This is a genomic window from Paracoccus sp. KR1-242 (assembly GCF_049446195.1).
Lineage (GTDB): Bacteria > Pseudomonadota > Alphaproteobacteria > Rhodobacterales > Rhodobacteraceae > Paracoccus > Paracoccus broussonetiae.
In genome coordinates, this window is the sequence record NZ_JBMSED010000001.1 from 388,082 (window position 1) to 444,211 (window position 56,130).

At 65.3% G+C, this 56,130-nt stretch carries 50 protein-coding genes, 2 tRNA genes and 1 riboswitch (1 of these 53 running past the window's edge); of the genes, 26 read left to right on the forward strand and 26 right to left on the reverse strand.

The window, feature by feature from the left end; all coding sequences use genetic code 11:
• From leuB to ACO2Q4_RS01925, 5 genes are all read left to right on the forward strand, one after another.
• Positions 1–1,073: the 3' portion of a 3-isopropylmalate dehydrogenase gene (gene leuB / locus ACO2Q4_RS01905; protein ID WP_395134977.1), read on the forward strand. 49 nt of this gene lie to the left of the window's left edge; 1,073 of the gene's 1,122 nt are visible here — the last part of the coding sequence; the start codon falls outside the window, past its left edge; it ends in the stop codon at positions 1,071–1,073.
• Between the two features lie 60 nt (positions 1,074–1,133).
• Entirely contained in the window at positions 1,134–2,081 is a 948-nt protein-coding gene (locus ACO2Q4_RS01910) for a DMT family transporter (protein WP_311760676.1), read from the forward strand.
• 70 nt (positions 2,082–2,151) lie between these two features.
• Positions 2,152–2,228 (forward strand) — tRNA-Pro (locus tag ACO2Q4_RS01915).
• A 159-nt stretch (positions 2,229–2,387) separates the two neighbouring features.
• Positions 2,388–2,750 carry a hypothetical protein gene (locus ACO2Q4_RS01920; protein WP_423316958.1) on the forward strand — a complete coding sequence of 121 codons (363 nt, stop codon included), beginning with the start codon at positions 2,388–2,390 and terminating at the stop codon, positions 2,748–2,750.
• A 24-nt stretch (positions 2,751–2,774) separates the two neighbouring features.
• Positions 2,775–4,718, forward strand: a complete 1,944-nt coding sequence (locus tag ACO2Q4_RS01925) for a M10 family metallopeptidase (protein ID WP_423316959.1) — start codon at positions 2,775–2,777, stop codon at positions 4,716–4,718.
• 21 nt (positions 4,719–4,739) lie between these two features.
• On the opposite strand, the gene ACO2Q4_RS01930 is transcribed toward ACO2Q4_RS01925, so the two are convergent.
• From ACO2Q4_RS01930 to ACO2Q4_RS01980, 11 genes are all read right to left on the reverse strand, one after another.
• Positions 4,740–5,498 (reverse strand): ABC transporter ATP-binding protein, encoded by a 759-nt coding sequence (locus ACO2Q4_RS01930; protein ID WP_423316961.1) that lies wholly within the window; start codon positions 5,496–5,498, stop codon positions 4,740–4,742.
• A complete protein-coding gene (locus ACO2Q4_RS01935) occupies positions 5,495–6,493 on the reverse strand; it encodes a FecCD family ABC transporter permease (RefSeq protein ID WP_423316963.1) in 999 nt (332 codons plus the stop codon). The genes ACO2Q4_RS01930 and ACO2Q4_RS01935 overlap by 4 nt, the downstream gene beginning before the upstream one ends.
• Positions 6,490–7,326 carry an ABC transporter substrate-binding protein gene (locus ACO2Q4_RS01940; protein WP_423316965.1) on the reverse strand — a complete coding sequence of 279 codons (837 nt, stop codon included), beginning with the start codon at positions 7,324–7,326 and terminating at the stop codon, positions 6,490–6,492. The genes ACO2Q4_RS01935 and ACO2Q4_RS01940 overlap by 4 nt, the downstream gene beginning before the upstream one ends.
• Positions 7,320–9,191 (reverse strand): TonB-dependent receptor plug domain-containing protein, encoded by a 1,872-nt coding sequence (locus tag ACO2Q4_RS01945; protein WP_423316967.1) that lies wholly within the window; start codon positions 9,189–9,191, stop codon positions 7,320–7,322. Before ACO2Q4_RS01945 ends, ACO2Q4_RS01940 begins: the two co-directional genes overlap by 7 nt.
• Before the next feature lie 131 nt (positions 9,192–9,322).
• Positions 9,323–9,523, reverse strand: a riboswitch (cobalamin riboswitch).
• Between the two features lie 128 nt (positions 9,524–9,651).
• Positions 9,652–10,614 (reverse strand): Bug family tripartite tricarboxylate transporter substrate binding protein, encoded by a 963-nt coding sequence (locus tag ACO2Q4_RS01950; protein ID WP_423316969.1) that lies wholly within the window; start codon positions 10,612–10,614, stop codon positions 9,652–9,654.
• 29 nt (positions 10,615–10,643) lie between these two features.
• Positions 10,644–12,152 carry a tripartite tricarboxylate transporter permease gene (locus tag ACO2Q4_RS01955; RefSeq protein WP_423316971.1) on the reverse strand — a complete coding sequence of 503 codons (1,509 nt, stop codon included), beginning with the start codon at positions 12,150–12,152 and terminating at the stop codon, positions 10,644–10,646.
• Positions 12,153–12,162: 10 nt separating this feature from the next.
• Positions 12,163–12,624 carry a tripartite tricarboxylate transporter TctB family protein gene (locus ACO2Q4_RS01960; protein ID WP_423316973.1) on the reverse strand — a complete coding sequence of 154 codons (462 nt, stop codon included), beginning with the start codon at positions 12,622–12,624 and terminating at the stop codon, positions 12,163–12,165.
• 58 nt (positions 12,625–12,682) lie between these two features.
• On the reverse strand, positions 12,683–13,657 hold the full coding sequence (locus tag ACO2Q4_RS01965; RefSeq protein WP_311760666.1) for a tripartite tricarboxylate transporter substrate-binding protein: 975 nt from the start codon (positions 13,655–13,657) through the stop codon (positions 12,683–12,685).
• A gap of 194 nt (positions 13,658–13,851) precedes the next feature.
• On the reverse strand, positions 13,852–15,204 hold the full coding sequence (locus ACO2Q4_RS01970; protein ID WP_423316975.1) for a sigma-54-dependent transcriptional regulator: 1,353 nt from the start codon (positions 15,202–15,204) through the stop codon (positions 13,852–13,854).
• Positions 15,201–17,051, reverse strand: coding sequence for a sensor histidine kinase (locus tag ACO2Q4_RS01975; protein ID WP_423316977.1), 1,851 nt, complete (start codon positions 17,049–17,051; stop codon positions 15,201–15,203). The genes ACO2Q4_RS01970 and ACO2Q4_RS01975 overlap by 4 nt, the downstream gene beginning before the upstream one ends.
• Positions 17,052–17,158: 107 nt before the next feature.
• Positions 17,159–18,046 carry a cation diffusion facilitator family transporter gene (locus ACO2Q4_RS01980; RefSeq protein WP_311760663.1) on the reverse strand — a complete coding sequence of 296 codons (888 nt, stop codon included), beginning with the start codon at positions 18,044–18,046 and terminating at the stop codon, positions 17,159–17,161.
• 271 nt (positions 18,047–18,317) lie between these two features.
• On the opposite strand from ACO2Q4_RS01980, the gene ACO2Q4_RS01985 reads away from it, so the two are divergent.
• The gene (locus ACO2Q4_RS01985; RefSeq protein WP_311760662.1) at positions 18,318–18,530 is read left to right on the forward strand and encodes a hypothetical protein; all 213 of its coding nucleotides are present in this window, start codon (positions 18,318–18,320) and stop codon (positions 18,528–18,530) included.
• Between the two features lie 157 nt (positions 18,531–18,687).
• On the forward strand, positions 18,688–19,143 hold the full coding sequence (locus ACO2Q4_RS01990; protein ID WP_395134966.1) for a GNAT family N-acetyltransferase: 456 nt from the start codon (positions 18,688–18,690) through the stop codon (positions 19,141–19,143).
• Positions 19,144–19,285: 142 nt separating this feature from the next.
• Here the strand turns inward: ACO2Q4_RS01990 and gltB are convergent, their stop codons facing one another.
• The 5 genes from gltB to ACO2Q4_RS02015 all read right to left on the reverse strand — a co-directional run bounded on the left by gltB (position 19,286) and on the right by ACO2Q4_RS02015 (position 28,074).
• Positions 19,286–23,818, reverse strand: a complete 4,533-nt coding sequence (gene gltB, locus ACO2Q4_RS01995; RefSeq protein ID WP_311760660.1) for a glutamate synthase large subunit — start codon at positions 23,816–23,818, stop codon at positions 19,286–19,288.
• Positions 23,818–24,531 carry a hypothetical protein gene (locus tag ACO2Q4_RS02000; protein WP_423316981.1) on the reverse strand — a complete coding sequence of 238 codons (714 nt, stop codon included), beginning with the start codon at positions 24,529–24,531 and terminating at the stop codon, positions 23,818–23,820. The genes gltB and ACO2Q4_RS02000 overlap by 1 nt, the downstream gene beginning before the upstream one ends.
• 102 nt (positions 24,532–24,633) lie before the next feature.
• Entirely contained in the window at positions 24,634–26,127 is a 1,494-nt protein-coding gene (locus ACO2Q4_RS02005) for an NAD(P)-dependent oxidoreductase (RefSeq protein ID WP_423316983.1), read from the reverse strand.
• A 151-nt stretch (positions 26,128–26,278) separates the two neighbouring features.
• The gene (locus ACO2Q4_RS02010; protein ID WP_395134963.1) at positions 26,279–27,082 is read right to left on the reverse strand and encodes an undecaprenyl-diphosphate phosphatase; all 804 of its coding nucleotides are present in this window, start codon (positions 27,080–27,082) and stop codon (positions 26,279–26,281) included.
• Positions 27,082–28,074: a complex I NDUFA9 subunit family protein gene (locus tag ACO2Q4_RS02015; RefSeq protein WP_395134962.1), complete on the reverse strand. Its 993-nt coding sequence runs from the start codon at positions 28,072–28,074 to the stop codon at positions 27,082–27,084. Before ACO2Q4_RS02015 ends, ACO2Q4_RS02010 begins: the two co-directional genes overlap by 1 nt.
• A gap of 220 nt (positions 28,075–28,294) precedes the next feature.
• Here ACO2Q4_RS02015 and ACO2Q4_RS02020 point away from each other — a divergent pair.
• Positions 28,295–28,379, forward strand: a tRNA-Leu gene (locus ACO2Q4_RS02020).
• 122 nt (positions 28,380–28,501) lie between these two features.
• Positions 28,502–28,951: an NUDIX domain-containing protein gene (locus tag ACO2Q4_RS02025; RefSeq protein ID WP_423316986.1), complete on the forward strand. Its 450-nt coding sequence runs from the start codon at positions 28,502–28,504 to the stop codon at positions 28,949–28,951.
• Here the strand turns inward: ACO2Q4_RS02025 and ACO2Q4_RS02030 are convergent.
• The 3 genes from ACO2Q4_RS02030 to ACO2Q4_RS02040 form a co-directional block, all read right to left on the reverse strand.
• Positions 28,925–30,208 (reverse strand): PP2C family protein-serine/threonine phosphatase, encoded by a 1,284-nt coding sequence (locus tag ACO2Q4_RS02030; RefSeq protein ID WP_395134960.1) that lies wholly within the window; start codon positions 30,206–30,208, stop codon positions 28,925–28,927. The genes ACO2Q4_RS02025 and ACO2Q4_RS02030 overlap by 27 nt on opposite strands.
• 98 nt (positions 30,209–30,306) lie before the next feature.
• Positions 30,307–31,545, reverse strand: a complete 1,239-nt coding sequence (gene ilvA / locus ACO2Q4_RS02035; RefSeq protein WP_311760654.1) for a threonine ammonia-lyase IlvA — start codon at positions 31,543–31,545, stop codon at positions 30,307–30,309.
• A gap of 46 nt (positions 31,546–31,591) precedes the next feature.
• Positions 31,592–32,374, reverse strand: coding sequence for a hypothetical protein (locus tag ACO2Q4_RS02040; protein ID WP_423316989.1), 783 nt, complete (start codon positions 32,372–32,374; stop codon positions 31,592–31,594).
• A gap of 78 nt (positions 32,375–32,452) precedes the next feature.
• Here ACO2Q4_RS02040 and ACO2Q4_RS02045 point away from each other — a divergent pair, with 78 nt between their 5' ends.
• Positions 32,453–33,685: an argininosuccinate synthase gene (locus ACO2Q4_RS02045; RefSeq protein WP_311760652.1), complete on the forward strand. Its 1,233-nt coding sequence runs from the start codon at positions 32,453–32,455 to the stop codon at positions 33,683–33,685.
• 54 nt (positions 33,686–33,739) lie between these two features.
• Here the strand turns inward: ACO2Q4_RS02045 and ACO2Q4_RS02050 are convergent, their stop codons facing one another.
• Complete coding sequence (locus ACO2Q4_RS02050; RefSeq protein ID WP_423316991.1) at positions 33,740–34,198, reverse strand: GNAT family N-acetyltransferase; 459 nt, start codon at positions 34,196–34,198, stop codon at positions 33,740–33,742.
• Between the two features lie 101 nt (positions 34,199–34,299).
• On the opposite strand from ACO2Q4_RS02050, the gene mog reads away from it, so the two are divergent.
• The 4 genes from mog to ACO2Q4_RS02070 all read left to right on the forward strand — a co-directional run bounded on the left by mog (position 34,300) and on the right by ACO2Q4_RS02070 (position 38,432).
• Complete coding sequence (gene mog / locus ACO2Q4_RS02055; RefSeq protein ID WP_423316993.1) at positions 34,300–34,833, forward strand: molybdopterin adenylyltransferase; 534 nt, start codon at positions 34,300–34,302, stop codon at positions 34,831–34,833.
• A gap of 99 nt (positions 34,834–34,932) precedes the next feature.
• Positions 34,933–35,841, forward strand: coding sequence for a DnaJ C-terminal domain-containing protein (locus tag ACO2Q4_RS02060; RefSeq protein WP_395134956.1), 909 nt, complete (start codon positions 34,933–34,935; stop codon positions 35,839–35,841).
• Entirely contained in the window at positions 35,838–36,188 is a 351-nt protein-coding gene (locus ACO2Q4_RS02065) for a hypothetical protein (RefSeq protein ID WP_311760648.1), read from the forward strand. The genes ACO2Q4_RS02060 and ACO2Q4_RS02065 overlap by 4 nt, the downstream gene beginning before the upstream one ends.
• Positions 36,189–36,275: 87 nt before the next feature.
• Entirely contained in the window at positions 36,276–38,432 is a 2,157-nt protein-coding gene (locus ACO2Q4_RS02070; RefSeq protein WP_423316996.1) for an esterase-like activity of phytase family protein, read from the forward strand.
• Between the two features lie 3 nt (positions 38,433–38,435).
• Here the strand turns inward: ACO2Q4_RS02070 and ACO2Q4_RS02075 are convergent, their stop codons facing one another.
• Genes ACO2Q4_RS02075 through ccmI form a run of 3 tightly spaced genes read right to left on the reverse strand, consistent with a single transcriptional unit; the run spans position 38,436 to position 40,290 of the window.
• The gene (locus ACO2Q4_RS02075; protein WP_423316998.1) at positions 38,436–38,615 is read right to left on the reverse strand and encodes a DUF1289 domain-containing protein; all 180 of its coding nucleotides are present in this window, start codon (positions 38,613–38,615) and stop codon (positions 38,436–38,438) included.
• Positions 38,612–39,079: a Holliday junction resolvase RuvX gene (gene ruvX / locus ACO2Q4_RS02080; RefSeq protein ID WP_311760645.1), complete on the reverse strand. Its 468-nt coding sequence runs from the start codon at positions 39,077–39,079 to the stop codon at positions 38,612–38,614. The genes ACO2Q4_RS02075 and ruvX overlap by 4 nt, the downstream gene beginning before the upstream one ends.
• Positions 39,076–40,290 (reverse strand): c-type cytochrome biogenesis protein CcmI, encoded by a 1,215-nt coding sequence (ccmI, locus tag ACO2Q4_RS02085; RefSeq protein WP_423317001.1) that lies wholly within the window; start codon positions 40,288–40,290, stop codon positions 39,076–39,078. Before ccmI ends, ruvX begins: the two co-directional genes overlap by 4 nt.
• A gap of 205 nt (positions 40,291–40,495) precedes the next feature.
• Between ccmI and ACO2Q4_RS02090 the strand changes: the two genes are divergently transcribed.
• The 11 genes from ACO2Q4_RS02090 to der all read left to right on the forward strand — a co-directional run bounded on the left by ACO2Q4_RS02090 (position 40,496) and on the right by der (position 52,191).
• On the forward strand, positions 40,496–41,770 hold the full coding sequence (locus tag ACO2Q4_RS02090; RefSeq protein ID WP_423317003.1) for a sarcosine oxidase subunit beta family protein: 1,275 nt from the start codon (positions 40,496–40,498) through the stop codon (positions 41,768–41,770).
• 154 nt (positions 41,771–41,924) lie between these two features.
• Positions 41,925–42,209 carry a hypothetical protein gene (locus ACO2Q4_RS02095; protein ID WP_311760642.1) on the forward strand — a complete coding sequence of 95 codons (285 nt, stop codon included), beginning with the start codon at positions 41,925–41,927 and terminating at the stop codon, positions 42,207–42,209.
• A gap of 256 nt (positions 42,210–42,465) precedes the next feature.
• Positions 42,466–42,834: a sarcosine oxidase subunit delta gene (locus tag ACO2Q4_RS02100; RefSeq protein WP_395134952.1), complete on the forward strand. Its 369-nt coding sequence runs from the start codon at positions 42,466–42,468 to the stop codon at positions 42,832–42,834.
• A complete protein-coding gene (locus tag ACO2Q4_RS02105) occupies positions 42,831–45,761 on the forward strand; it encodes a sarcosine oxidase subunit alpha family protein (protein ID WP_423317005.1) in 2,931 nt (976 codons plus the stop codon). Before ACO2Q4_RS02100 ends, ACO2Q4_RS02105 begins: the two co-directional genes overlap by 4 nt.
• Positions 45,754–46,272 (forward strand): sarcosine oxidase subunit gamma, encoded by a 519-nt coding sequence (locus tag ACO2Q4_RS02110; RefSeq protein ID WP_423317007.1) that lies wholly within the window; start codon positions 45,754–45,756, stop codon positions 46,270–46,272. Before ACO2Q4_RS02105 ends, ACO2Q4_RS02110 begins: the two co-directional genes overlap by 8 nt.
• Before the next feature lie 69 nt (positions 46,273–46,341).
• On the forward strand, positions 46,342–46,800 hold the full coding sequence (locus ACO2Q4_RS02115; RefSeq protein WP_395134949.1) for a hypothetical protein: 459 nt from the start codon (positions 46,342–46,344) through the stop codon (positions 46,798–46,800).
• A 123-nt stretch (positions 46,801–46,923) separates the two neighbouring features.
• A complete protein-coding gene (locus ACO2Q4_RS02120) occupies positions 46,924–47,523 on the forward strand; it encodes a superoxide dismutase (protein ID WP_423317009.1) in 600 nt (199 codons plus the stop codon).
• 117 nt (positions 47,524–47,640) lie between these two features.
• Positions 47,641–48,549 (forward strand): EamA family transporter RarD, encoded by a 909-nt coding sequence (gene rarD / locus ACO2Q4_RS02125; RefSeq protein ID WP_395134948.1) that lies wholly within the window; start codon positions 47,641–47,643, stop codon positions 48,547–48,549.
• Between the two features lie 75 nt (positions 48,550–48,624).
• Entirely contained in the window at positions 48,625–49,320 is a 696-nt protein-coding gene (locus tag ACO2Q4_RS02130; RefSeq protein WP_311760635.1) for a tetratricopeptide repeat protein, read from the forward strand.
• 79 nt (positions 49,321–49,399) lie between these two features.
• The gene (locus tag ACO2Q4_RS02135; protein WP_423317012.1) at positions 49,400–50,722 is read left to right on the forward strand and encodes a PQQ-binding-like beta-propeller repeat protein; all 1,323 of its coding nucleotides are present in this window, start codon (positions 49,400–49,402) and stop codon (positions 50,720–50,722) included.
• A complete protein-coding gene (gene der, locus ACO2Q4_RS02140; protein ID WP_311760633.1) occupies positions 50,719–52,191 on the forward strand; it encodes a ribosome biogenesis GTPase Der in 1,473 nt (490 codons plus the stop codon). Before ACO2Q4_RS02135 ends, der begins: the two co-directional genes overlap by 4 nt.
• A gap of 6 nt (positions 52,192–52,197) precedes the next feature.
• On the opposite strand, the gene ACO2Q4_RS02145 is transcribed toward der, so the two are convergent.
• The 3 genes from ACO2Q4_RS02145 to ACO2Q4_RS02155 form a co-directional block, all read right to left on the reverse strand.
• Complete coding sequence (locus tag ACO2Q4_RS02145; protein ID WP_423317015.1) at positions 52,198–53,010, reverse strand: hypothetical protein; 813 nt, start codon at positions 53,008–53,010, stop codon at positions 52,198–52,200.
• 67 nt (positions 53,011–53,077) lie between these two features.
• Entirely contained in the window at positions 53,078–54,370 is a 1,293-nt protein-coding gene (serS, locus tag ACO2Q4_RS02150) for a serine--tRNA ligase (protein WP_311760631.1), read from the reverse strand.
• Between the two features lie 66 nt (positions 54,371–54,436).
• The gene (locus ACO2Q4_RS02155; protein ID WP_423317017.1) at positions 54,437–54,829 is read right to left on the reverse strand and encodes a SoxS protein; all 393 of its coding nucleotides are present in this window, start codon (positions 54,827–54,829) and stop codon (positions 54,437–54,439) included.
• A 126-nt stretch (positions 54,830–54,955) separates the two neighbouring features.
• Between ACO2Q4_RS02155 and meaB the strand changes: the two genes are divergently transcribed.
• The gene (gene meaB / locus ACO2Q4_RS02160; protein ID WP_423317019.1) at positions 54,956–55,933 is read left to right on the forward strand and encodes a methylmalonyl Co-A mutase-associated GTPase MeaB; all 978 of its coding nucleotides are present in this window, start codon (positions 54,956–54,958) and stop codon (positions 55,931–55,933) included.
• Positions 55,934–56,130 lie beyond the last annotated feature (197 nt).

Here is a 56,130-nt window from a genome sequence, read left to right on the forward strand (position 1 = left end):
AAGTCATGACCGAGGTGCGCAAGGTCATCGACTGGTTCCAGACGAACAAGGGCATCGCCTTTGACGTCAGCGAAGACCTGGTGGGCGGCGCTGCCTATGACAAGCATGGCAAGCCCCTGGCGGATGAAACCATGGCCAAGGCGCTGGAAGTCGACGCGGTGCTTCTGGGCGCCGTGGGCGGCCCGGCCTATGACAATCTCGACTTCTCGGTGAAGCCCGAGCGCGGCCTTCTGCGCCTGCGCAAGGAAATGGACCTGTTCGCGAACCTGCGCCCGGCGCAGTGCTTCGACGCGCTGGCCGACTTCAGCTCGCTCAAGCGCGAGGTGGTTGCCGGTCTCGATATCCTGATCGTGCGTGAGCTGACCTCGGGCGTCTATTTCGGCGAGCCGCGGGGCATCCACTCCGATGACAACAACCCGCAGAACGAAGGCGGCCGCGTCGGCATCAACACCCAGCGCTATACCTCGGGCGAGATTCGCCGCGTCGCGCGCGCGGCCTTCGAACTGGCCAAGAAACGCGACAACCGCGTCTGCTCGATGGAAAAGGCCAACGTCATGGAATCGGGCATTCTGTGGCGCGAGGAAGTGCAATGGGTCCACGACAACGAGTATCCCGAGGTCGAGCTGTCCCACATGTATGCCGATAACGGCGCCATGCAGCTTGTCCGCCGCCCGAGCCAGTTCGACGTCATCGTGACGGACAACCTGTTCGGCGACATCCTGTCGGATGCGGCGGCGATGCTGACCGGCTCGCTCGGTATGCTGCCCTCGGCCAGCCTTGGCGCGCCGATGGCCAATGGTCGCCCGCGCGCGATGTACGAGCCGGTGCACGGTTCGGCCCCCGACATCACCGGTCAGGGCAAGGCGAACCCCATCGCCTGCATCCTGAGCTTCGCGATGGCGCTGCGCTACAGCTATGACCTTGGCGCTGAAGCCGACCTGCTGGAAAAGGCGGTCGAGAAGGTTCTGGCCGACGGCGTCCGCACCGCCGACCTGATGGGCCCCGAAGGCGGCACGCCGGTTTCGACCTCGCAGATGGGGGACAAGATCGTCGAGGCGCTGTCCGCCCTGTGATCCAAGATTGCGCCCGCCATCACGGCGGGCGTTTTCCATTCTGCGGGCCGGGGAGGGGCGATGCGCGGAAACCTGAAGGGCGCCTTGTTCGCCCTGATGTCGATGGGGATCTATTCGACCCATGACGTGATCATCAAGCTGCTGGGGGAAACCTATCCCGCGCTGCAGATCCTGTTCTTTTCGGCCCTGTTTTCCTTTCCGCCCATCGCCATCCTGCTGCTGCGCGATCCGACCCACGGGACGCTGCGGCCGCGCTCTCCGTTCTGGGTGGCGCTGCGGTCGGCCTGCATCGTGAATTCCGGCATCTGCGGTTTTTATGCGTTCTCGGTCCTTCCATTGGCGCAGATCTATTCGATCCTGTTCGCTTCGCCCCTGATCATCACGGTCCTGTCCGTCCCGATCCTGGGGGAAAAGGTCGGCCTGTCGCGATGGGCCGCGGTGGCGGTGGGCCTGCTGGGCGTGCTGGTCGTGCTGCGACCGGGTTATGTCCAGTTGAGCCTTGGCCATGCGGCCGGGCTGCTGGCCGCTTTCTCCAGCGCGATGGCCGCGATCTCGGTCCGCAAACTGGGGCGGTCCGAGCGGACGGTGATCCTGATCCTGTGGCCCATCATCGGCAACTTCGTCCTGACCGGCCTGTCCTTGGGGCTGGCCTATCGGCCGATGGCGGGCGGCGACCTTGCGCTGACCGGGCTGATCGCGGTTCTGGGGCTGTCCGCCGGGTTCCTGCTGATCCTCGCCTATCAGACCGGAGAGGCGGCCAATGTCGCGCCCATGCAATATTCCCAGATGCTGTGGGCCATCGGCTACGGCTGGCTTTTCTTCGATGAGCGTCCCGGCTTGCTTACGCTTGGCGGGGCGGCACTGATCATCGGATCGGGCCTGTTCATCCTGATGCGCGAGGGCAGCGGCGCGTCGCGCCTGCGTCCGGTGACCGAGGCGCGTTTGCGGGGCGAGACCGTGACTGCCCCCCGCGCAAGCCTTCTGCGCCGTCTTCTGAACCAGCAATGAGCTTCGATCAGAAAAGCGAACGAAACCCCTTGCATTCCCGCGTTGGCCGGGCTACCTGCCGCTCCACGGTCGGAGCGTAGCGCAGCCTGGTAGCGCACCTGCTTCGGGAGCAGGGGGTCGGAGGTTCGAATCCTCTCGCTCCGACCATTTTCCCGATTTCCCCTATATGTTGGAAAACCTGCCGCGGGCGGGCGCATTTCATGCACGCCCAGGTTGTCCAAAAATCGACGAAATAGACAGGTGGCGTGACGGCGAAGGCATTGATTAAGATGGATTCGTTGCCAAGCGAGAAGCGACCGAATCCTTATGCCCAATGCCTTGTCCGGTTGTCTGCTTTTGCTTCTTCTTGGTTCTGCCCCGACCCTTGCCAGTGAACCCCTGTCCCTGAACTGCGAGGTTGAGGGAGCGGGGGCCGAGCAGCTTTGCGCGGCGGTCCGCGCGGAATTATCCCGCCGCGGCGGCCTGTCTGATGCCGATCCTGCCCTTGTCCTTGTTGCGCAATCCCCCCGTCCCGACACGCTTCGCGCGCGGATCGATCTGGTCAGGAACGGTCAGCGCCAGCAGGGCGAGACCGGAGAAACCGTCGCCATGGACCGGGACGGGCTTGCACCCGGACAGCTGGAAGACTTCGCCCGCGCCCTTGTCCGCCGGACGGGCCTTTTTCCGTGATTTCCCATTCTTCAGGAGCCTTCGATGACCCTTGCCACTGACCTGCTGCGCGATGCGATCCTTGGATCTGCAACGTCACAGGACGTTCCGCGCGCCGTTCGGGTCGAGGGAACCGATGCCCGTGCAAACACGACCACGACCCATACGATGAGTGTCGGGGACACGTTCAACGGCTCGATCGGTCGCGGTGGGGATGCCGATTGGGTGCGTGTCAACCTTCAACCGGGGGTCTATGTCGTCACGCTGAACGGAAACGGGGCCAACTCGCTGAGCGATCCTTATCTTCGCATCCATTCGGCGAACGGAGCGGTCATTGCCTCGAATGACGATGGCGGCTCGGGGCTGAACTCTCGTGCCGTCGTGACGATTGCCCAGGCGGGGACATATTACCTGGACGCGGCAGCCTATAGCTGGTCCGATTCGGGCGGTTATTCGCTGCGCATCGCGACAAATACCGTTCCCACCTACACGATCCCGCAGATCGCCCGGCAGTTGACCGACGGGTTCTGGCAGGATCGGGGAGAGACGCGGCGGGCCTTCGACGTCGATCCGGGCGAGGTGCTGAAAGTCGATATCTCGGGCCTGAACGCAGACGGTCGCCGACTTGCCGTCGCGGCGCTGCAGGCCTGGACCGACGCGACCGGCATCCGCTTCAACACCAATCCGGCCAGCGGCACCGCGGACATCGTCATCGACGACCGCTATTCCGGTGCTTATGCCACCAGCACCACCTTTGGCGGCACCATCGACAGCTCGAGCGTGAATATCGGGCTGGACTGGCTTCGCGCCTATGGATCGGGTTTCGCGACCTATTCCTTCCAGACCTATATCCACGAGATCGGCCACGCGCTGGGGCTGGGTCATGCCGGCAACTATAACGGCTCGGCAAGCTTCGGGGTCGACAACCTGTTTCGCAACGACAGCTGGCAGGCATCGGTGATGTCCTATTTCAGCCAGGACGAAAATCCCTACATCCATGCCGATACCGCCTTTGTCACCTCGGCCATGATGGCGGATGTTGCCGCGATGCGCGTGCTTTACGGGCATGCGGACCTGCGCACGGGAAACACGATCTATGGCGAGCACAGCAATGCCGGGGGGAACTATACCCGGATCTCAAACCTGCTCGCCTCTCCGGCCACCCGCAATGACATCACCTTTACCATCGTGGATGATGGCGGGGTCGACACGCTTGACCTGCGCAGCGACACGACGAACCAGCGGATCGTGATGGCGGGCGGCGGAATTTCGGACGCCTATGGGCTGGTCGGCAACATCTCGATCATGACGGATACGCGGCTTGAAAACCTGCAGGCCGGTTCGGGCAACGACCGGGTCTCGGGCAACGCCTTCAACAACACCATTTGGGGCAATGCCGGGAACGACGTGCTGAACGGCGGGGGCGGCAACGACACGCTGATCGGCGGGGCGGGGCGCGATACGCTGGTCGGGGGCATCGGGAACGATGTCTACCACGTCGATGCTCTGGACGTGATCGTCGAGCAGGCGAACGGCGGCATCGACCTTGTCAATTCCGCTGCAAGCTTCACCTTGGGGTCCGCGCTCGAACAGTTGCGCCTGACGGGAACCGCCGCGATCAACGGCACCGGCAATGCCGAGGCGAACGTGATCTACGGCAATGCCAACGCGAACCAGCTTCGGGGACTGGGCGGCAATGACATGCTCAGCGGGAATGCCGGGAACGACAGCCTGTGGGGCGGCGCGGGGGCGGATGTCTTCCTGTTCAATGCCGGGCGGGACCGGATCATGGACTTTCAGAACGACATCGACACGATCCAGATCGACGACGCGCTGTGGGGCGGCGCGCCCAGATCGGTGGCGCAAGTGCTGCGCCTTGCCACCGTCGCCGATGGCGACGTGGTCTTCAACTTCGGCAATGGCCACAGCCTGACGGTCGAGAACCTGACCAATATCCAGGCGCTGGCAAACGACTTGATCATCATCTGATCCTGCCGCCGCCCGGACGGATCAGGTGTCCCGGGCGGCGCGACCCAGAAGCTGGACGATCAGGCCCTGCGGGGCCTCTTCGACATGGGCCGCGATGCCGAAGCAATCGGCCAGGTTGCGCGTCGTCAGGACCGCGCGTGGCGGCCCGTCCGCCGCGATGCGACCCTGGTGCAGCAGGACCAGTCGTGTGCAATGGCGCGCCGCCAGCCCCAGGTCGTGAAGCGAAGCAAGCACCGTGCGCCCTTGCGACGCAAGCTGGCGGAACATCTGCATGACCTCGATCTGCGCGGCCGGATCCAGCCCCGAGATCGGTTCGTCCGCGATCAGAAGCGGCGTTTCCTGAGCCAAGGCGCGGGCCAGCAGTGCGCGGGCCTGCTCGCCCCCCGACAAGGTGGTGGCGCTGCGGTGGCGCAGCCTGTCCAGCCCCAGCGCGGCGATGGCGCGATCGGTGGCAAGTCGGTCGACCTCGGCCGCGGCGTCGGGATGGGCGATGCGCCCGAGCGAGACCAGCGCCTCGACCGAGACCGGCCAGGCGATCTCGCGTCCCTGCGGCATGAAGGCGGCCGCGCGCGCGCGTTCACGCGGCGGCAGCGCGGCCAGAGAGGATTGCCCGGCGAAAGGCAGCAATCCCTGTGCCGCGCGCAAAAGTGTGGTCTTGCCCGCGCCATTGGGGCCGATCAGTCCCACGAACTCGCCCGGTTGCAGGGCCAGGTCTATGCCGTCGATCACGACACGGCGGCCGTGACGGCATGACAGGCCGGACAAAACCAACCCGGTCATAGCGCGTTCCCCCGTGTCTTCAGGATCAGGCGCAGAAAGAATGGCGCGCCGACCAGCGCCGTCAGCACGCCCAGCTTCAGGTCGCGTTCGGGCAGGATCAGGCGCACCGCGACATCGGCCGCCAGCACCATCGCCGCCCCGCCAAGCGCCGAGGCAGGCAGCAGGCGCGAAGGGCGCGCACCCACCGCGTGACGCAGCACATGCGGTACCACCAGACCGACGAAGCCGATGGTTCCCGCAACCGCGGTGGCGCCACCGACCAGCGCCGCTGTGCCGGCGACCAGCAACAATCGCAGCCTGCGAAGGTCGACGCCCATCGACGCGGCCGCATCCTCGCCCAGTGTCAACGCATCCAGCTGTCCCGTGATCGGCACCAGCAGGGCAAAGCCGGCCAGCAGGAAGGGCAGGACGATCCAGACATGCAGCATGGACCTGTCGGCCAGCGATCCCAGCGTCCAGAAAATGATCTCGTTGGCGGCAAAGGGGTTGGGCGACAGGTTCAGCACCAGCGAGGTCGCGGCACCCGCCAGGGCCGAAATCGCGATGCCCGCAAGGATCAGCGCCAGCGCTCCGCCCCGCGCGCCGGCCAGTATCAGCACCAGCAGGACCGAAACCAGTGCCCCGGCCAGCGCCGCCAGCGGCAGCGCCAGAGGAAAGGCCAGCGACAGGCCGGTATGGATCGCAAGCACGGCCCCCAGCGCGGCCGAGGCGCTGGTCCCGATCAACCCCGGCTCGGCCAGCGGGTTGCGCAGAAAACCCTGAAGGACCGCGCCAGACATGCCAAGCGCCGCCCCGACAAGCACGCCCAGAATGGCGCGCGGCAGCCGGATCTCGCGCATGACCAGCGCCAGCATCTCGTCGCCGTGACCCAGCAGCGCCGCGAGGGCGGGGCCGGGGCGAACCCCCGCGGGGCCGATCAAAAGCGATGCAACGAAGAGCGCCACGACCAGCAGGGCCAGCAGCGCAAGTAGGCGGGGATAGCTTGCGCGGATCATTTCGCCTCCGGCATGGCCAGGCGCTGGTCCCGAAGCCGGGCGACGGCATTGAGGACAAAGGGGGTGCCGCACACCCATTCGGGGTCGTTCATCGGTGTCGAGGGCAGGCGACGCGCAAGCTCCCGCAGGGCGGGGTGGTCCAGCGGCTCTTCGGCGCGAGAGCGACCGGGATAACGCCGCCCCTTGACCAGCAGGTCGGCACCGGACAGCAGCAGCGTTTCCAGTGGCAGGTAGCCCCCGGCGGCGATCCCCCTGCGGTCGGCAAGGTTTTCGAATCCGGCCAGCGCGATGATCTGGCCGGGCAAGGTCAGGCTGCCCGAGCTGTAGCCATTGGCGGCGTAAAGCGCGGCAAGCGGGCGTGGACCCGGCGGGGCGTCGTCCAGCCGGGCCAGGTCGCGGTCGAAATCCCGGATTGCATCCCCGGCGGCAGGTTCGCGCCCCAGCAGTTCGCCCATGCGGCGCAGGTTGTCGCGGATCCCGGCGACGGTTTCATCCGCCGGAAAGGTTTCGACCCGAATGCCCAGCCTTTGCAGCATCGCAAGGGTGACGGGGTTGGTGTAATCGCCCGCCAGTACAAGATCGGGGCGCAGCAGATAGATCTCTTCGGCGGTGCCGCCATTGGCGGGAAAGGCCCGCGCCTGATCCGCCATCGCTGAGGTCGAGGGATCGCCCGCATGGCGCGACACCGACACAAGCTGTCCCGGTCCCGCCAGCAGCATGGCCAGCTGATCGGTGCACAGGTTCATCGACACGACCCGTTGTGGGACATCGGCCCGCGCGGGAACGGCGCAAGGCAGCGCCAGCGCCAGTGCCAGAAGCCCGGACCTTACCATCGGGCCTGCAGCCCCGCATAAAGCGTACGACCCTGCGAGGCAAAGCCCCAGACGTCCGAATACTCGCTGTCGAAAAGGTTCACGACCCGCCCTGTCACCCGCACCCGTTCGGTCAGGTCATAGCCCGCCGACAGGTTCACAAGGTTATAGGCCGGCAGTTCGGCCGTCGCATAGTCGCCGAAGAAGCGCGTGTCGAAATTGCCCGAGACGTGGCGGAAATCGGCGGTGACCTGGCCGCGGCCTTCCAGCACAGCAAGCGTGGCGGACAGTCCGAATTCATTGCGCGGACGCCGGATTTCGATCGAGCCGTCGGGATTCTTTGCGTCCAGATAGGTATAGCTCAGCGCAAGGTCCAGGTTCGCGGTGGGTTTGATCCGGGCGCTGGCCTCGATCCCTTGGCGCGGGCTTTCTCCCGACTGGTTCACATAGCTGGCCCGGCCATCCGGGGCGGCGCCGTAGACATAGGTGATCTCGTCCTCAAGCCGCTCGTTGAAATAGGTCACGTCGATGCTGCCCAATCCATTGGGCAGTTCGGCCTCGATCCCAAGGTCGAAGCCGCGGTTCTTCTCGGGGGCGAGAAAGGGATTGCCGACGCTGTAGGCGTCATTGGCGTAAAGCTCGAAGAACGAGGGATTGACCATCCCCGCCCCGGCCGAGGCATGAAGCCGGAATGGGCGGTCTGGAATCTGCCAGGACAGGCCGATGTTCCAGCTGGTGAAGTCGTCGAAGACCCTGTTGTCGTCATGACGGATCCCGGCCTGCAGATCGATGCCATTGTCAAGGAACGCCCGGTACTCGACGGCCAGCGAGGTCATCTCGCGGTCGAAATCCGGCGCGGTCGAGGCCTCGTCCTTTTGCCCCTCGACCATGACGTTCAGAAGGTGGTGGGCTTCGTCGACGGCAAGGCCGTCCAACCCGAAACTCAGCCGGTACTTCAGCTTGCGGGTTTCGCCCCGTGTCTCGTTTTCGCCCTGCAGGCTCTGCTTGAAGATGCTGTCCTGATATTCCAGGCGCTGCGTCAGCCGTCCGTCCAGCATCGACAGTTCGGCCCAGGTCGCGCCCTGGAATTCGTCCCGGTCGCCAAACAGGCCGGGATCGTCGACGACATATTCGTCGGCGGTGGTGGCGCTGTAATTTTCGGCATCATAGTCATAGGTTTCGGTCGCCCGCCGCAGTGTGGCACCCAGCCGCAGGTCGTCGGTCGCCTGGAACCAGCCGGACAGGCCGATCGTCTTGCGGGTCAGCCCGTCCTTTTCGCCGCCATCGCCCGACTGGTCGAACCCGTGGTCGTCCTTCGCGGACAGATTCACCGCCAGCCCGCCGCGAGATCCGTTCCGGCTGGCATAGGCCGAGGCAGAGGCACCGTTTCCAACCTCGACCGCGCCGCCATAGGACAGCCCCTCGCCGCCCTTTCGGGTGATGATGTTGATCACGCCAGCCGAGGCGTTCGATCCATAATAGACTGATTGCGGGCCGCGCAGGACCTCGATCCGCTCGACATTGGCGGTTTCCAAACCGCTCAGGATGTACTCATCCGCTCCGCCCGTGGCCTCGATCCCGTCGATCAGGATCAGGGTGTGATCTGCTTCGCCGCCGCGGATGCGGACCTGGGTATGGGTCGATCCGGTGCTTGAAACCGAAACGCCCGGCACCGCGCGCAGGGCATCCTGGATCGTGGCGATGCCCCGCGCCTCCATCTCGTCCGAGGTGATGACGGTGAACGCGCGGCCATAGGCGTCCCCGGCGATCGGCGCGAAGCCGGCCGACAGGATGACCGGGTCCAGCGTCACCACATCCTGCGCGGGGGCGACGGCGGGCAGAAGAGTGGCGGTGACGGCGGTGGAAAACAGATGGCGCAACTTCATGCCTTGGCCTTTCCTGTGCAGGCCGGAGCCTGCCGCTGCGGATTGCCCGCGACGGGAACCGGGGTCCCTGCCACAGGCCGGTGATCTTCACCTCTGCGGAATGGCCGCTTTCACGGCGCGCCCCGCGCCGGAAATGGGTGAGTGCTGCGGCAGGTCTCCTGGCTTGCGGATCGCTGCTCGGGCCGGCCTTCCCGGGTGTTTCCCAGTGGCGTCGTCGGCCTTCGCTCACCGCCTACAGTTGCGGGGGCAGCCGCGGCATGGCCTTTCGGCGCACCGCATTCCCTTTTGATCCGACGGCAGTACCGCCGGAAACCGAAGCGTTCCTGTGTTGGCGCAGGATTGCGGGCTCTGTCAAGCAGACTTGCGGCACGGCTTTGGCGGCACCGGCCGTATCGCGCGTCCGCAAACGAAAACGGCCCGGAGAGAGGATCTCCGGGCCGTGGTTTCGGGATGTGGCGCTTCAGTCCAGGCTGACATTCGCGGCCTTCACGACCGGCTCCCATTTCGCCATCTCGGCCTTGACGTGCTCGGCCAGTTCCTCGGGGCTGGAGGCGACGATGCTGGCCGAGAATTCGCCCATGCGGGCCACGACCGCCGGGTCGGCCATGGCCTCCAGCGCGGCCTTGTTCAACGCGGCAATGGCCTCGGGCGGGGTTCCGGTGGGCGCGAAAAGCGCGTTCCAGCTGTAGGTTTCATATCCCGGCAGCGTTTCGGCAATGGCCGGGATATCCGGGAACGAGGGCACGCGTTCCTTGGTCGTCACCCCCAGCGCCCGCAGCTTGCCACTGGTGATATGGCCCGAGGAAGACGGCAGATTGTCGAAGATGATCGGCACCTGGTTGCCCAGAACATCAGTCAGCGCCGGACCCGAGCCCTTATAGGGGATATGCGTGATATCGACGCCAGCCATCGACTTGAACAACTCGCCCGACAGGTGCAGCGGTGTCCCGTTCCCCGACGAGGCATAGGCCAGCGGGTCTTTTTTCGCCAGGTCGATCAGCTCCTGCACGGTCTTGACCGGCAATTCCGGGTTCACCGCCAGCACGTTCGGGACCAGCACCAGAAGCGAGATCGGCGCGAAATCCGTGACCGGGTCATAGGGCTTCTGCTTCAGGATCAGCGGGTTCAACGCATGGGTCGCGACCGTGCCCATCAGGATCGTGTAGCCGTCGGGATCGGCCTTGGCGACCTGCTGCGCGCCCAGACTGCCGCCTGCGCCGCCCACGTTCTGGACCACCACCTGCTGGCCAAGGGCCTGCCCCATCCGGTCGGCGACGATGCGCCCGACCACGTCGGTCGAGCCGCCGGCCGCGAAGGGGATCACCAGCGTGATCGGGCGGTCGGGGAACGCGGCGGCCGCGGCCCCGGCCAGCCCTGCGGCCATTGCGGCGCCCAGAAGAAGGCGCCGGGTGATTTTCAGCATCATGTTTCTCCTCCCATTCTATCGCGACCTCAGGCGTCGCTTTCGGTAAAGACCTCGTCCCGGCGCTTGCGGATCTGGGGCAGGAAGACCAGCACCAGGATCGCGGCGGCCATCAGAAGCAGCGTGGCGCTGATCGGACGGGTGATGAAGGTGGTTGGATCGCCCCGTGACAGGATCATGGCCCGGCGCAGGTTCTCTTCCAGCAGGGGGCCAAGGACGAAACCCAGAAGCAGCGGCGCGGGTTCGCAGCGCAGCTTGGTCATCGCATAGCCGAGCAGCCCGAAGAACGCGACGGCGTAAAGGTCATAGGTGTTCGAGGCGACCGAATAGACCCCGATCGAACACATCGCCATGATGATCGGGAACAGCACGTAATAGGGCACCGTCAGCAGTTTGACCCACAGCCCGATCAGCGGCAGGTTCAGGATGACCAGCATCAGGTTCCCGATCCACATGCTGGCGATGATGCCCCAGAACAACGCAGGCTGTTCGCTGACGACGTTCGGACCCGGCACGATGCCCTGGATGATCATCGCGCCGATCATCAGCGCCATGACCGGGTTTGCGGGAATGCCCAGCGTCAGCAGCGGAATGAAGCTGGTCTGCGCGCCGGCATTGTTCGCGCTTTCCGGTCCCGCGACGCCAGCAAGGGCGCCCTTGCCGAATTCCTCGGGGTGCTTGGACAGCTTCTTTTCCACGGTATAGCTGGCAAAGCTGGCCAGGATCGCGCCCCCGCCGGGCAGGATGCCCAGGACCGAGCCAACGGCGGTGCCGCGCAGGATCGGGCCGATCATCTCGCGCAGCTCGTCGCGCGTCGGGAACAGACGGTTGATGTTTTTGGTCATCACTTCTCGATCATGCTCATCTTCAAGATTGCGCAGGATCTCGGCGATGCCGAAGACGCCGACGGCCAGGGCCACGAAATTCAGCCCGTCGGCATATTGGGTGATGCCCAGCGTGAAGCGCGGCGCGCCGGTATAGATGTCGGTTCCCACAAGGCCCAGCAGCAGGCCAAGCACGACCATGGCCAGCGCCTTGAGGACCGAGCCATGGGCAAGGGCCACCGACATCACCAGACCCATCACCATCAGGCTGAAATACTCGGCCGCGCCGAATTTCAGCGCGATGGTGGTCAGGGGTGGTGCAAAGATCGCGACAAGGAAAGTCGCGACCGTGCCGGCAAAGAACGACCCGATTGCGGCCGTCGCAAGCGCAGTTCCGGCGCGGCCTTTCCGAGCCATCTGATAGCCGTCGATCGCCGTCACGGCGGACGAACTTTCGCCCGGCATGTTGATCAGGATCGCAGTGGTCGAGCCGCCGTATTGCGCGCCATAATAGATCCCGGCGAGCATGATCAGCGAACTGACCGGTTCAAGCTGGAACGTGATCGGCAGAAGCATGGCGATGGTGGCCGTCGCGCCGATCCCCGGAAGCACGCCGATCAGTGTGCCAAGGATGACCCCGATCAGGCAGAAGGCCAGGTTCGCCAGAGACGAGGCGACCGAAAAGCCAAGGGCAAGGTTGCTGAGAAGATCCATGCCGCCCTCCTCAGAACTGAAGCCAAGGGCCGAAGCGGCGGAAGGGCAGGCCCAGCCCATAGCTGAAGATCAGCGTCGACAGCACCGTGACCGCCAGCGCCAGCACCAGCGCGTAAAGCGGTCGCATCCGAACCGAGGCCTGCGCGGCGATCAGTGTCGTCAGGAACAGCGCCGGAACGAAGCCCAGTCCGCGCACCGTCAGTCCGAAGAAGACCGGCGCGGGCAGGATGAACATCAGGCCGCGCCAGGCGACCCTGCCAAAAGGCTCGTCCGCGCGGCCGAATGCTTTCAGCAGGATCAGCAGGCCCAGCAGGAACAGCAACCCCGACAGGACCATCGGGAAGTAGCCGGGCCCCATGCGCAGCGACGTCCCGATCTCCAGCCCGGTAGTCTGCCAGCCGAAAAAGGCCGCGGCGGCCATCAGCAGAAGGCCGGTCGCGATATCCGTGGAATCCTTGGGTTTGGTGGACATGTTTCCCCCCTGTTCAATGCGGTTTCCCGCCGCGCCGGGCGCGGCGGGACCGAAAGGGCTAGTCGGCATAGACGCCGGCGGCGTCGATCACCGGTTTCCAGCGTGCAATCTCGGATTCGAGTTTCGCTTTCAGCGCGGCGGGGGTCGCATCCTCGGCAGGCGAAGGCGCGGTCCCGAGATCGGCCATGGCCTTGACGACGCCTTCATCCGCCAGCGCGGTCTGCAGCGACTTCGACAGGCGCTCATTCACCTCGGCCGGGGTGCCCTTGGGGGTATAGATGCCATGCCAGATGCCGACCTGAAGATTCTCAAGCCCCGATTCCTTGGCCGTGGGCAGGTCGGGGAACAGCGGCAGCCGTTCGGGCGTAGTGACGGCATAAGCCTTGATCGTGCCTCCCTGAATCTGCTGGGTGGTGTTGGTCGTCTGGTCGCACATGATATCGACCTGACCGCCCAGAAGGTCGGTCATCGCCGGGCCGGTCCCCTTGTAGGGAACGGTGACCAGCGGCGTGTCCAGCGCCTGCATCAGCAGCATACCGCACAGGTGCGAGGCCGCCCCGATCCCGGCATTCGCCAGCGTCAGCTTGTCGCCATTGGCCTTGACGTAATCCATGAAGCCCTTGAAATCGGTCGGCTCAAGATCCTTGCGCGCGACGACGACCATCGGCACCTCGGTCACGAGGCCCACATATTCAAAGGCGTTCAGCGTGTCATAGGCGAGGTTGCGATACAGCGTGGCCGAAGTCGCCATGCCGATATGGTGCAGCAGGATCGTATAGCCGTCGGGTTCAGCCTTGGCGACCTGGCCCGCGCCCAGCGTGCCGCCAGCGCCGCCGACGTTTTCCACGACGATCTGTTGGCCAAGGTCTGCCGACATGCGCTCGGCCACCAGCCGGGCGACGGTATCGGTGGGACCGCCGGCCGAAAACGGCACGACCATGGTGATCTGGCGGTCGGGATAGCCCTCGGCGAAAGCCGGCGCGGTCAACATGGTCACGGCGCAGATCGCGCCGAGAAGTTTCGAGATTGCCATCTTCCCCTCCCAAGGAATGCAGGTTCGGCGGTCTCCTCATCGTGCCGCCGCTTGGGCCAGACTGGGGGCGACGCGGGTGCATCGCCAAATGCAAAGCACGGTCACCGGCCGGAATTGGCGGGCGGTGCATATGGAATGGGTGAAAAAGGTGACATCACGGGATTGAGAGGGGTGGATATCCACCCATCATCGGGTCAACCCGGCCCGTCGTCTCCGGGGTCAAGGATCAGACGCCGGTCCAGCGCGTATTTCTGCATCTTCTCGTAAAGCGTCTTGCGGGAAATCCCGAGCGTTTCATAGACCGGGCGCAGCCTGCCGCCATGTGCGGCAATGGCGCCGGCGATCAGGCTGCGTTCGAAACTGGCGACACGGTCGGACAGCTTCGCACCCGGATCTGGGCCAAGCTCTGCCCCCTCCAGCCCCAGCACGAACCGCTCGGCCAGATTGCGCAGCTCGCGCACGTTTCCCGGCCAGTCCCGTGCCGCAAGACCGGACAGGAAGGCGGCCGGGGTCTCTCTCTCGGGGATGTTGTGCCGGGCGGCAGATTCCCTGACCAGTTGCAGGAACAGCAAGGGGATGTCCTCGCGTCGTGCCGCAAGCGGGGGGACATGCAGCACCGCGACATTCAGCCGCCAGAACAGATCCTCGCGGAATTCGCCGCGTGCGACGGCCCCGGTCAGGTCGGTCTTGCTGATTGCAATGAAGCGGACATCCAGCGGCACCGGGTCGTTCGAGCCAAGGCGGGTGATGACGCGCTCCTGCAGGACGCGCAGCAGCTTTGCCTGCAACTCGGGCGGCATCGAGCCGATCTCGTCCAGCAGGACCGTGCCGCCGCGGGCATGTTCGAACTTGCCATAGCGCGGGCGCAATGCGCCGGGAAAGGCCCCGGCCTCGTGACCGAACAGCTCGGATTCGATCAGCGCTTCGGGCAGGGCGGCGCAGTTGATGGCGATGAAGGGCCGCCCGGCACGGGCCGAGATGTCGTGCAATGCGCGCGCCACCACCTCTTTGCCCGCGCCGGTCGGGCCGATGATCAGCGTATCCGCGTCCGAAGCGCCGATGGCGCGCAGTCGGTATCGCAGATCGACCATGACCTGGGTGCGACCGGGCAGGCGGGCCTCGACGTCGTCGCGCTTGCCGGCGACGGCGCGCAGGCGGCGGTTCTCCAGCACGAGGCCGCGATGTTCGGCAGCACGACGGATGACCGTTGCCAGGTCCTGCACGACAAAGGGCTTTTCGATGAAGTCATAGGCGCCGCCCCGGATCGCTTCGACCGCAAGGGGCACCTCGGCATGGCCGGTGACAAGGATGACCGGAATTTCGGGATCGACCTCGTGCAACCGACCAAGCAGCGTCATGCCATCCATGCCGGGCATCCGGATGTCGCTGACGACGACGCCGGAAAATCCCGGCCCCGCCAAGGCCAGCGCCTCGTCCCCCGATCCCAGCGGCTCGACATCGAAGCCCGCCAGTTCCAGCGCCTGCGTGGTTGAGCTGCGCATCTGCGGGTCGTCATCGACCAGAAGAACCCGCGCCAGCCCGCTCATGCCGCGACCCCGGAAGAGGTGGCGACATGCAACCGGACGCAGAACTCGGCACCCGGTCGGGCGTTCCGGCAGGAAATCTCTCCGCCGAAGTCGCGCACGATATTGGCTGTGATCGACAGCCCCAGCCCCAGTCCCGCGCCGACTCCCTTGGTCGTGAAGAAGGGGTCGAAGATCCGCCCGGCAATCGCATCGGGAATGCCCGAACCGCGATCTCGGACGCGAATGGCGATCACCTCGCCTTCGAGCCGGCCCGACAGGGTGATGCGCCGGTCGGTCGCGGTCTCGGCCGCGTCGGCGGCGTTCGAGACCAGGTTGACCAGCACCTGCTGCAATCGCGTCGGACCGGCGCGCAGGGCCGGAAGGTCGGGGGGCACATCAATTTCAAGCGTGGCGCCGCTTGCCGCCAATCGGGCGGCGACGATGGTGCGGGTTTCATCCAGCAGCGCGTGCAGCGACACCGCCCCCAGCACGTCGTCGGGCTTGCGCGCCGCCTGCCGCAGATGCTTGCCGATGGCCGCCATCCGGTCGACCAGCGACAGGATCTGGCCGATATTGTCCCGCGCCCGCGCATAATCGCCGCGCTCGATCAGGATGGCGGCGCTGTCGGCATAGTTCCGCGCCGCGGCCAACGGCTGGTTGATTTCATGCGAGAGCGAGGCGGACATCTGCCCCAGCGCCGCCAGCTTTCCGACCTGGACAAGGCTGGCCTGAGCCGCCCGCAACTCGGCCTCGGTCGCGCGACGCTCGGCGATCTCCTGCTCCAGCTGGGTGTTGGCACGGGCCAGCGCGGCCGTGCGTTCGATCACGCGGCGCTCAAGCTCGGCATGGGCGAAACGCTCCATCGCCAGCCTCTCGGCGGTCTGGGCACGACGCTGGCGCCACATCAGCGCGCCGAAGCCGGCGGCAGATAGCAGCAGCACAAGGCCAAGCACGGCAAAACGTGCCTCGGCCCGCAGGTTCGCGCTGTCCAGCAGCACATGTACGGTCCATCCCGCCTCGGGCATCTGGTCCGAGGCGACGACATATTCCCTGCGACCCGCGCCGTCGGGAAGCCGCAACAACGGAACCCCATGCAGGACCAGCCGCTCCAGCGCGAATTCCGTCACCGGCGTCTCGGCATAGCGGCGGACGGCGGCGCTGCGGGCGGTGCGTTCGGGAGTCAGGGGAAGAAGGCTGTGGTAAAGCCAGCCGGGCTGTGAGGACAGGAAGACGGTGCCGTCCGGGTCGGTGACCAGCACGCGAAATTCGCCGCCTTGCCAGGACCGTTCGATCCGGTCGACGCCGATCTTGACCGCGACGACGGCCATGATCCGGCCTGCATCGTTCCTGACCGGAGCCGAGAAGTAATAGCCCCTGACCCCCGACGTCGTCCCGACCCCATAGAACCGCGCCGGGTGCCCGGCCATCGCGTCGATGAAATAGGGGCGATAGCTGAAATTCTGGCCGATGAAACTTTGCGGACCCCGATAGGTCGAATGGGCGATCGTCTCTCCGTTTGGCAGGATCAGGTAGATGTCCGAGGCCTCGACGGTGGCGTTCTGCTCGGCCAGCCACAGGTTTGTCTGCCGGCGCAGCGCCGGATCGTTGGGCGAGGCGGCAAGTTTCTGGATCAGGTCCAGATCGCCCACCAGTTGCGGCACGACCTCGTATCGCGAAAGATCGGCCTGCAGCGCGTTCACGGTCAGGCGCAGCGCATTCGCAGCGCGGCTTTGGCCAGCGGCCAGCGACTGCTGAAGGGCAAGCTGTCCGCCAAGCCACAGGATCAATGCCAGCAGCGCGGCGATGGCGGCGGAGGGCAGGATACGATTGCCCTTGCCCTGACGGGACCGGGGCAGCGTCAGGCGCATCGGCAGGCGGGCAGGGGTCGGACCGACCCCCGGATCACGTTCATTGCGGCTTCCTCACATCCCTGTGTGGAATGTGACAGCAAGGCTCGCGCCGTGCAATATCGCCGTCAGATCACCAGCACGCCCGAGTGTTTGGCCTTGTGTTCCGGTTCCACGTGAATCGTGATCTGCGCCCCCGGCAGATGCGCGCGAAGCGCCTGTTCGACGCGGTCGCAGATGTCATGCGCCTGCTCGACCGTGGTCTGTCCCTCGACCACCAGGTGAAAGTCGATGAAGGTCTTCGGCCCGGCATGGCGGGTCCGCAGGTCATGCGCCTCGATCGCGCCGGTCGCGTGGTCCGAGATGGTGCTGCGGATCGTATCAAGCGTTTCTTCGGACACGGCTTCGTCCATCAGGCCGGACAGGGACGAGGCCATGACCCGCCAGCCCGACCAAAGGATGTTCAGTGCGACCAGCGCCGCCAGCGCGGGATCAAGCACCGACCAGCCCGTCAGCACCGCCAGCGCGACCCCGACGACCACGCCGCCCGACGAAATCACGTCCGACAGCAGGTGATGCCCATCCGCGACCAGCGCGGGCGAGCGATGGCGCCTGCCGCCCCGGATCAGCACCCAGCACCACCAGCCGTTGATGCAGCTTGCGACGACGTTGATCAGCAACCCGCCTAGCGGTGCGTCGAGCACGCGCGGATTCAGGAATCCGTGCCACGCCTCGCGCAGGATCAGCAGCGCCGCGACGATGATCATGACGCCTTCCAGCACGGCGCTGAAGAATTCGGCCTTGTGGTGGCCATAGGGGTGGCCCCGGTCGGCTGGTTTCGCCGCGACGCGAATGGCGATCAGCGCGGCGACCGCGGTCGCCACGTTCACCGTGCTTTCAAGCGCATCCGACAACAGCGCGACCGAGCCCGTCAGCCACCAGGACAAAGCCTTGAGACCCAGGACCAGCAGTCCGACGAAAATGCTGCCGATTGCGATTCTCTCGGTCGCGGACATCTGCGCTTCCCTGTTCGAATCTGTGGAAGGGCGTTTTAGCGGGGATCGTCGGAGACGCCAACCACCCGGTTCCGCAAGAAAGCACGGGCGACTGGTGGTTTGCGGGCTTTGCTGTCCTTTCCTTATCCTGCACAATGAACCCGCTGAAGACAGACGACCAAGGGGCAGCAGCTCGTTCATCGCCAGAACAGGGAAAGCGAACTTGCGAATTTCGATCACATTCGGTCCGACCTTCGACCTGAACCCTGCAATACGCCGAGGTATAGTGTCCGTGATCCTTACCCCCGCCGAGGCGGAAACCGCCGTCTGGTCCGATGACCGCCTGACCTACCGCACCCGCCGCCCGCCCGAGGAGGTGATGGCCGACTGGGAAACCCACGGCTATGCCGCAAGCGATTTCCAGCGCGTCGAAATAGCCCCTTGGGTGGAACGCCGCGACGACCAGCCCTGGACGGGACGGAAACGACGCATTCATCGGCAGTGAGGGGGCAGAGCTGCGGCCGAAGCTGCCGCTCGCCCCTTGCAGTTTCACACTTTGAGCGTTAGCTCAGAGATCCGTTTACAGCATCCTGTTCAACTTTGATCAGAGTGAACGAGGGCGGCAAAGCCACCTAAGACCCTAAATGTCTGATTAGAGGTCAATGATGCAGATCCTGCACACATCTTACGAAGCTAACAAAGAAGCTGCTCTTGAAGGGCTGGAGCATTATTACGCAGAAGCCCTTGAAGTGGCGGGTGAAACGGCACCCGAATTCCCGACTGCTTATCAAGAAGTAAATGGGCAGGTCAGTCTTGAAGCCCATAACTCAGGAAGCACTGTCGGGCGCCTGCTAGCCACTTATGACGATTTGACCAATTCCATCCGCATAGACTTTCTTTTTGTCGAGAAATGGCAGCGTGGTCAGAATATCGGTGGGCTGTTAATCAAACATTTGGAGCAGGATGCTCGCTCCAAATCGGTACAAATGATGTTTGTCGACACGACTCTGGCCAGCGCGCCAGATTTCTACCGCAAGCAAGGCTTTGAAGTTATCGGGCAAATCGAAAATTACCCCGTTTTGGGCGATACCTACATTCTGATGATGAAGAGGCTTTAAGCTACGCCCTTACCGGAACTGGACAGGTTGATGAAACACTGCTCATGAGCAGGATGATCGAGCAACCTCAACGTCCGGTAAGGGCTCAATCCCGCCGTCCATCGGGAAGTAGAAAACGGGGACCTTTCGGCCCCCGCTTCATTCACTCTGCCGGCACCGCTGCCAGATCCTCGACATCCGCGATGGGATGTTTCAGGTGGGCGAGCATTTCTTTCGGGCAAACTTGCAGGAAGTTGGCCTTTTCCTCGGCCCAGTTCTGCAGGATCTCGCCCGCGCGGAACGAGCCGGTCTCGCGGAAATGGCGCTCGACCAGGCCTTTCACCTCGTCTTCCCAATGGGGCTGGGTGACGGGGCACAGGATCAAGGTCTCGGCGTTGATATAGTCGCGGGCCACGCCTTCGGGGTCGTAAAGGTAGGCCATGCCCCCGGTCATGCCGGCGCCGAAGTTCGCGCCGATGCGGCCAAGGATCACGGCGACGCCGCCGGTCATGTATTCGCAACCGTTGCTGCCGCAGCCCTCGATCACCACCTTCGCACCCGAGTTGCGGACGCCGAAACGCTCGCCCGCGCGGCCCGCCGCGAACAGGTGGCCGTCGGTCGCGCCGTAAAGCACGGTGTTCCCGATGATGGTGTTGTCGGCCGCGACCAGCGGGCTTGCCATCGGGGGACGAACGACGATTGTGCCGCCCGACAGGCCCTTGCCGACATAGTCGTTCGCATCGCCCGAAACCTCGATCTTCAGGCCCGGCGCCGCGAATGCGCCCAGCGACTGGCCTGCCGAACCGGTCAGCCGGACGGTCAGGTGGTCGGGTTGCAGGTTGTTGCGCATGCCGAAGGTCTGCACGATCATCGACGAGGTCCGTGTGCCGACCGTCCGCAGGGTGTTCCGCACCGCATAGGACAGCTGCATCTTCTCGCCATCCGAGAAGAAGCGGCTGGCGTCGCGGATGATCTCGGCGTCCAGCGTGTCCGGAACCGCGTTACGCGGTTTCGAGCGGTCGTAGACGATCTTGTCCGAGCCATCGACGGTGATCAGCAGCGGGTTCAGGTCGAGGTCATCCAGCGACTTGTCGCCACGGCTGACCTGCGTCAGCAGGTCCGCACGGCCGATGATCTCATCCAGCGAACGCGCGCCGATGCTGGCCAGGATCTCGCGGACTTCGGTGGCGTAGAAGGTGATGAGGTTCACCACCTTGTCGGCCGAGCCGTTGAACATGGCGCGCAGCTTTTCGTCCTGGGTGCAGACGCCCACCGGGCAGGTGTTCGACTGGCACTGGCGGACCATGATGCAGCCCATCGCGATCAGGGCGGCGGTGCCGATGCCATATTCCTCGGCCCCCATCATCGCGGCCATGACGATGTCGCGGCCGGTGCGCAGACCACCGTCGGTGCGCAGGGTGACGCGGTCGCGCAGACGGTTCATCGCCAGAACCTGATGCGCCTCGGTCAGGCCCATCTCCCACGGAAGACCGGCATATTTGATCGAGGTCGCAGGGCTGGCCCCGGTGCCGCCATTGTGCCCCGAGATCAGGATCACGTCGGCTTTCGCCTTGGCCACACCCGCCGCGATCGTGCCGACGCCGCTGGATGCCACCAGCTTCACGGTGATCTTGGCGCGCGGGTTGATCTGCTTCAGGTCATAGATGAGCTGCGCCAGGTCCTCGATCGAATAGATGTCGTGGTGCGGCGGCGGGCTGATCAGGGTCACACCCTTGGTCGAATGCCGCAGCCGCGCGATCAGGTCGGTGACCTTCATGCCGGGCAGCTGGCCACCCTCGCCGGGTTTCGCGCCCTGGGCGACCTTGATCTCCAGCTCTTCACAGGCGTTCAGGTATTCGGCGGTGACACCGAAACGGCCCGAGGCGACCTGCTTGATCTTGGCGCAGGGGTTGTCGCCATTCGGCAGCGGATGGCTGTGGGCCGGATCCTCGCCACCTTCGCCACTGTCGGATTTCGCGCCGATCCGGTTCATGGCGATGTTCAGGGTCATGTGCGCCTCGGGCGACAAGGCCCCCAGCGACATGCCCGGCGTCACGAAGCGCTTGCGGATCGAGGTGATCGATTCGACCTCTTCCAGCGGCACCGGCTTGCCAAGCGCCTTGATGTCCAGAAGGTCGCGCAGATGGATCGGCGGGTTCGCCCGCATGGTCGCGGTGAACTTCTTCCAGACGTCATAGGACGCCTTTTCGCAGGCGAGTTGAAGCAGGCGCATGGTGTTGGCTTCCCAAGCGTGCTTTTCGCCCGAGCGGCGCGCCTTGTAGAAGCCGCCGACCGGCAGCAGGTCGGTGGTCTCCGCGTCGAAGCCCTTGGCGTGGATATCCTCAAGCTTGGCTTGCAGGCCGTGCAGACCCATGCCGGAAATTCGCGACTGCATGCCGGGGAAATATTCCGCGACCATGGCGCGGGACAGGCCGACCGCCTCGAAGTTCAGGCCGCCACGATAGGACGAAAGGACCGAGATCCCCATCTTCGCCATGATCTTCAGCAGGCCCGCATCGATCGCATCGCGATAGTTGCGCATGTTGTCGATCAGGCTGCCGGTCAGCAGGCCGCGCTCGATCCGGTCGGCAATGGTGTCCTGCGCGAGATAGGGGTTCACCGTGGTCGCGCCGCAGCCGATCAGCACCGCGAAATAATGCGGGTCGATGCATTCGGCCGAACGCACGTTCAGCGAACAGAAGGTGCGCAGCCCCTTGCGGGTCAGCCAGCTGTGGATTGCGCTGGTCGCCAGGATCATCGGCAGGCCGATGCGATTGGGGCCAAGCGTCTCGTCGGTCAGGACCAGGTGGCCTGCACCGGAACGCACGGCGTCCTCGGCCTCGGCGCGGATGCGCGCCAATGCCTCGCCCATGGCTTCGGGGCCCGCGCCGTCGGCAAAGGTGCAGTCGATCTGCGTCACCGCATCGCCGAACATCTTCGCCATTTCGGCAAATTCGGCGTTGGCGACGAAGGGGCTTTCCAGAACCAGGATTTCGGTCTGGGCCGAGGATTCGTCCAGCACGTTCTTGAGGTTGCCGAAACGCGTCTTCAGCGACATCACGCGGGTTTCGCGCAGGGAGTCGATCGGCGGGTTAGTGACCTGGCTGAAGTTCTGGCGGAAGAAGTGCGACATCGGGCGATACTGGCCCGACAGGACCGCGGGCGGGGTGTCGTCGCCCATAGACGCCAGAGCCTCCTTGCCGTCTTCGGCCATGGGGGTCAGCATCGTTTCGATCTCTTCGATCGTATAGCCTGCCGCGATCTGGCGGCGGCGCAGCGCCTCGCCATCGTAAACCACCTGTTCGGGCAGTTCCTTCATGACCTCGGACAGCTCGACGACCTTTTCCAGCCACTCGCCAAAGGGCTGGCTGTTGGCCAGACGATCCTTGATGGCGCGGTCGTGGTAAAGACGGCCTTCCTTCATGTCGACCGCGATCATCTGGCCCGGACCCAGCGCGCCTTTTTCACGCACCGAGGTTTCGTTGATCGGGACCATGCCCGCTTCCGAGCCGGCAATCAGCAGGTTGTCACCGGTGATGACGTAACGCAGCGGGCGCAGCCCGTTCCGGTCCAGACCACCGCAAACCCAGCGGCCATCGGTCATGGCCAGCGCGGCCGGGCCGTCCCACGGCTCCATGACGGCGTTGCAATAGGCATACATGTCGGCCCAGACCTTGGGCATGTCGGTCGTTGCCTTGGACCAGGCTTCGGGCACCAGCATGGTCTTGGTCATCGGGGCCGAACGGCCCGAACGCACCATGACCTCGAACACGGCGTCCAGCGCTGCCGAGTCGGACGAACCGGCCGGGATGATCGGCTTGATGTCCTCGGCCATCTCGCCAAAGGTGCGCGACGCCATGCGGATCTCATGGCTGCGCATCCAGTTCGAGTTGCCCTTCAGCGTGTTGATCTCGCCGTTGTGGGCCAGCATTCGGAAGGGCTGTGCCAGCCACCATTGCGGGAAGGTGTTGGTCGAATAGCGCTGGTGATAGATCGCGAATGCGCTCTCGAAACGCTCGTCCTTCAGGTCGGGATAGAACTCCGCGACCTGCTCGGCCAGCATCATGCCCTTGTAGATGATCGAGCGGCAGGACAGCGACGCGAAGTACAGGCCGGCGATCTGCGCGGCGATGGCCGCCTTCTCGATCCGGCGGCGGATGATGTACAGCTCGCGCTCGAACTGCTCCTGATCGATGTCCTTTTCGCAGCGGATCAGGATCTGCTCGATCTCGGGGCGCGTCGCGTTGGCCTTTTCGCCCAGCACCGAGGTGTTCACCGGGACGTGGCGCCAGCCATAGATGTAATGGCCCATGCGCAGGACTTCGGATTCGACGATGGTCCGGCAGGATTCCTGCTGCGCGAAATTGGTGCGGGGCAGGAAGCACTGGCCCACGGCGATCAGCTTCGACTGGTCCGGTTCGTGCCCGGTGCGGCGGACCTGGTCATAGAAGAAGGGGACCGGGATCTGCACATGGATGCCCGCGCCGTCGCCGGTCTTGCCGTCCGCGTCCACCGCGCCGCGATGCCAGATCGCCTTCAGCGCGCTGATGCCGCTTTCGACCACCTTGCGGCTGGCCTTGCCATCCAGGTTCACCACCAGGCCGACGCCGCAGGACGAATGCTCGTCCTCGGCACGGTAAAGCGAATTCTCCGCCATCCAGTCGCGGCGGGCCTGTTCCTTCTGTTCCCAGTCCATCACGTCCGTGCCTCCTTCAAGTTCATAAGCTGCCTCAGCAGGTCGGGCCTTTGCCCCCGGACCATCTGCAGGTCGCAATCATATTCCGGCTTGGTCGAGCCAAATCCGGGCTGTCCCGGAAAGGAAAACCTGACCGGACTGTCATTCGAGTTCTCGCTGGCGCCGGTCCAGTCGCTGGATGTCTCGACGCCGCCGTAGAAACGTCCCTGCGCCCGGCTGATGAACTGCTGCCCCTTGCGTTCGATCAGCACGTCGCCGGATTCGCTGTAGGTCGTCAGGTGAAAGCGGGTCCGCTCCAGCTCGACGCCGTCGATGCTGACCTTTTCACCCGTCAACTCGTCGCGGCCAACATGATGCAGCCGCTCGCCGCTGTTCGAGCGCGTCCAGAAGTCGAAATCATCCGACCCCGTCGCCAGCAGCCCCGAAAACGAGGCATCGTCCTTGGCCCCATCCTCAAGCGTGTCCACCAGACCGGTGCGAAGGTCGGTGCTTTCCATCCAGCGCGTCTCGCGGTCGATGCGCGACTGATAGGTCGCGCCCTCGGGCGTGAAGTAGACGACCCACTGATCCCCGGGCGCATCCCCGCTGCAGCGGTAATGCTGCGAAACGGTACAGCCGCGGTTCTGCACCGTCACTTCCAGCCGACACCCGTCCGGAGGTGCGAAATTCGCCGCCAGGGCAGGCAGGGCGGGAAGGGTCAGCAAGACTGCCATTGCCCCGGAAAGCATCCGACCGCGCGCAGCATGCAAGGCATGCCGCCGATCTGCGCGCGGTGAACAGGCGGTATCTGCCATGTGCACCATCTTCACGCTCTCCTATTCGGCAGCGACGCGCGCCGCGCCCGAAAGGTAGCCCACGATGCTGTCGGCCGCTTCGCGACCGTCGCGGATCGCCCAGACGACAAGGCTGGCGCCGCGGACGATGTCGCCGACGGCGAAGACGCCCGGCAGGCTGGTCTGGTGGGTCTGGAAATCGGCCTTGATCGTGCCCCAGCGGGTCACTTCCAGCCCGTCCACGCCCCAAAGCCGCGGCAGTTCCTCGGGTTCGAAGCCCAGGGCCTTGATGACAAGGTCTGCGGGTTCGTCGTAATCCGCGCCATCGATCAGTTCGGGCGACTGGCGACCGCTGACGTCGGGTGCACCAAGACGCATCTTCTGGATGCGGACCGAGCTGATGGTCGGGATGTCGCCGGTTTCGTCGACGTCGCGCTCTTGGGCCTCCATCGCCTCGCCGGTGACATGGCCGCTGAACGAGCCGGGGGCCGACAGCCAGACGAATTCGACGCCTTCTTCTTCGGCGTTCTGGACCTCGCGCTGGCTGCCCGGCATGTTCGCACGGTCGCGGCGATACAGGCATTTGACCGATTGCGCGCCCTGACGGATCGCGGTGCGCACGCAGTCCATCGCGGTATCGCCGCCGCCGATGACGACGACTCGCTTGCCCTTGGCGTTCAGCTCGCCATCCTCATAGTCGGGAATCTCGTCGCCCAGATCGACCCGGTTCGAGGCGGTCAGGTAATCCAGCGCGCGCACGACGCCGCGGGCATGGGCATTGTCGATATCCAGATCCCGCGTCTTGTAGACGCCGGTCGCGATCAGCACCGCATCGTGCTTGCCGCGGATCGCGTCGAAGCTGATATCCTCGCCGACATTGGCGTTCAGGACAAATTCCACTCCGCCATCGGCCAGCAGCTTGTTGCGGCGCTCGACGACTTCCTTTTCCAGTTTGAAGCCGGGGATGCCATAGATCAGCAGCCCGCCCGCGCGGTCGTGACGGTCATAGACGGTGACCTGATAGCCCATGCGACGCAGGCGATCGGCTGCGGCAAGACCGCCGGGCCCCGCGCCGATGATGCCGATGGATTCCGGCCGCTCGACCGCGGGAACGATGGCCTGGACCCAACCTTCCTCCCATGCGGTGTCGGTGATGTATTTCTCGATCGCGCCGATGGTGACGGTGCCGTGGCCCGACTGCTCGATCACGCAATTTCCTTCGCACAGGCGATCCTGCGGGCAGATGCGGCCGCAGATCTCGGGGAAGGTGTTGGTTTCCTGGCTGCGCAGATAGGCTTCCTGGGTGCGCCCCTCGGCGGTCAGACGCAGCCAGTCCGGGATGTTGTTGTGCAGCGGGCAATGCGACTGGCAATAGGGGACGCCGCACTGGCTGCAGCGGCTGGCCTGTTCCTTCGCCTTTGCATCGGCGAATTCGCGATAGATCTCGTGGAAATCCTCGGATCGGGTGGCGGCATCACGCTTTTCGGGCATTTCGCGCCCGATGGTGACGAACTTGAGCATCTTTTGCGTGGCCATGGCTGCGCATCCCCCGAAATAGCAAGCTAGTGAAAGCCTGATATGCCAGCGCGAAACCAAATAAAAGTCAGCACAGTTTACCTATTTGTCGATTTTCCGGCCCGCGAGCCTGAAATCTGGCCCGCGGCGGTCGAAAATAGGTCAGTATAGTTTACCAACCAAGCGACAAGGCCAACAAGGCAAGGCCGCCAACGATGATTCGCCACCAGGCGAAGACCGCATATCCATGCATCGAGACATAGTTCAGCAGTCCCCGCGCCACGACCAGCGCCGACAGAAAGGCGCAGATGAAGCCGATGACGATGTTCCCGGCCGAGGCAGCGTCAAGGATGTCCCGATTCTTGTAGAGATCAAAGACAAAAGCCCCCAGCATCGTCGGCATGGACAGGAAGAAGCTGAATTCGGCGGCGGATCGCTTGTCCGCGCCCAAAAGCAATGCGCCCGTAATCGTCGCGCCCGAGCGCGAGACCCCCGGCACCATCGCAAGGCACTGGATCAGCCCGATCCCCAGCGCACGGCCCAGCGGAATGTCCTCGGCCGCGTGATAGCGGGGCGTTTTGGCCATGCGATCGACGAAAAGCAGGACTACGCCCCCCAGGATCAGCATCGAGGCGATCAGGATCGGGGTTTCGAACAGCACGGTCTTGATGATGTCATGGGCCATGACGCCGATGACGACTGCGGGCAGGAAGGCGATCAGCACCGACAGGATGAAGCGCCGGGCGCGGGGATCGTGCGGCGCGGTCGAAAAGATCCGCCACAACCGACCCGCATAGACGCTGAGGATCGCAAGGATCGCCCCCAGCTGGATCAGCACCTCGAAGGCCCGTCCGGGTGAGTTGAAACCCAGGAAATGTCCGGCCAGAAGCACGTGTCCGGTGGACGATACGGGAATGAACTCGGTCAGCCCTTCCAGCAGACCGAGCAGGGCGGCGACGATCGTGTTATGTTCCATCAGCTCCGGCGCAGGTTCTTCGCGGTCGCGGTCATCGCCTCGTATTGTCCCGAGGGACGGAAGCGCCACAGGTATTCGCCGATCACCGCAGGCGCGGCCGTCGGCTCGATTCCCAGGTCGGCAAAGCCACGTGCGGTGCCCGAGGCGACATTGGGATGTTTCAGCAGACGCAACTGGTCAGGCGTCATGAAGCGGTTGGCAATCAGCCCGCCGCTGATCTTCTCGATCCCGTTCATGACGGCGGCGATTGCGCCCGACACCCAGTTAGGCAGGCCGATGACGACGCGGCGGCGGTCGGTCGCGGTCAGGATCTGGCCTACCAGCTCGCGCATGGTGACAACTTCGGGGCCGGCCAGCTCATAGATGCCCGGCTCTGCCGCTCCGGTCGCGCCCATCGCAGCGGCGCGGGCAACGTCGAGGACATAGACCGGCTGCAGCTTTGCATTGGCGCCCGGCAGCGGCATCACCGGTCCCAGCCGCGTGGCGGCCGCAATGCGGTTATAGAACTTGTCGTCGGACCCGAAGATGACCGAGGGGCGCAGGATCATGGCGTCGGGCCGGTGCTTCAGCACCTCGGCCTCGCCCCGTGCCTTGGACGTGGCATAAAGGCTGTCCGATTCCGGGTTCGCGCCCAGGGCAGATACATGGACCAGCCGCGCGACCCCGCGCTCGGCCGAGATGCGGGCGATGCGGCCCGCGGCTTCTTCGTGGACCGCGCCAAAGGTGTTGCGGCCCCGGTTCGCCATGATCCCGACGCAGTTGATGACCGCATCCGCATCGGCCATGCAGGCCGAGACCGACAGGTCGTCGCGGACGTTGCAGGGCACAGGCTCGATCTGGCCGGGGGCACCATAGGTGCGGACGATCCCCGCTTCGTTCGGACGGCGCACAGCGACCCGGACGCGCCAACCTTGCGAGGCCAGTGCGCGTGCGATTTGCCGGCCAAGGAAACCGGACCCGCCATAAATGGTGACAAGCTTGGCTGCGGACATGGCTCTCGCTCCTTCTAGGCGTGCCTTGATGGCGTGCTTTCCCGCTCATTACCCAAGCCGGGGCCAAGCGGCAAGCCGTGCGATCCCCGGGGCGGCGGGGAAGGGGCGCGAAGGGGGCTTCAGGGGCGCTCAAAGAAAAAAAATCGGCTCCGATGAAAAAACTTATCGAATGCCATTGACGCCCCCCGCCACTCCCTTTAGAGACCCCTCCACACCACCTGCCCAGGTGGCGGAATTGGTAGACGCGCACGGTTCAGGTCCGTGTGCCGCAAGGCGTGGAGGTTCGAGTCCTCTCCTGGGCACCATGTGAAAAACCCTCGGAAACTTCGTGTTTCCGGGGGTTTTTTCTTGTTTTGGCCTGTCGTGATGTCCTGGGCATCTGCCCCTCGGCGTGGCGCTGGCTTCCACGCTCATCACAGGCTTGCCCATGATCCCCGTTTTCGGACCACCACCCGGCCGCCATCCTTATCGCCAGCGTCATGGAGCCTATGCGCTGCTGATCCGAGACGGCTCGGCGCTGGTCACGTTCCAGTTGGCGCCCGATTGCGAGTTCCAGTTGCCAGGGGGTGGAATCGATCCGGGCGAATCGGCCATCGCGGCCCTGCATCGCGAGGTTTACGAGGAAACCGGCTGGACAATCGGCACCCCGCGACGGCTTGGCACCTATCGCCGGTATTGCTTCATGCCGGATTACGATTTCTGGGCCGAAAAGATCTGCTCGGTCTGGCTGGCACGTCCGATCCGTCGTCTTGGCCCCCCGTCGGAAAAGGGCCACGAGGCGCATTGGGTGCCGTTGGACAGGCTTGAGGGGATCCTGGCCGATCCGGGGTCGCGCGCATTCGCACGCGCGCTATTGAAGCAGATCCGGGACCGCTGAGCCCAGCCAGCCGCTGCGGCCCAGATGTTCGACCAGCACGGCCGAGATGTCGTCGCTGCGCACCCCGCCGCTGTAATTCGCGGCCGACCAGCAGATCGATTCCAGAAGCGCGTTCCCGCGCAGGACCGCGTTCGTGCGCAGGATCGCTTGCAGCCCGTCATCGCCCAGCGGCTCTCCGCGCGCGTTCTCTGAATCGATCAGACCATCCGAACTGATGAAAAGCCGGTCTCCGGGATCCAGTTGCACCGAGATTTCCTCGAACTCGGCATTGGGGAAGACTCCCACCGGAAAGCCGCCCTGTCCGATCAACTCGATCCGGCCATTCGCGCGCTGCAGGACGGGATGGGGGTGGCCGGCCTGAACCAGCCGCACCCTGCCGCTTGCGATCTCAAGATCGGCATAGACCATGGTGAAATAGGAATCGGTCCGCAGCTCGGACAGCATCAGCCCGTTCAGGTGGCGCAGGATCTCGGCCGGGCTGCGCGGCTCGCCCCCCGGCAGGTCCGAGGATCGCATCGCAATATTGTGTTCCGGCTCTCCTGACAAAAGGGCAGCCAGGCGCGCACTGAGAAGTGCCGCCGCGACCCCATGCCCGGACACGTCCAGCGCAAAGAACCCGACCCGCCGCCGATCGACCGGAAAGAAGCCTACGAGATCGCCGCCGACATGCCCGGCGGGCCGCATCAGCAGCGACAGATTGAAGCTGCCGAACTGGCCATTGCGTTCGCGCACCAGCCCTTGCTGCAGGCGATGTGCCTCGCGCAGGTCGCGCTCCAGCGCGGCCTCCTTGTCGCGCAGGCGGGCAAGCGTTTCCTTCAGCTGGGTATTCGCCATGCGCAGGCTTTCCTCGACCCGCAAGATACGCTCGGCCGCGGAAAGCCGGGCAAGCAGTTCGGCCCCGGAAACCGGCTTGGTCAGGAAATCGTCCGCGCCCGCGCCCAGCCCTTCGGCCACGTCGGCCTTGTCATGGCGCGAGGTCAGCAGGATGAAATAGCCATAGCGCTCGCTGGGCAGCGCGCGAAAGCGGCGGCACAGATCCAGCCCGGCGCGACCTGGCGCCATCCAGTCCGAGATCACGATCTCGGGCGCGCGGGCGCGGCACAGGTCGATCGCCCCATCCGCATCGGCGGCCTCGATCACGTCATAGCCGGCGCGCCTCAGCTGCACCGCCAGTGCCCGCCGTTCGGCGCGGCTTTCGCCGACAAGCAGGATCAGGCGCCACGCACGCGGCGGGCCAGGGGATCTGGTATCGCTCATGCAGCCCTTCTAGGCGCGAAGGGCTGAAGCTTCGATTAATGGCGGGCATTTTCATCATCTTGCCCGGTCGGGCCGCCGCGATGGCGGCCCGTGCGGGTTCAGATCAGGAATTCCGCAAGGACCGGATCGCGGGTGATGTCGCGATAGCCGATGCCCGCCCCCTCAAGCCGCTCGCGCAGGCGGTCGAGGTTCTCGGGCGAGGTGGTCTCGATCCCGATCAGGATCGAGCCGAAGTTGCGCGCCGATTTTTTCAGGTACTCGAAACGGGCGATGTCATCGTCCGGCCCCAGAAGCTGCAGGAAGTCGCGCAATGCGCCGGGGCGCTGCGGCATCCGCAGGATGAAGTAGCGTTTCAGCCCCGAGAAGCGCTGAGCCCGCTCCTTGACCTCGGGCAGGCGCTCGAAATCGAAGTTCCCGCCGGAGCAGATGCAGACCACGCGCTTGCCGGCAAGATCGGGAATGTCGCGCAGCACGTCCACGGCGAGCGCACCGGCGGGTTCCAGCACGATGCCTTCGATGTTCAGCATCTCAAGCATGGTGGCGCAGATGCGGTCTTCGGGGGCCAGGTGGACCTGTTCGGGCCCAAATTGCCCAAGCTGGGCAAAGGGCAGGGCGCCGATCCGGGCCACGGCCGCGCCGTCGACAAAGTTGTCGACCGCGGGCAGGGTCACCGGTTCGCCCGCCTGCAACGCCGCCTGCAGGCTGGAACCGCCCTCCGGCTCGGCGAATTCGGGCCGGGTTTCGGGCGACAGCTCTTGCAGAAGCCGCGTGACGCCTGCGGACAGACCGCCCCCGCCCACCGGCAGCACCACGATGTCGGGTGCTGCGCCAAGCTGTTCCAGCATCTCCAGCCCGACGGTCGCCTGGCCCTCGATGATGTCGGGATCGTCGAAGGGCGACAGGAAGGTCGCCCCGTGTTCGCGCGAGAATTCCTGTGCGGCGGCCAGCGTCTGGTCGAAATAGTCGCCGGTCAGCACGATCTGGACCGCGCCGCCGCCAAAGATGCGGGTCTTGTCGATCTTCTGCTTCGGCGTGGTGACGGGCATGAAGATCGTGCCTTTGGCGCCGAAATGGCGACAGGCAAAGGCCATGCCTTGGGCATGGTTCCCGGCGCTGGCACAGACGAAATGGCCCTGCGCGCCGTTTGCGACCTTGCGCATGGCGTTGAAGGCCCCGCGCAGCTTGTAGCTGCGCACCGGGGTCAGATCTTCGCGTTTGAGCCAGATCTCGGCACCGTATTTCGCCGAGAGGTGGTCGTTCTTCTGAAGCGGGGTCGGCTCGAAGAGGTCGCGCAGCGCGATCTCTGCCTGGCGGACAGAGGCGGCAAAATTTTCCATGCCCCGCCAATGGCGCGAAACGGCGGATTTGGCAAGCGGGGTTGATTCAGGTCAGGGCGCGGCCTTCGACGTAATGGCCCCAAAGGGTGGTGAGCAGGGACAGTGCGAACATCCATAGCAACCAATAGACCATCAGCTGTGCGCCCAGCCACGGCCAACTCTGTTGAATGAAGGCATGGTTGTGTTCGGCAAACGGCAACTGCTGAAGTCCGTACTGCATCAGCATGTAGGGGAGCGTGATCATCGCGAGCGTGCTGGTCTTGCCGCCCGTTGCGGCCCAGCTTCGCGCGATAGGTGTCCTGTCGCCGAGCGCCGCCCCCGGAAGCGCGACACCAAGGCGCAGCAACAAGATACAAAAGAGAAAATTTCCCAAGAAGCCGAGCAGAATTGCCGCCGTCGGCAGCGCGTCGCGATTTACAATCAGCATCAGGGCGAAAATCGCCATCGCCAATGGGATTAACGCCAGGCTCAGAAAGACGGCCGTGATCACCGCCGTTTTCGCGTAGTTCAGGATTGACCGGGCGCGTCGCGCGGGAATAAAGCGTGGCTCCTCTCCCAGTAGTACGAAGCGGTGCCAGCCGACCGCGATCCAGATCGTGCAGAAGCCGATAACCAGCCCGAGTGTCGTGGCAAGAAGCCAGAACCGGCCCGCCCCAGTACTGTTCGCGACCATCTTGGGAAGCACGGTGATGAAGATTGCAAAAGCTGCAGTCTGGATCAGCGTCGGCACGAGCGAGATCGTGACCGCCTGTCGAGGGTGTCGTGCCACCATCAGGAACGCGTGTCTGAGAATGCGGAACGCCTGCATGATCCCCCCGATTTTCGCCAATCGTTATTTCCCCCTTCCCCTTGTGACAAGCGGCGAATGGGCCTATTCCCTGCCGAAATTCCTATGAGGGTTAACCGCATGACCGACGCGCCGAAGAAAGTCGTCCTTGCCTATTCGGGCGGGCTCGACACCTCGATCATCCTGAAATGGCTTCAGACAGAATACGGCTGCGAGGTCATCACCTTCACCGCCGACCTGGGCCAGGGCGAAGAACTGGAGCCGGCGCGCGCCAAGGCCGAGCTTCTGGGGATCAAGCCCGAGAACATCCACATCGTCGACGTGCGCGAGGAATTCGTGCGCGACTTCGTGTTCCCGATGTTCCGCGCCAACGCAGTCTATGAAGGGCTTTATCTGCTGGGCACGTCGATCGCGCGCCCGCTGATCTCGAAGCATCTGGTCGAACTGGCGCACAAGCACGGCGCCGATGCCGTCGCGCATGGCGCGACCGGCAAGGGCAACGACCAGGTCCGCTTCGAACTTTCGGCCTATGCGCTGGATCCTTCGATCAAGGTGATCGCGCCATGGCGGGAATGGGACCTGACCTCGCGCACCAAGCTGATCGAATTCGCCGAGACGAACCAGATCCCGATCGCCAAGGACAAGCGCGGCGAAGCGCCCTTCAGCGTCGATGCGAACCTGCTGCACACCTCGTCCGAGGGCAAGGCGCTGGAAAACCCGGCCGAGGCCGCGCCGGAATATGTGTATCAGCGCACCGTCTCGCCCGAGGAAGCGCCGAACGAACCCGAATTCCTCGAAATCACCTTCGAACAGGGTGATGCGGTCGCGATCAATGGCGAGGCGCTGTCGCCCGCCTCGATCCTGACGCGCCTGAACGAAATCGGCGGCAAGCACGGCGTCGGCCGGCTGGACTTCGTCGAGAACCGCTTCATCGGCATGAAGTCGCGCGGAATCTATGAAACCCCCGGCGGCACCGTCCTGCTGGAAGCCCATCGCGGGATCGAGCAGATCACGCTGGATTCCGGTGCGGGCCACCTGAAGGACTCGATCATGCCGCGCTATGCCGAGCTGATCTATAACGGCTTCTGGTTCAGCCCCGAACGCGAGATGCTGCAGGCGCTGATCGACAAGTCGCAGGAACATGTCACCGGCACCGTCCGCCTGAAGCTTTACAAGGGCTCGGTGCAATGCGTGGGCCGCTGGTCCGAACATTCGCTTTACAGCGAAAAGCACGTCACCTTCGAAGAAGATGCCGGCGCCTATGACCAGAAGGACGCGGCAGGCTTCATCAAGCTGAACGCCCTGCGCCTCAAGTTGATCGCGACCCGCAACGCGCGCGTCGCCGGCAAGTGATCCCGAAGGGCCGCGGTCATCACCGCGGCCCTTTCGATTCCGCCCGACTGGCGGTCAGCGCACGGTTTTTTCGTAAAAGACCCGGTCGAAGCCATCCTCGGACCGGCGGTCGACCTCGACAAAGCCCAGATGCGGATACATCGACAGGTTCGCGGTCATCTTCTGGTTCGTGTAAAGATGGACCGCGCCAAGGCCCGCCCGGCGGGCCGCTTCCTCGCAATGTTGGATCAACTGCCTGCCGACGCCCTTGCCGGTGGCCGCGGGCGTGACGGCCACGGCTTCAAGATGCATATGCCCGGCTTCGGGAAAGAATACGACATAACCCAGAAGCGCGCCCGTCGCGTCCTTGGCGATATGAACGTGACCCGCGGCGATCTGGGCCGGGAAATCGGCCTCCATCGGGGCGGGCTTGCGGCCGATCGCGGTGACATACTGGCCGTAGGCGGCATGGGCGCAGGCCCGGATGGCGGCTTCGTCGGCGGGAAGGGCGGGGCGGATCGGATCTTGCTGCATGGGCGCAGTCGATCACGCGGTGAGGCCACAGGCAATACGGGATTCCTTTCCCGAGCATTCCCCGCCACTATGGCCGCGAACCTCTGAAGAAGGCTGCCCCCATGACCCGCCCTGCCCATATCGCCATCGTCACAGTCTCGGACCGCGCGAGTCGCGGCGAATACGAGGACAAGGGCGGGCCGGGCGCCGAGGACTGGCTGCGCGCCACCATCACCTCGCCCCTCGAGATCACGCGCACCATCATCCCCGATGGCCGCGAGTCGGTTGCGGACACGCTGCGCACGCTGTGTGACCACAAGGGCGCCGACCTGATCCTGATCACCGGCGGCACCGGACCCGCCCCGCGCGACCTGACGCCCGAGGGCATGGCCGACATCATGGAAAAGGAACTGCCCGGTTTCGGCGAGGAGATGCGCCGCGCCAGCCTGTGCGAGGTGCCGACCGCGATCCTGTCGCGCCAGACGGCGGGCATTCGCCGGCGGACGCTGATGATCACCATTCCCGGCAAGCCCTCGGCCATAGCGACCTGCCTTGATGCGGTCTTTGCCGCCGTGCCCTATTGTCTTGATCTGATCGGGGCGGCCCGGATCGAAACGGACCCCGCCCGGATCGTCGCCTTCCGGCCGAAGAAATGACGGGAAAACTGGACAAAGCCGGTGTGCCGGTGTCCCATGGCCCGGAACGGCCGCGGCGCAGGGACGATGTCGCGGGGCAGGTGAAAGGACGGAACAGCGATGGCCGATGATCCCTACAAGGCGCTGGGTCTGGGCAAGAACGCCAGCCAGGACGAGATCAAGAAGGCCTATCGCAAGATCGCCAAGACCGATCACCCGGACCTGAACCCGGATCCCAAGGCGCATGAGCGTTTCAAGGCGGCGTCATCGGCCTATGACCTGCTGAAAGACGCCGAGCAGCGTGCCCGTTTCGACCGGGGCGAGATCGACGCCTCGGGACAGGAGCAGGCTCAACGGCATTATTACCGCGATTATGCCCAGGCGGGCGACAATCCCTATCGCCAGGGCACGCAGGATTTCGACGATTTGTCAGAGGTGTTCTCGGACCTGTTCGGGCAGGGTGGCGCCCGGCGCCGGGGCGGGGCGCGCAGCTTCGACATGCGCGGTCAGGACCAGCGCTTCACGATGGAGATCGACTTCATGACCGCCGCACGGGGCGGGTCGACCCGGATCACCATGCCCGATGGCGCGGTGCTGGAGGTCAAGATTCCCGAAGGCGCGCATGACGGCCAGATCATCCGCCTGCGCGGCAAGGGCGGCGCGGGCTATGGCGACGGCGGACCGGGCGACGCGCTGCTGACGCTGGTGGTCGCCGACGATCCCGAATGGCGAAGGGACGGGAACGACCTGGAAACCACCCTGCCGATCACGCTGGACGAGGCGATCCTGGGCGGCAAGGTCGAGGCCGAGACAATCGACGGCCCCGTCATGCTGACCGTCCCGCGGGGTGCAAGCTCGGGCCAGAAGTTGCGTTTGAAGGGGCGGGGCCTGCGTGGCGAAGGCGGCAAGCGCGGCGATCAGCATGTCGTGCTGAAGGTCGTGATGCCGCCGCAGATCGACGACGAACTGGCGCGCTTCATGGAAAACTGGCGACAGGAACACGTCTACGATCCCAGGAGGGGCAAATGACGCGCCGCCATTTCTCGCTGACCGAAGTGCTGGTGCAGTTGCCCGAACTGACGCGCTCCCAGCTGGAAAGCTATATCCGCAGCGGTGTCGTCCTGCCCGTGCAGTCGCAGGAAGGCCCGCTGTTCCGCGAACTGGACATCGCGCGCCTGCATCTGGTCGTGGATCTGTCCGAAGGCTATCACCTTGACGAAGAGGCACTGGCCCTTGTCCTGTCGCTGGTGGACCAGCTGCACGGATTGCGCGGCGACATGTGCGCGATCCTTGACGCCGTGGCGCGCGAGCCGGTCGAGACGCGCGCCCGCCTGAAGACCGCCATTCGCGAGGTGCGCGTGGTGACGCGCGACTAAAGGTCACGAAAGCGTCATCAGCCCGATAACAGGGCGTTACATCATCGCGCCAAATCCGCGGGGGAAACGCCAACCCCCGAGGATTGCATGAGCTTTCGCCTGACCCTTTGCTCGATCGCTGCGCTGTCGGCCGCCGCGCCGGCCTTTGCCGAGCCGGTCTTCAACCGCATCTCCAGCTTCGCCACCGCCGACAACATGGCCGAAGGCGAGGATCGCGCCCGCGCGACTTCGGCCGAAATCATGACCGCGACGGCCGATGGGATGGAGCTGATCTATTCCGACAGTCCGCTGAACGCGATCGGGCTGATCGACATCGCCGATCCCAAGGCACCGAAGCCTCTTGGCAACATCGCCATGGATGGCGAACCGACGACCACCGTCGTTCTGGGCGAGCGCGCCTTTGTCGGCGTGAACACTTCGGAAAGTTTCACCCAACCGTCGGGCGTGCTGCGGACAGTCGACCTGACCTCGAAACAGGTGGTGGCGAATTGCGACCTCGGCGGGCAGCCCGATTCCGTCGCGCTGTCGCCCAAGGGCGACATGCTGGCCGTCGCGATCGAGAATGAGCGCGACGAGGACGTCAATGACGGCGCCCTGCCGCAGATGCCCGCAGGCTTCGTCGTTCGCCTGCCGATCAAGGCGGGAGAGGTTGATTGCGCAGGCAAGCAGGTCGTCGATCTGACCGGGCTGGCAGCCATCGCGCCCGAAGATCCCGAACCGGAATATGTCGATTTCAACGCGAATGGCGATCTGGTCGTCACCTTGCAGGAAAACAACTACCTCGTGGTCATCGGCGCAGATGGCAAGGTCGCCTCGCATTTCAGCGCGGGCACGGTGGATCTGGATGGGATCGACACGGAAAAGGACGGCAGGCTGGACTTTACCGGCAGCCTCAAGGCTGTCCCGCGCGAACCCGACACGCTTGCATGGCTGGATAACGACCATTTCGCCACGGCCAATGAAGGCGACTGGAAGGGCGGCTCGCGCGGGTTCACCATCTGGAACCGCGACGGCTCGGTCGTCTATGACGCCGGGAACAGCTTCGAACACGCGCTGATCCGCATCGGACATTACCCCGACAAGCGGTCGGACAAGAAGGGCGTCGAACCCGAGGCGCTGAAATACGCCGAGTTCGACGGCAGGAAGCTGCTATTCGTCGGGTCCGAGCGCGGCAGCGCGATCGGTGTCTATGACGTCGCCAATCCCGCCCAGCCGGTGCTGACCCAGATCCTGCCTTCGGGCATCGGTCCCGAGGGGCTGGTGACGATTCCGCAGCGCAACCTTTTCGCCAGTGCGAATGAAACCGACCTCGGCGAGGACGGCGCCGCCCGCGCCCATGTCATGATCTTTGAGCGTGCGGAAGGCGAGCCGGCCTATCCGACCATTGCCTCGACCGAGGACGACCTGATCGGCTGGGGTGCCCTGTCGGGCCTGACCGTCGATCCCACGGACCCCTCGGTGCTGTATGCGATCAGCGACAGCGCATATGCCAATCAGCCCTCGATCTATCGGGTCGAGACTGGTGCGAAGCCCGCCCGCATCACTGCGAGGATCGTGGTCAGCAAGGATGGAAAACCTGCCGAAAAGCTGGACCTTGAAGGTATCAGCGCGGACGGCAACGGCGGCTTCTGGCTGGCAAGCGAGGGGAATCCCGAAAAGGAAATTCCGCACCAGATCCTGCATGTCGGGGCCGATGGAGCGATTGCCCAGCAGGTGGAACTGCCCGCCGACCTGACCGCCGGTTCGACCCGCTTTGGTCTGGAAGGCATTGCGCTGGCCCCCGACGGGAAGCTGTGGATGGCCGTCCAACGCGAATGGAAGGATGATCCCAAGGGCCAGACGAAGCTGCTGCAATTCGATCCCGCCTCGGGTGATTGGGCCGGGGTCCGCTATCCGCTGGAATCGGGCGAAGGCTGGGTCGGCCTGTCCGAGATCGCGGTCCACGGCGACAATCTTTACCTGATCGAGCGCGACAATCTGATCGGTCAGGCGGCCAAGCTGAAGCAGGTGACGTCGGTCGCACTGGCCGACCTGAAACCCGCTCCGCTGGGGGGCGACCTGCCGGTCGTCAGCAAACAGGTTGTCCGTGACCTGTTGCCCGACCTGAAGCAGTGGAACGGCTATGTCCAGGACAAGGTCGAAAGCCTCGCGATCACCCCCGATGGCACGGCCTGGGTCGCGACCGACAATGACGGCGTCGACGATTCCTCGGGTGAAACCTTCCTGTGGTCCTTCCGCATGTAGCTCTCAGGACCGGGGCGGTGCGCCCGTCTTGCGCAAGGGCAGGCTGGCCATGATGGCCAGCCTTTCCGTTTCGGTCATCCCGCCCCAGCGCGTGATCTCGTCTATCGAGCGCAGGCAGCCGATACACAGCCGCGTCGCGGGGTCGATCTGGCAGATGTCGATGCAGGGCGACGACGGCTTCATCCCAGGTGGCGCATCCGGTCCAGCGCGCCTTGCAGGATATAGCCCGCGGCAACCTGGTCGATGACCTCGGCCCGTCGCTTGCGCGAGGTGTCGGCCTCCAGCAGCGCGCGCTCGGCCGCGACGGTGGACAGACGCTCATCCCAGAAGCTGATGGGCAGGGGGGTCAGCCGTTCGAGATTGCGGGCAAACGCGCGGGTCGATTGCGCCCGCGGTCCCTCGCTGCCATCCATGTTCCGGGGCAGGCCAAGGATTAGCCCGACCAGCGCCCGTTCCGCGGCGATTTTCAGCAGCGCCTGTGCGTCCAGCGTGAATTTCTCGCGCCGGATCACCGTGATGGGCGAGGCGACGCCGCGCAGCCCGTCGCTGACCGCGACGCCGATGGTCTTGGTGCCCAGGTCCAGCCCGGCGATTGCCCCCGCGCGCGGCAGAAGCGCGGTGAATTCCTCGATCGTCTCGCAGATCATTTCAGCCCCGATTTCTTGCCCGCTACCTCGACCACGTCGAGCGCTTCGGGGATTGCGGCAAAGCGCATCCGCGCCTCGCCCAGAATATCCTGCGCATGGTCATTCTGCCCAAGCACGACAAGCGCCGAAATCAGCCGCGCCCATTCTTCGGGCGTGCCGCCCTGGGTCGCAAGCCGGGCTTCCAGCCCCTTGACCATGCCCTCGATCATCTTCTGCCGTTCATCGGGGGACATGTTCTCGGCCGCGGCCATCGCCGCCTCGTCGGGGCGCGGCATGGGCGAACCTTCGGGCGCGACATAGTCGGGACGCCCTGCGAACCACGCAAGATCGCCGATCGCCAGGCGCAGCGGCGCGGCCCAGGGCTCTGCGTCATGGCCTTCCTCCAGCAGCGCGGCCCAGATCGGGAAGGCCCGGTCGGGACGTCCGTTCTGGATCTGGACCAATCCCGCCATATAGCGCGCCTGCGCATTCTGCGGCTCAAGCTTCAGGGCGGCGTTCAGCTCGGTCTCGGCATCGCGGGTGATCAAGCCGCCCGCGGCCTCGGCGGTCAACGCGGCAAGGCGCAGGTGGTCGTCGGCCGCTGCCCCGTCGCCCTTCAGCGCGACAAGCCGGGCCTGCGCCTGTTTCGCGGCGACAAGATTGCCAAGCCGCTCTTCATGCATGGCCAGCAATTCCTGCCCGCGCTGGTCGTCCGGGTTATTGGCGACGGTGGCCCGCAGCTGGTCGATCAACGCCAGATATTCGGCATCGGGCGTCGGTCGCTCGGGCTTCGGCGCGACCTTTTCTGCCTCGGCCTGGCTGGGACGGTTGGCGTAGAAGGCATTGGCATCGGCGATCCGCTGGGCCAGCGGCTCGTCCGGCATCTTGGGGGCACCGATGCGCTGATACAGCAGGACCGCCCCGACCAGCAGCAGGACCAGCACCAGCATCGCGACAGGCCCGCCCGGAGCACGTCCGGCCGCGCCTTCGCGTGCCAGCGCGCGGTCCGCGGCAAGCACCTTGCGCCCGACCTCGTTGCGCAGGCGAACGGCCTCGGCCGGTTCGACCAGCCCACGGTCCAGATCTCGCTCGATCTCGCGCAGCTGGTCGCGATAGATGCGCAGGTCATAGGCGGCTGCCGGTTCCTCGCCCGCTTGCCGCCGCCGGATCAGCGGTGCCGCGATGGCGATTGCCACGATGGCCGTCATGGCGGCGCAGATGATCCAGAACATCGCATATACTCCCCGGCGCCCAGCCGGCGCACATGCCTCATACCGTTTTCGGGCGCGCGGCAAAAGTCAAAGAGCCGTGCCATGTCCGGACGGAAGATCTGCGCCCCGGCCTGACGCATTTCGACAATTCGCCCGTCGCAAGCCCGCTTGCCGGATTGGGGCCGAGGCTTCACTCTGCGCGATGAGAGTCTCGAAAGGTCCGCACATGTCTGCCAACCCCGCCTCAAAAAGCACCGGCCGCTATTCGGTCTTTGCCATCGCGCGCGAGGCGATGCGCCTGCATACCGGCTGGAAACGGGCCTGGGCCAGCCCCGAGCCGCGCAAGAAATATCAGGTGGTCATCGTCGGGGCCGGAGGGCACGGGTTGGCGACCGCCTATTACCTTGGCAAGAACTTTGGCATCACCGATGTCGCGATCATCGAAAAGGGATGGCTGGGCGGCGGCAATACCGGCCGGAACACGACCATCATCCGGTCGAACTATCTGCAGGACCCGTCGGCCGCGATCTATGACAAGGCTTTGAAGCTTTACGAGAACCTGTCGCAGGATCTGAACTACAACGTCATGTTCAGCCCGCGCGGCCTGTTGATGCTGGCCCAGACCGAACACGAGGTCCGGGGCTACAAGCGCACCGTCTATGCCAACCAGTTGCAGGGCGTCTCGACCGACTGGGTCACGCCCGAGCAGATCAAGCAGATGCTGCCGATCATCAACATCGACGGACCGCGATATCCTGTCCTTGGCGGGCTCTATCAGGCGCGCGGCGGCACGGCGCGGCACGACGCTGTCGCCTGGGGCTATGCGCGGGCCTGTTCGGCCATGGGCATGCACATTATCCAGAATTGCGAAGTCACCGGGATCGAGACGGCAGGCGGAGTGGTCCGCGCGGTGAATACCGGCAAGGGCCGGATCGAATGCGACAAGCTGGCGCTTGTGGTGGCCGGCCACTCCTCGGTCCTGGCCGAGAAGGCGGGGTTCCGCCTGCCGATCGAGTCGATGGCCCTGCAGGCGTTGGTCAGCGAGCCGATCAAACCCTGCTGCGATCTGGTCATCATGGCGAACACGGTCCACGGCTATCTGTCGCAATCCGACAAGGGCGAGATGGTGATCGGCGGCGGCACCGACGGGTTCAACAACTATTCCCAGCGCGGCTCGTGGCAGCATGTCGAGGAAACCGTCCGCGCGCTGATCGAGACCTTCCCGATGCTGTCGCGGCTGAAGATGCTGCGCCAATGGGGCGGGATCGTCGACATGACTGGCGACCGCTCGCCCATCCTGTCGACGACTCCGGTCGGCAACATCTTCGTCAACTGCGGTTGGGGCACCGGCGGCTTCAAGGCCATTCCGGGCTCGGGCTGGGCCATGGCCGAGTTGGTGGCCAATGGCACGCCCGGCCCCCTGACCGCCGAATTCGGTCTGAACCGATTCAGCGAGGGCCGCTTCATCGACGAAAGCGTGGCGGCGGGGGTCGCCCACTGATGGCGATAGCGCGCGATGCCCTGCCGGCAGAGCGGCTGGCAAAGCGGGACTTCGCCGATCGTGCACGCGCGCGAAAAGTGCTGCGAAATCAATGGAACTCTTTTTCGGCTGGCGCATTGGTGGGTTACGTCACCATGACCAAGGAGTTTTCTTCATGGCCGAACAGAACAAGAGCAACCTGTGGCTCATCATCGGCGCGATCGTCGTCGTCCTGGCCGTCATCTACTGGTACATGTCCGGCGGAACGCCCGAGCCGACCGCTCCGGCCGACACCGGCGCAGCAACGACCCCGGCACCGGCAGCGGAAACGCCAGCACCCGCCGATGGCGCTGTCAGCGTCGAGCCTGCGACCCCGGCCACGCCTGCTCCGGCCACGCCCGCTCCGGAACCCGCTCCTGCCGAACCGGCGCCCGCTGGCACCACGCCGCCGGCCAACTGATCTGATCCTGACGGCGGCCAAGGCCGCCCGTCCGATCGCGATCCGGGGGGCGCTTGCGTCCCTCGGATCAATCTTGTGCAAGGGTCGTGACGCGATATTGCGCGCGCCTTGCGCCGAATCCTTCGCCCCGCTTTTCGCGGGCGCTGGGCTTTTGATTCGGGCCCGCGAAAATTTCCTGATCCATGACATGCTTCGCGTCCGCCCCAACCGGCGGGCGCGTTCTGCTGCGCGCGCCCTGCCGCACAAGGAGTGACTGATGCTGACCCTGACCTGTCCCTATTGCGGCATCGCCGCCGAGGAAACGGAACTTCATCCGGGTGGCGAGGCGCATCTGAAACGCTTCGGGCCCGGCTCGACCGATGCCGAGTTCGAGGCCTATCTGTTCGCGCGGAAGAACCCCAGGGGCGTGCATTTCGAACGCTGGCGCCATGCCTATGGGTGTGGGAAGTGGTTCCTGGCGGCACGCGATACCGTCACGCTTGAAGTCTTTGGCACCTACAAGGCGCAAACCTCTCATCCCACGGACGAGATCGTCGCCGCCATCCGCGCCAAGCGACCGGGCTGGATGCCCGACTGGACCAGCCCCAAGACCGAAACCTCGCCTGTCGAAAGCCTGACCGAATGAGCGACAACGGACCCTTCCGCCTGAACCGGGGCGGTCGCCTGATCGACCGCGCCTATCCGCTGCCCTTCCGCTTCGACGGCCGCCAGCTGCTCGGCCTGCGCGGGGACACGATCGCTTCGGCCTTGCTGGCCAATGGCCAGCTGATGATGGGGCGTTCCTTCAAGTATCACCGCCCGCGCGGTCCGATGGCATCCGGCGTCGAAGAGCCGAACGCGCTGCTGGGTCTGGGACAAGGTGGCCGGTTCGAGCCGAACCAGCGCGCGACGACGACCGCGCTGGTCGGTGGCATGGTCACGACCAGCCAGAACAGCTGGCCCACCCTGAACGTCGATATCGGTGCGGTGAACAGCTGGATGTACCGCTTTTTCCCGGCGGGCTTCTATTACAAGACCTTCATCCATCCGCGCCCGTTCTGGAAGCATGTGTTCGAGCCGGTGATCCGCCGCTCGGCCGGTTTGGGCAAGGCCCCGACCGAGGCCGATCCGGACACCTACGAACAGGCCTATGCCCATGCCGACCTGGTGGTCGTCGGGGGCGGGATCGCCGGGCTGAGCGCGGCGCGCGATGCCGCGGGGCAGGGCAAGTCGGTGATCGTGCTTGAACAGAACCCGCAGTGGGGCGGGCGCACGCCGACCGATCACGCGGACGGGCAATCCCGCGTCGATGCATTGCTGTCGGAACTGCGCGTGCTGCCGAATGTCACCCTGCGCCGTGGCACGATGGCGACCGGGCTATACGACCACGGCTATCTGATCGCGCGCGAGGCGCTGGCGGATCACGATCCGAATGCCGGACTGCCGCGCCAGCGCCTGTGGCGCATCCGTGCGGGTCACGTGATCGTCGCGACCGGCGCGCTGGAGCGTCCGCTGAGCTTTGCCGGCAACGACGTTCCCGGCGTGATGCTGGCTTCGGCCGCGCGCGATTTCATCGTCGATTACGGCGTGGCGCCGGGGCGGCGGATCCTGGTGGTGACGAATAACGACGATGCCTATCGCACCGCGCTGGCCGCGCTGGATGCGGGGCTTGAGGTTCCTGCCGTGATCGACACGCGCCCCGATCCGGTCGGCGCGCTGCCTGCCGCGGCGCGGGCCCGTGGCATCCGCATTCTGGCGGCCAGCGCCATTGCCGGGATCAAGGGCGGCCACGCGGTCGAGGCAGTCAAGATCTGCTCTCATGCCGGGTCGGGTCAGGTGTCCGAGGTGATCGCGTCGGATTGTGTCGCCATGTCCGGCGGCTGGTCTCCGGTCGTGCACTTGTGGAGCCATTGCGGCGGCAAGCTGAACTGGTCGGATGCACAGGCGATGTTCGCCCCCGACACCGCCCGCCCGCCGACCGGCGCGGATGGCAAGGCGATGGCCAGCCCGGTCGGGGCGGCAGCAGGCGACCTGCGCGTCGCGGCCTGCACCGGCGCGGCGGAAGAACGGCCCTTGATGCCGGTCTGGGTCATGCCGGTGAACGCCACCCGCAAGATGAAGTTCAAGATGTGGCTGGATTTCCAGAACGACGTGAAGGTCTCGGACGTCGAACTGGCTGCGCAGGAAGGTTATGAAAGCGTCGAGCATACCAAGCGCTATACCACGCTGGGCATGGCAACCGATCAGGGCAAGGTCAGCAATATCAACGGCCTCGCGGTGCTGTCGGCGGCGTTGAAGCAGCCGATCCCGGCCACCGGGACGACGACATTCCGCCCGCCCTATACGCCATTGACCCTTGGCACCATCGCGGCCGAAGGGCGGGGCGATCTGTTCCAGCCGCTGCGCAAGACGCCGATGCATGGCTGGCACGAGGCGCGCGGCGCACATTGGGAGCCGGTTGGCCATTGGCGGCGGCCCTATTGCTACCCCAAATCGGGCGAAAGCCATGCCGAGGCCGTGGCACGCGAAGTGCGCGCTGTGCGGGCCGGGGTCGGAACGCTTGACGCCTCGACCCTGGGCAAGATCGTCGTGAAGGGGCCGGATGCCGGGCGCTTCCTTGACATGATCTATACCGGCATGATGTCGACCCTGCCGGTGGGCAAGTGCCGCTATGGCCTGATCTGCAACGAGAACGGCTTCCTTGTCGACGATGGCGTGGTCGCGCGCCTGTCCGACGACAGCTGGCTGGTCCATACGACGACCGGCGGCGCGGACCGGATGCACGCCCATATGGAAGACTGGCTGCAATGCGAGTGGTGGGACTGGAAGGTCTATGCCGCCAACGTGACCGAGCAATGGGCCCAGGTCGCCGTGGTCGGTCCGCAGGCGCGCACCCTGCTGGAGCGGTTGGGTGGCATGGACCTGTCGGCCGAGGCGCTGCCCTTCATGGGTTGGGCCGAGGGTGAGATCGCGGGCATCCCCGCGCGCGTCTATCGCATCAGCTTCTCGGGCGAGCTGTCCTTTGAAGTCGCGGTGCCGGCCAAGCGGGGGCTGGAGCTTTGGGAAAAGCTGCATGCCGCCGGGGCCGACATGGGGATCACCCCCTATGGGACCGAGGCGATGCATGTCATGCGCGCCGAAAAGGGCTTCATCATGATCGGGGACGAAACCGACGGCACCGTGATCCCGCAGGATCTGGGGCTGGGCTGGGCGATCAGCAAGAAAAAGGACGACTATATCGGCAAGCGGGCGCAGGAACGCAGCTTCATGGCCTCGGCCGACCGCTGGAAGCTGGTCGGGCTGGAAAGCGTCGATGGCCGGATGTTGCCCGATGGGGTCTATGCCGTGGCCGAAGGCGTCAATGCGAACGGCCAGCGCAATGTGCAGGGCCGCGTCACTTCGACCTATGTCTCGCCGACGCTGGATCGGCCGATCGCGATGGGACTGGTCCGGCATGGACCGGACCGCATGGGCGAGGTGCTGGAATTCCCGGTCGCCGGGCAGGAAAGCTTCAAGGCGCGGATCGTCGATCCGGTCTTCTACGACAAGGAAGGGAGCCGCGCGAATGGCTGACGCATTGGCGGACATCAACGAGATCACCGGCTTGGGCATGATCCAGATCCGCGCCGACCAGAAGCGGCTGGGCAAAGCGCTGGCCAAGGCCGCGGGCCTGCCGCTGCCCGCCTCCGGCACGGCCAGCGCCAAGGGAACGCGCCGGCTGTGCTGGATGTCCCCCGACGAGTTGCTGCTGGTCCTGCCCGCTGCGGAAACCACCCAGGCGGTCGCGGCGCTGACCGGAGCGGTCGCGGACGAACATGCGCTGATCCTTGACGTCAGCGACATGCGCGTCGCCTTTGCGATCAGCGGTTCGCGCGCCGAGCAGGTGCTGATGAAGCTTTGCCCGACCGAGATCGCTGCCATGCCGGAAAACGGGATGCGCCGCACCCGTGCCGCGCAGGTCGCCTGCGGCATCTGGCGCGAAGGCGAAGGATTCGCGCTGGTCGGTTTCCGCTCAGTCGCGGATTATCTGCACGGGATCCTTGCCGGGGCGGCGCGCTCGGGCACCGCGCTTGATCCGCGCTGAGGCGTCTTCGCACTTGTGACGGCGCGCCAGCGGTCTATGGATAGGGGGATCACATTCCAGGGTCTGCCGATGCGCCGTCTGAAACATGTCCTGCCGCTTCTTGCCCTAGCCCTTGCCCTGAACATTGCCTTTCCGGCCCTGTCGCAGACGCCGCCACCGCGCCCGCCGCTGCGGGTGATGATGTGCGAGCTGGTCGACGAAAGCGGCACCGGCTGGGTGCCAGAGTTCCTGATGTTCACCCGCCCCTCGACCGGCGCGAATGCGGGCCGGATCGAGGTGTTCGACCCGATTCTGAAGGATCTTGTCCATCGCCCGATCCGGGCGGTGGTCACGGCGGACGATGGCCGCAGCCGCACCTATGGCTGGGCGCTGGCCCGCGTGCGCAACCATTCGGGGCAATATGCCGATCGGCTGGATTTTCGCCTGACGGTCGGCAAATCCGATGGCAGCGCCAGCATGGCGGTCAGCGCGCAGGGTTATCAGAACGTCATGCAGGGGCACGGCCATTGCGCTTCGCCGCAGGAATAGGGGCGGAACCCGCGCTGCGGGTCATGCGTTGCCCCGCCTGACGACAGGCCGCGCGACGGGGCTTTTCCCCGCGCCCCAGCTGTGTCAGAAACCTGTTCCGAACCTCTGGAAAGGAAATCGAAAATGGCCTTCACGCTTCCCGATCTTCCCTATGCCCACGACGCGCTTGCGGCGGGCGGCATGTCGAAAGAAACGCTCGAGTTTCACCACGACAAGCACCACAAGGCCTATGTCGACAAGCTCAACGAGCTGGTTTCGGGCACCGAGTGGGAAGGCAAGAGCCTTGAAGACATCGTCAAGGGCACCTACCAGTCCGGCGCAGTCGCGCAGAACGGTATCTTCAACAATGCCAGCCAGCATTGGAACCACGCCCAGTTCTGGGAAATGATGGGTCCGAATTCGGGTTCCATTCCGGGCGATCTGGAAAAGGCCCTGACCGAGTCCTTCGGTTCGGTCGCGGACTTCAAGAAGAAGTTCTCGGAAGCTGGCGTCGGCCAGTTCGGGTCGGGCTGGGCCTGGCTGGTGAAGGATGCGGATGGTTCGCTGAAGGTCACCAAGACCGAAAACGGCGTGAACCCGCTTTGCTTCGGCCAGACCGCGCTGCTGGGCTGCGACGTGTGGGAGCACAGCTACTATATCGACTTCCGCAATGCGCGCCCGAAATACCTGGAAAACTTCCTCGACAAGCTGGTGAACTGGGAAAACGTGGCCTCGCGCCTCTGATCCCCGCAGCACCCGAGACAGGGGCCCGCCAGACCGGCGGGCCTTTTGCGTTTCGCCCTTGTCCTTGCCCTGCGACGGGTTCATGTCCTGATCGCGCGCGCGAATGGAGACCGGAAGATGAGCGAACAGGCCAAGGGACTTATCGCCATGGTCGGGGTCTGCCTGATCTGGGGCCTGTCGCCGCTGTTCTATCACACGCTGGCCGCTGTTCCCGTGGCCGAGGTGCTGGCCCACCGCACCCTGTGGTCGCTGGTGCTGTTCCTGGGCATCCTGGGCTATCAGGGCCGCCTTTCCGAGTTCCGCGCGGCGCTGACCGGACCCTATTTCTGGCGGCTGGTCTTTGCGGCTGTCACTATTTCCGCCAACTGGGGGCTGTTCATCTGGGCTGTGCAGGCGGGGCATGTCGTGCAAAGCTCGCTGGGCTATTACATCTTTCCGCTTGTGGCGGTGGTGATGGGCATTGTCCTGTTCAAGGAACGGCTGACCGTGACCCAGGGCGTGGCCGTCGCGCTTGCGGCGCTGGCGGTGCTGATCCTGACCTGGGGACTTGGCGTCGCGCCCTGGATCAGCATCGGACTGGCTATCAGCTTCGGGCTTTACGGTGTCGCGAAGAAGGCACTGCCGATGGGCCCGGTCCTGTCCGTGGCCTGCGAGGTGGCGATCCTGACGCCGCTGGCCGCGCTGTGGCTGATCCTGCAGGCGACCGGCCTGATGCCCGCGGCGCTGCTGCAACCCGTCAGCTTCGGCACCCACCTTGGCGAGACCCTGCTGCTGGTATTTTCCGGCGTCGTCACCGCGGTTCCGCTGATCCTGTTCAGCTATGCCACCCGCCGGATCGGAATGGCGACGGTAGGGTTGATGCAATACCTGAATCCCACCCTGCAATTCTTTTGCGCGGTCGCCATCTTTGGCGAGACCTTCACCGGCTGGCACATGATCGCTTTCACGATGATCTGGACCGCGCTTGCGATCTATTCCGCCTCGGCGCTGGGGCTTGTTCCTGCGGCACTGCGCCGCCGGACGTGAACGCCATCCGCGCCTCGGCATTGGCAAACGCGCGCAAGCCCGTATAAAACAGCGCGAAAGCATACCGGGGGCGACATGGCCAATCAGAACGACAGCTTTATCGACGAGGTCACCGACGACCTGCGCCGCGACCGCCTTTTCACGGCATTCCGCCGTTTCGGCTGGATCGCGATCGCGCTGATCCTGGTGCTGGTCGCCGGATCGGCATGGCGGGAGTATTCCTCGGGTCAGGCTGAAAAAAGCGCGCGCGCCTGGGGCGATGCCGTCCTGGCGGCTCAGGATTCGCCCGATCGCGCCACGGCCCTTGCCGCCATCGACGCCAAGGGTTCGGGTGGTCGCAAGCTTCTGTCCGAGATGCTGGCGGCAGGTGCCGAGGCCGAGGCGGGTCAGGCCGACAAGGCGTCCGAGCGGCTTCTGGCCGCGGCCGAGGCGAATCCCCAGGATCCCTTGCTGCACGACCTTGCGCTGCTGAAGGCGGTGATGCTGGCGGGACCGACGATGGATGCGGCCAAGCGGGATGGCATCCTGTCGCAACTCTCCAAGCCCGGCGCGCCTTACGAACTGCTGGCGTTGGAGCAGAAGGCCGTGGCCCTGATCGGCGCCGGCCGCAGCGAGGATGCGACGATGCTCATCCGCCAGATCCAGCAAAAGGACGGGCTGTCCGAAGCCTTGCGGCGACGCCTGGCCGAGATGATGATCACCCTGGGCGCCGACCCCGAGGATGCGCAGGGTCCGGGTCCGCAGACCATGCCGATCGCGCCTTCCGAATGATCCGGCATCCTGCCGGGACGTGAACCTAGTGAAGACCAATACCAGGACGTGGCGGAATCGCCGCAATGAGGAGACAGCGATGACAAGGTTGCCCCTGATCGCCGCTTTGGCGGGGCTGACGGCCCTGACGGCTTGCGCCCCGCGGGACCAGGCCCTTCCGGGCGAGCGGCTGGACCCGCGCGCGGTGCTGTCGCCCGACGGCCCCGCCGTCGTGGGCAATCCCGGTCCGACCACCTCTGCGCTGTCCCTGCCGCCGGTGCGCGGCAATTCCGACTGGCCGCAGCGCGCGGGCAGCGCCACCCATGCCTCGGGCAACATGGCGCTGGGGGCCGGGACCACGCGGGTCTGGCAATCCCCCATCGGCGCACCGTCGGACCGTCGCCACCGCATCGTCGCCGATCCGGTGGTGGCGGGCGGGCTGGTCTTTACTTTGGACAGCCAGTCCAGCGTCACCGCGACCACCACGGGCGGCGGTCGTGCCTGGACTTCGAACCTGCGTCCCGCGGCGGAAAGCGATGTCAGCGTTTCCGGCGGCGGCGTCGCCTATGACGGCGGGCGGGTCTTTGTCACCACCGGCTATGGCGAGCTAGTGGCGCTGGATGCGCGCAGCGGCGGTATCCTGTGGCGCCAGCGCGTCGATGCCCCGATCAGTGGCGCGCCGACCGTGGCCAATGGCGTCGTCTATGTCGTCGGGCGCGATGCCTCGGGCTGGGCGGTCCGCGCGAGCGATGGCCGGGTGCTGTGGCGTGTGGCGGGCAATGACGCGATGGCCGGGGTCATGGGCGGGGGTTCGCCCGCTGTCTCGGGCGGAACGGTGGTCTTCCCCTATGCAACGGGCCAGCTGATCGGCGTCGATGCCAGCAATGGCAGCCAGACCTGGGCGGCGAATGTCGGCGGCTCGCGCCTTGGCCGCGCGATCACGCTGTTCCGCGACATGACGGGCGATCCGGTCATCTCGGGGAATACGGTCTTTGCCGGGACCAGCTCGGGCCGGGTCGGTGCCTATGACCTGGCAACCGGCGTCGCCAAATGGGAAGCCCCGGAAGGCGCGTCAAGCCCGGTGCTCGTCGCGGGCAACTCGATCTTCCTGGTGAACGACCAGGCGCAGCTTCTGCGGCTGGACATCGCGAATGGCGGAAGGGTCTGGGCGCAGAAGCTGCCCTATTTCACCAAGCAGATCGTGCGCAAGCAGGATAAGGTGTGGAATCACTATGGACCGGTTCTGGCAGGGAATCGCCTTTACCTTGCCGGCTCGGACGGATATCTGCGCGTCTTCGATCCTGCCACGGGTGCCCTGATCGGCCAGTCCGAGATACCGGGCGGCGCCGCGGCGGCACCGGCTGTCGCAGGCCAGACCCTTTACGTCGTCAGCAATGACGGCCAGTTGATTGCATACAGATGAGCTTTACCCTCGCCATCGTCGGGCGTCCGAATGTCGGCAAGTCCACGCTTTTCAACCGACTCGTCGGGAAACGGCTGGCGCTGGTCGATGACCAGCCCGGCGTGACCCGCGATCTGCGCGAGGGGCAGGGCAGGCTGGGCGACCTGCGCTTTATCGTCGTCGACTCGGCAGGGCTTGAGATTGCCGAGGATGACAGCCTTCAGGGCCGGATGCGCCGCCTGACCGAGCGCGCCGTGGACGAGGCCGATGTCTGCCTGTTCGTGATCGACGCCCGCGTCGGCGTGACTGCGGCGGACGAGTATTTCGCCGAGATCCTGCGCAAGCGGGCCAAGCATGTGATCCTTGCCGCCAACAAGGCCGAGGGTCGCGCTGGCGAATCCGGCGCGATGGAGGCCTATGCCCTGGGTCTAGGTGAGCCGTTGCGCCTGTCCGCCGAACATGGCGAGGGCATGGACGACCTGTATCGCGCGCTGCTGCCTTTGGCCGAGGTCTTCGAGGCCCAGAATATCCAACAGGCCCCCGAAACCGATGTCGACGTGTCCGAAGACGACGATGACGAGGCCGAGGATTGGCGGCCAAGTGCCGCGAAGCCCCTGCAGGTCGCCGTGATCGGCCGGCCGAATGCCGGGAAATCGACCCTCATCAACAAGATCCTGGGAGAGGATCGGCTTCTGACCGGGCCAGAGGCGGGGATCACCCGCGATTCGATCAGCGTCAGTACCGACTTCATGGGCACCCCGATCCGCATCTTCGACACTGCCGGGATGCGCAAGAAGGCGCGCGTGACCGACAAGGTCGAAAAGCTGTCGGTCGCCGACGGCCTGCGTGCCGTTCGCTTCGCCGAGGTCGTGGTGGTTCTTCTGGACGTGGGCATCCCGTTCGAGCAGCAGGACCTGCGCATCGCCGATTTCGCCGAGACTGAGGGCCGCGCCGTCGTCATCGCGGCGAACAAGTGGGATCTCGAGGAAGAAAAGCCGCAAAAGCTGAATGAACTGCGCGAGGCGTTCGAACGCCTGCTGCCGCAGCTGAAAGGTGCGCCGCTGGTCACCGTCTCGGCCCGGACGGGCAAGGGGCTGGACCGCCTGCACAACGCGATCCTGAAGGCGCATGAGGTCTGGAACCGCCGGGTGCCGACCGCCCGCCTGAACCAGTGGTTGTCGGCGATGACCGAGGCCCATCCGCCGCCCGCGCCGGGTGGCCGCCGCATCCGTCTGCGCTATATGACGCAGATCAAGACGCGGCCTCCGGCCTTTGTCGTCATGGCCACGCATACCGACAAGCTGCCCGACAGCTACCAGCGCTATCTGGTCAACGGCCTCAGGGCGGATTTCGACATGCCGGGCACGCCGATCCGCCTGACCTTCCGCGATCAGGGAACGAAGAACCCCTATCGGGACAAGGCGAACAAGATCAATCAGTCGGGCGCGCTGTCCAAGCACAAGGTCCGGCAGAAGCCCAAGGGCACCTGATTCCCTTCAGGTCGTGACCCGGACCATCGCCACGGCGATGATGGCGATCCCCAGGACGGCCATCATCGACAGGGCGGCCTGGGTCGCGACCGATCCGGCCGCCAGGCCGATCATTCCCCAGATCACCGCGATGCCATAGCTGATCGTCCGCCCCAGCCGCAGCTGGATGCTGACCGTCGCAAGCGCCGCGATGGTGATGCCCAGCACCGCGGCCACGTGGGGCGGAGCGCCAAGCTGGGTTTGCAGCAGGGTCGCAAAAAGCGCGCAGCCCGCCATTGTGGCCCATCCGGCGACAAAACTCAGCGAGGTGCTGTTGCTGGGCTCGGCCCCGGCATACGCGCCGCCCAGAGCTTCGCCCAGGATCCCCGCGACCATCAGCGCGCCCAGCAGGAACGCGCCGCCCGGTTGTTCCGCCAGAAGCCAGGGCCAGACGGCGCCTGCGACAAGCCCGATGACCAACAGCCCATGTTCGGCCTGTTTGCCGTCCGCGGGGGGCAGGGGGGGATCGTCATCGTCTTCGACCGCCCGGGTGCCCCGAGGACGCCACCCAAGCTGGCTCAAGGCATGATAAAGCACGGCAAGCCAACTGATCGTCAGAAGTGCCGCCATCGCCGGGATTCGCGGGCGCAGCAGCTGCGTGGCCAGATCGGGTGCCGCGGCGGGAGGCTCAAGCAATTCATCCAGCCCCGCATCGGACCGAAGGGGGCTGGGAAGGGCGGCCGCAACGGGCGGGCTGACAGGCTGCAGCGCATAGCCAAGCCCGCTGGCCACGAAAGCCAGGCTTGCAATAATCAGCAGGATTGCGCCGGCTTTCCTCATGCCGCCGAACGCGCGGCCTCGTGGCGCGGTTTCCTGCCCGGCGCGAATTATTGCCGGGCAGGCAGGATCAGGCCAGTCGCCCGTCCGAACCCAGCCGTGTCTTGCCGCCCAGATAGGGGTGCAGCGCCGCGGGCAACTCGACCGAGCCATCTTCCTGCTGGCCGTTTTCCAGCACCGCGATCAGAGTGCGGCCCACGGCAAGACCCGAGCCGTTCAGCGTATGGACGAATTCCGGCTTTCCGCCACCTTCCGGGCGATAGCGGGCGTTCATCCGCCGCGCCTGGAAATCGCCGCAATAGCTGACCGAGGAAATCTCGCGATACTTGCCCTGACCGGGAAGCCAGACTTCAAGGTCATGGGTGATGCGCGCGCCGAAACCCATGTCGCCGCCGCACAGCACCATGGTGCGATAGGGCAGGCCAAGACGTTCCAGAACTGCCTGCGCACAGCCGGTCATGCGGGCATGTTCTGCCAGCCCGTTTTCAGGGTCGGTGATCGAGACCATCTCGACCTTCTCGAACTGGTGTTGGCGCAGCATCCCGGCGGTGTCGCGCCCGGCGCTGCCCGCTTCTGAACGGAAGCACTGGCTGTGCGCGACCATGCGGCGGGGCAGGGTCGCGTGTTCGACCAGATCGCCATGGACGGTGTTCGTCAGCGTGACTTCCGAGGTCGGGATCAGCCAGTAACCCTCGCGCGTCTGATAGCTGTCCTCGCCGAATTTCGGCAGCTGGCCGGTGCCCTCCATCATCTCGGACAGCACGAGGACCGGGGTCCACGTTTCGGTCAGGCCATGTTCTTCCGAATGCAGGTCGATCATGAACTGGGCAAGCGCGCGGTGGATGCGCGCGACGCCCTGCTGCAGCACCACGAAGCGCGAGCCGGACAGCTTGGCCGCGGTTTCGAAATCCATGCCGGGCTTGACGCCCTCGATCTCGAAATGCTCACGCGGGGTGAACTCGAAATTGCGCGGATCTCCCCAGCGGCGGATTTCGACATTGTCGGCCTCATCCTTGCCGGGGGGAACACTCTCGACCGGAAGGTTCGGAATGCCCAGCAGCAATTCGCGCAGGCGCGCATCCAGCGCCGTCGCATCGGCCTGAAGGCGTGCGGTTTCTTCCTTCTTCGCGGCGACAAGGGCACGCAGGCGGTCGAACTCGGCGTCATCGCCGCGGCCCTTGGCGGCCCCGGCTTCCTTGCTGGCCCGGTTCTGTTCGGCCTGCGCGGCCTCGGCGGCGCTGATGCGGGAACGGCGATCGGCATCCAGCGACAGGATTTCGGACGAAACCGGCGACAGGTTGCGCAGGCTCAGGGCTGCGTCAAAGGCTGCGGGGTTTTCGCGAATGGCGCGGATGTCGTGCATGTCTGGCCCGTTCCTCGGATGGTGTACCGGGATGCAATAGCGCAAGCATGGGCCGGGCGGAAGCCTTCAGCCCCAGCGGCGCGCCTCGGCGATCATGTCATGGAGGACGGGAAAGAACTTGTCGGCACCGGGATAGCCCTCGAAACGGGTGACTTCCTGCCCGTCCAGAAGCAGGATGAAGCCCGGCGTCAGCCAGGGCATCCGCGCCAGCGCCAGTCCGTCCGGAAAGGGGCCGTCGACATCGACCATCAACAGGGGGGCGGCCCGGCCTTCGGGGTGGCGGGCATAGACGGGCGCGATCTCCTTGTCCCATTGCGCGCAATAGACGCAGCCCTTGCGGCGCACCATCAAAAGCTGCAGGTCGGCCTGACCTGCAAGGGCCTGGCGCGCGACAAGGCTGGCGCCCAGGGCAAGGCCGATGATGTTGCGTCGGCTGGGTTTGCTGGGATCCGGTTTCATGGCGGAAACCTAGTGCGCAGGACCGCCTCCGACAAGCGTAGCGTTTACATGGCTTTCGACTGCCCATATCCCGAAAGGGCGGGCAGGCATTCCCGCATCGCTTTCGCCACAGCGCCCGAGGCTTGAATGGACGAACTGACCGATCCCCTGCTGCGGGGCGACCGCCGCGCCCTGTCCCGCGCGATCACGCTGATCGAAAGCACCCGTGCCGACCACCGCGCCCGTTCGGTCCAGCTTCTGGCGGAACTGCCGCAGCGTCAGGCCCTGCGCATCGGGCTGTCGGGGACGCCGGGTGTCGGCAAGTCCAGCTTCATCGAAACCTTCGGCAAGATGCTGACCGGGCAGGGACTGAAGGTTGCCGTGCTGGCCGTCGATCCCAGTTCGGCGCGATCGGGCGGCTCGATCCTGGGCGACAAGACCCGGATGGAGACGCTGACCCGCGATCCGCTGGCCTTCATCCGTCCTTCGCCCTCGCGCGCCGAACTGGGCGGGGTCGCGCGCCGCACCCGCGCCACGGTCCGCCTGTGCGAGGCGGCGGGATTCGATGTCGTCCTGATCGAGACGGTGGGCGTCGGCCAGTCGGAAACGCTGGTGGCCGAGATGTCGGACCTGTTTGTCCTGCTGCTTGCACCCGCGGGCGGGGATGAGTTGCAGGGCGTCAAGCGCGGCATCATGGAGATCGCGGATCTGGTGCTGGTCAACAAGGCCGATGGCGACCTGCGCGCGACGGCCCTGCGGACGGTATCCGACTACGCCGGCGCGCTGCGCCTGCTGCGCCATCGCCCGCAGGACCCCGATGGGTATCCCCTTGCGCTGTCGGTCTCGGCCCTGACCGGAGAAGGGCTGACCGAGGCCTGGGGCCATATGCGCCACCTGTCCGAGTGGCGGCGGCAAAGCGGGCATTTCGACGCGCGCCGGGCCGAACAGGCGCGGCAATGGTTTCACGCCGAAATCCGCGCCGGCCTGCTTGCGCAGCTTGAACGCCCCGACATCATTGCCATCCTGCGCAAGACGGGCGATGACGTGGCCCAGGGCCAGCTTGATCCCGATCGCGCCGCGACATGGATGCTTGAGCAGCTTCGGAGCGCGAATCGCTTCGCCTGACACCGCGAAACACCAGCACCGGGCATGGCGACGATCCGCGAAAAATGCGCCGGATTCGCCGCGACGTCATGGCCGATGCCGCAAGAGTGGCAGGAAACGCTGGTGAAAAGGCTTGACGCGGGGCCGCTCAACCCGTATTTCCCCGCAGACAGATTTCCGGGCGCTGCCACGCGGCGCCCTTTCATATTGCGGGCAAC

Bases quoted from the DNA above. Each gene is read 5' to 3' on its own strand.
- ACO2Q4_RS02030 (WP_395134960.1), bottom strand. From the start codon at position 30,208: ATGAGCGATACCAGATCCCCTGGCCCGCCGCGTGCGTGGCGCCTGATC.
- ACO2Q4_RS01920 (WP_423316958.1), top strand. From the start codon at position 2,388: ATGCCCAATGCCTTGTCCGGTTGTCTGCTTTTGCTTCTTCTTGGTTCT.
- ACO2Q4_RS02130 (WP_311760635.1), top strand. From the start codon at position 48,625: ATGGCCAATCAGAACGACAGCTTTATCGACGAGGTCACCGACGACCTG.
- ccmI (WP_423317001.1), bottom strand. From the start codon at position 40,290: ATGTTCTGGATCATCTGCGCCGCCATGACGGCCATCGTGGCAATCGCC.
- ruvX (WP_311760645.1), bottom strand. From the start codon at position 39,079: ATGATCTGCGAGACGATCGAGGAATTCACCGCGCTTCTGCCGCGCGCG.
- ACO2Q4_RS02155 (WP_423317017.1), bottom strand. From the start codon at position 54,829: ATGAAACCGGATCCCAGCAAACCCAGCCGACGCAACATCATCGGCCTT.
- ACO2Q4_RS01965 (WP_311760666.1), bottom strand. From the start codon at position 13,657: ATGGCAATCTCGAAACTTCTCGGCGCGATCTGCGCCGTGACCATGTTG.
- ACO2Q4_RS02095 (WP_311760642.1), top strand. From the start codon at position 41,925: ATGGCCGAACAGAACAAGAGCAACCTGTGGCTCATCATCGGCGCGATC.
- ACO2Q4_RS02045 (WP_311760652.1), top strand. From the start codon at position 32,453: ATGACCGACGCGCCGAAGAAAGTCGTCCTTGCCTATTCGGGCGGGCTC.
- gltB (WP_311760660.1), bottom strand. From the start codon at position 23,818: ATGGACTGGGAACAGAAGGAACAGGCCCGCCGCGACTGGATGGCGGAG.
- ACO2Q4_RS02000 (WP_423316981.1), bottom strand. From the start codon at position 24,531: ATGGCAGTCTTGCTGACCCTTCCCGCCCTGCCTGCCCTGGCGGCGAAT.
- ACO2Q4_RS01960 (WP_423316973.1), bottom strand. From the start codon at position 12,624: ATGTCCACCAAACCCAAGGATTCCACGGATATCGCGACCGGCCTTCTG.
- serS (WP_311760631.1), bottom strand. From the start codon at position 54,370: ATGCACGACATCCGCGCCATTCGCGAAAACCCCGCAGCCTTTGACGCA.
- ACO2Q4_RS02010 (WP_395134963.1), bottom strand. From the start codon at position 27,082: ATGGAACATAACACGATCGTCGCCGCCCTGCTCGGTCTGCTGGAAGGG.
- ACO2Q4_RS02005 (WP_423316983.1), bottom strand. From the start codon at position 26,127: ATGGCCACGCAAAAGATGCTCAAGTTCGTCACCATCGGGCGCGAAATG.
- ACO2Q4_RS02110 (WP_423317007.1), top strand. From the start codon at position 45,754: ATGGCTGACGCATTGGCGGACATCAACGAGATCACCGGCTTGGGCATG.
- ACO2Q4_RS01970 (WP_423316975.1), bottom strand. From the start codon at position 15,204: ATGAGCGGGCTGGCGCGGGTTCTTCTGGTCGATGACGACCCGCAGATG.
- ACO2Q4_RS01945 (WP_423316967.1), bottom strand. From the start codon at position 9,191: ATGAAGTTGCGCCATCTGTTTTCCACCGCCGTCACCGCCACTCTTCTG.
- ACO2Q4_RS01935 (WP_423316963.1), bottom strand. From the start codon at position 6,493: ATGATCCGCGCAAGCTATCCCCGCCTACTTGCGCTGCTGGCCCTGCTG.
- ACO2Q4_RS02100 (WP_395134952.1), top strand. From the start codon at position 42,466: ATGCTGACCCTGACCTGTCCCTATTGCGGCATCGCCGCCGAGGAAACG.
- rarD (WP_395134948.1), top strand. From the start codon at position 47,641: ATGAGCGAACAGGCCAAGGGACTTATCGCCATGGTCGGGGTCTGCCTG.
- ACO2Q4_RS02015 (WP_395134962.1), bottom strand. From the start codon at position 28,074: ATGTCCGCAGCCAAGCTTGTCACCATTTATGGCGGGTCCGGTTTCCTT.
- ACO2Q4_RS01940 (WP_423316965.1), bottom strand. From the start codon at position 7,326: ATGGTAAGGTCCGGGCTTCTGGCACTGGCGCTGGCGCTGCCTTGCGCC.
- ACO2Q4_RS01925 (WP_423316959.1), top strand. From the start codon at position 2,775: ATGACCCTTGCCACTGACCTGCTGCGCGATGCGATCCTTGGATCTGCA.
- ilvA (WP_311760654.1), bottom strand. From the start codon at position 31,545: ATGGAAAATTTTGCCGCCTCTGTCCGCCAGGCAGAGATCGCGCTGCGC.
- ACO2Q4_RS02120 (WP_423317009.1), top strand. From the start codon at position 46,924: ATGGCCTTCACGCTTCCCGATCTTCCCTATGCCCACGACGCGCTTGCG.
- ACO2Q4_RS02050 (WP_423316991.1), bottom strand. From the start codon at position 34,198: ATGCAGCAAGATCCGATCCGCCCCGCCCTTCCCGCCGACGAAGCCGCC.
- ACO2Q4_RS01955 (WP_423316971.1), bottom strand. From the start codon at position 12,152: ATGGATCTTCTCAGCAACCTTGCCCTTGGCTTTTCGGTCGCCTCGTCT.
- ACO2Q4_RS02075 (WP_423316998.1), bottom strand. From the start codon at position 38,615: ATGAAGCCGTCGTCGCCCTGCATCGACATCTGCCAGATCGACCCCGCG.
- der (WP_311760633.1), top strand. From the start codon at position 50,719: ATGAGCTTTACCCTCGCCATCGTCGGGCGTCCGAATGTCGGCAAGTCC.
- ACO2Q4_RS02070 (WP_423316996.1), top strand. From the start codon at position 36,276: ATGAGCTTTCGCCTGACCCTTTGCTCGATCGCTGCGCTGTCGGCCGCC.
- ACO2Q4_RS01980 (WP_311760663.1), bottom strand. From the start codon at position 18,046: ATGTCCGCGACCGAGAGAATCGCAATCGGCAGCATTTTCGTCGGACTG.
- ACO2Q4_RS02135 (WP_423317012.1), top strand. From the start codon at position 49,400: ATGACAAGGTTGCCCCTGATCGCCGCTTTGGCGGGGCTGACGGCCCTG.
- ACO2Q4_RS02145 (WP_423317015.1), bottom strand. From the start codon at position 53,010: ATGAGGAAAGCCGGCGCAATCCTGCTGATTATTGCAAGCCTGGCTTTC.
- mog (WP_423316993.1), top strand. From the start codon at position 34,300: ATGACCCGCCCTGCCCATATCGCCATCGTCACAGTCTCGGACCGCGCG.
- ACO2Q4_RS02060 (WP_395134956.1), top strand. From the start codon at position 34,933: ATGGCCGATGATCCCTACAAGGCGCTGGGTCTGGGCAAGAACGCCAGC.
- ACO2Q4_RS01990 (WP_395134966.1), top strand. From the start codon at position 18,688: ATGATGCAGATCCTGCACACATCTTACGAAGCTAACAAAGAAGCTGCT.
- ACO2Q4_RS02065 (WP_311760648.1), top strand. From the start codon at position 35,838: ATGACGCGCCGCCATTTCTCGCTGACCGAAGTGCTGGTGCAGTTGCCC.
- ACO2Q4_RS02115 (WP_395134949.1), top strand. From the start codon at position 46,342: ATGCGCCGTCTGAAACATGTCCTGCCGCTTCTTGCCCTAGCCCTTGCC.
- ACO2Q4_RS02090 (WP_423317003.1), top strand. From the start codon at position 40,496: ATGTCTGCCAACCCCGCCTCAAAAAGCACCGGCCGCTATTCGGTCTTT.
- ACO2Q4_RS01910 (WP_311760676.1), top strand. From the start codon at position 1,134: ATGCGCGGAAACCTGAAGGGCGCCTTGTTCGCCCTGATGTCGATGGGG.
- ACO2Q4_RS02025 (WP_423316986.1), top strand. From the start codon at position 28,502: ATGATCCCCGTTTTCGGACCACCACCCGGCCGCCATCCTTATCGCCAG.
- ACO2Q4_RS02105 (WP_423317005.1), top strand. From the start codon at position 42,831: ATGAGCGACAACGGACCCTTCCGCCTGAACCGGGGCGGTCGCCTGATC.
- ACO2Q4_RS01950 (WP_423316969.1), bottom strand. From the start codon at position 10,614: ATGCTGAAAATCACCCGGCGCCTTCTTCTGGGCGCCGCAATGGCCGCA.
- meaB (WP_423317019.1), top strand. From the start codon at position 54,956: ATGGACGAACTGACCGATCCCCTGCTGCGGGGCGACCGCCGCGCCCTG.
- ACO2Q4_RS01930 (WP_423316961.1), bottom strand. From the start codon at position 5,498: ATGACCGGGTTGGTTTTGTCCGGCCTGTCATGCCGTCACGGCCGCCGT.
- ACO2Q4_RS01975 (WP_423316977.1), bottom strand. From the start codon at position 17,051: ATGCGCCTGACGCTGCCCCGGTCCCGTCAGGGCAAGGGCAATCGTATC.